33 protein-coding genes are annotated in these 40,407 nt (G+C 54.4%); 25 read left to right on the forward strand and 8 right to left on the reverse strand.

Annotated elements, in window-relative coordinates; translation table 11 throughout:
* The first annotated feature begins 348 nt into the window (after positions 1 to 348).
* On the forward strand, positions 349 to 2,376 hold the full coding sequence (locus tag J2Z18_RS29115) for a beta-galactosidase (RefSeq protein ID WP_007131732.1): 2,028 nt from the start codon (positions 349 to 351) through the stop codon (positions 2,374 to 2,376).
* A 214-nt stretch (positions 2,377 to 2,590) separates the two neighbouring features.
* Here J2Z18_RS29115 and J2Z18_RS29120 read toward each other — a convergent pair whose 3' ends face one another.
* Positions 2,591 to 4,228, reverse strand: coding sequence for a response regulator transcription factor (locus tag J2Z18_RS29120; RefSeq protein WP_210095706.1), 1,638 nt, complete (start codon positions 4,226 to 4,228; stop codon positions 2,591 to 2,593).
* Complete coding sequence (locus tag J2Z18_RS29125; RefSeq protein WP_276824946.1) at positions 4,206 to 6,041, reverse strand: cache domain-containing sensor histidine kinase; 1,836 nt, start codon at positions 6,039 to 6,041, stop codon at positions 4,206 to 4,208. The genes J2Z18_RS29120 and J2Z18_RS29125 overlap by 23 nt, the downstream gene beginning before the upstream one ends.
* A 113-nt stretch (positions 6,042 to 6,154) precedes the next feature.
* Here J2Z18_RS29125 and J2Z18_RS29130 point away from each other — a divergent pair, with 113 nt between their 5' ends.
* The 6 genes from J2Z18_RS29130 to J2Z18_RS29155 all read left to right on the forward strand — a co-directional run bounded on the left by J2Z18_RS29130 (position 6,155) and on the right by J2Z18_RS29155 (position 15,078).
* The gene (locus J2Z18_RS29130) at positions 6,155 to 7,036 is read left to right on the forward strand and encodes a carbohydrate ABC transporter permease (RefSeq protein WP_144878276.1); all 882 of its coding nucleotides are present in this window, start codon (positions 6,155 to 6,157) and stop codon (positions 7,034 to 7,036) included.
* Complete coding sequence (locus J2Z18_RS29135; RefSeq protein WP_210095716.1) at positions 7,036 to 7,872, forward strand: carbohydrate ABC transporter permease; 837 nt, start codon at positions 7,036 to 7,038, stop codon at positions 7,870 to 7,872. The genes J2Z18_RS29130 and J2Z18_RS29135 overlap by 1 nt, the downstream gene beginning before the upstream one ends.
* Positions 7,873 to 7,960: 88 nt before the next feature.
* A complete protein-coding gene (locus J2Z18_RS29140; RefSeq protein WP_210095708.1) occupies positions 7,961 to 9,247 on the forward strand; it encodes an ABC transporter substrate-binding protein in 1,287 nt (428 codons plus the stop codon).
* Positions 9,248 to 9,369: 122 nt separating this feature from the next.
* Positions 9,370 to 10,722 carry a GH1 family beta-glucosidase gene (locus J2Z18_RS29145; RefSeq protein ID WP_210095709.1) on the forward strand — a complete coding sequence of 451 codons (1,353 nt, stop codon included), beginning with the start codon at positions 9,370 to 9,372 and terminating at the stop codon, positions 10,720 to 10,722.
* Positions 10,723 to 10,796: 74 nt separating this feature from the next.
* Complete coding sequence (locus J2Z18_RS29150) at positions 10,797 to 12,839, forward strand: beta-galactosidase (protein WP_210095710.1); 2,043 nt, start codon at positions 10,797 to 10,799, stop codon at positions 12,837 to 12,839.
* 49 nt (positions 12,840 to 12,888) lie between these two features.
* Positions 12,889 to 15,078, forward strand: a complete 2,190-nt coding sequence (locus J2Z18_RS29155; protein ID WP_210095711.1) for an alpha-galactosidase — start codon at positions 12,889 to 12,891, stop codon at positions 15,076 to 15,078.
* A gap of 185 nt (positions 15,079 to 15,263) precedes the next feature.
* Here J2Z18_RS29155 and ymzB read toward each other — a convergent pair whose 3' ends face one another.
* Entirely contained in the window at positions 15,264 to 15,674 is a 411-nt protein-coding gene (ymzB, locus tag J2Z18_RS29160) for a protein YmzB (RefSeq protein ID WP_232239352.1), read from the reverse strand.
* Positions 15,675 to 15,814: 140 nt separating this feature from the next.
* On the opposite strand from ymzB, the gene J2Z18_RS29165 reads away from it, so the two are divergent.
* Positions 15,815 to 16,726: a hypothetical protein gene (locus J2Z18_RS29165; RefSeq protein WP_028405747.1), complete on the forward strand. Its 912-nt coding sequence runs from the start codon at positions 15,815 to 15,817 to the stop codon at positions 16,724 to 16,726.
* Positions 16,723 to 17,295, forward strand: coding sequence for a hypothetical protein (locus tag J2Z18_RS29170; protein WP_028405748.1), 573 nt, complete (start codon positions 16,723 to 16,725; stop codon positions 17,293 to 17,295). Before J2Z18_RS29165 ends, J2Z18_RS29170 begins: the two co-directional genes overlap by 4 nt.
* An 11-nt stretch (positions 17,296 to 17,306) precedes the next feature.
* Here J2Z18_RS29170 and J2Z18_RS29175 read toward each other — a convergent pair whose 3' ends face one another.
* Entirely contained in the window at positions 17,307 to 17,498 is a 192-nt protein-coding gene (locus tag J2Z18_RS29175; protein WP_007131720.1) for a hypothetical protein, read from the reverse strand.
* Positions 17,499 to 17,689: 191 nt separating this feature from the next.
* On the opposite strand from J2Z18_RS29175, the gene J2Z18_RS29180 reads away from it, so the two are divergent.
* The 7 genes from J2Z18_RS29180 to J2Z18_RS29210 all read left to right on the forward strand — a co-directional run bounded on the left by J2Z18_RS29180 (position 17,690) and on the right by J2Z18_RS29210 (position 25,390).
* Positions 17,690 to 18,484 carry a sulfite exporter TauE/SafE family protein gene (locus J2Z18_RS29180; RefSeq protein ID WP_210095712.1) on the forward strand — a complete coding sequence of 265 codons (795 nt, stop codon included), beginning with the start codon at positions 17,690 to 17,692 and terminating at the stop codon, positions 18,482 to 18,484.
* A 51-nt stretch (positions 18,485 to 18,535) separates the two neighbouring features.
* Entirely contained in the window at positions 18,536 to 19,441 is a 906-nt protein-coding gene (locus J2Z18_RS29185) for an aldo/keto reductase (protein ID WP_007131718.1), read from the forward strand.
* A gap of 420 nt (positions 19,442 to 19,861) precedes the next feature.
* Positions 19,862 to 20,728, forward strand: a complete 867-nt coding sequence (locus tag J2Z18_RS29190; RefSeq protein ID WP_007131717.1) for an ABC transporter ATP-binding protein — start codon at positions 19,862 to 19,864, stop codon at positions 20,726 to 20,728.
* Complete coding sequence (locus J2Z18_RS29195; RefSeq protein ID WP_144881268.1) at positions 20,721 to 22,904, forward strand: ABC transporter permease; 2,184 nt, start codon at positions 20,721 to 20,723, stop codon at positions 22,902 to 22,904. The genes J2Z18_RS29190 and J2Z18_RS29195 overlap by 8 nt, the downstream gene beginning before the upstream one ends.
* Positions 22,905 to 23,017: 113 nt before the next feature.
* Entirely contained in the window at positions 23,018 to 23,716 is a 699-nt protein-coding gene (locus J2Z18_RS29200; RefSeq protein ID WP_144872281.1) for an RNA polymerase sigma factor, read from the forward strand.
* Positions 23,694 to 24,536, forward strand: coding sequence for a hypothetical protein (locus J2Z18_RS29205; RefSeq protein WP_007131714.1), 843 nt, complete (start codon positions 23,694 to 23,696; stop codon positions 24,534 to 24,536). Before J2Z18_RS29200 ends, J2Z18_RS29205 begins: the two co-directional genes overlap by 23 nt.
* Positions 24,533 to 25,390 carry an ATP-binding cassette domain-containing protein gene (locus J2Z18_RS29210; RefSeq protein ID WP_007131713.1) on the forward strand — a complete coding sequence of 286 codons (858 nt, stop codon included), beginning with the start codon at positions 24,533 to 24,535 and terminating at the stop codon, positions 25,388 to 25,390. Before J2Z18_RS29205 ends, J2Z18_RS29210 begins: the two co-directional genes overlap by 4 nt.
* Before the next feature lie 131 nt (positions 25,391 to 25,521).
* Here J2Z18_RS29210 and J2Z18_RS29215 read toward each other — a convergent pair whose 3' ends face one another.
* Positions 25,522 to 25,776, reverse strand: coding sequence for a DUF3949 domain-containing protein (locus J2Z18_RS29215; RefSeq protein WP_007131712.1), 255 nt, complete (start codon positions 25,774 to 25,776; stop codon positions 25,522 to 25,524).
* Positions 25,777 to 25,957: 181 nt separating this feature from the next.
* Here J2Z18_RS29215 and J2Z18_RS29220 point away from each other — a divergent pair, with 181 nt between their 5' ends.
* Both J2Z18_RS29220 and J2Z18_RS29225 read left to right on the forward strand, forming a co-directional pair.
* Entirely contained in the window at positions 25,958 to 26,794 is an 837-nt protein-coding gene (locus J2Z18_RS29220) for an SDR family NAD(P)-dependent oxidoreductase (protein ID WP_144873181.1), read from the forward strand.
* A gap of 111 nt (positions 26,795 to 26,905) precedes the next feature.
* The gene (locus J2Z18_RS29225) at positions 26,906 to 28,222 is read left to right on the forward strand and encodes a homocysteine synthase (protein ID WP_260842871.1); all 1,317 of its coding nucleotides are present in this window, start codon (positions 26,906 to 26,908) and stop codon (positions 28,220 to 28,222) included.
* An 85-nt stretch (positions 28,223 to 28,307) separates the two neighbouring features.
* Here the strand turns inward: J2Z18_RS29225 and J2Z18_RS29230 are convergent, their stop codons facing one another.
* Positions 28,308 to 28,922 (reverse strand): nucleotidyltransferase domain-containing protein, encoded by a 615-nt coding sequence (locus J2Z18_RS29230; RefSeq protein WP_210095713.1) that lies wholly within the window; start codon positions 28,920 to 28,922, stop codon positions 28,308 to 28,310.
* A gap of 273 nt (positions 28,923 to 29,195) precedes the next feature.
* On the opposite strand from J2Z18_RS29230, the gene J2Z18_RS29235 reads away from it, so the two are divergent.
* The 5 genes from J2Z18_RS29235 to J2Z18_RS29255 all read left to right on the forward strand — a co-directional run bounded on the left by J2Z18_RS29235 (position 29,196) and on the right by J2Z18_RS29255 (position 35,352).
* Positions 29,196 to 30,332: a hypothetical protein gene (locus tag J2Z18_RS29235; protein WP_028405754.1), complete on the forward strand. Its 1,137-nt coding sequence runs from the start codon at positions 29,196 to 29,198 to the stop codon at positions 30,330 to 30,332.
* Between the two features lie 362 nt (positions 30,333 to 30,694).
* A complete protein-coding gene (locus J2Z18_RS29240; protein ID WP_210095714.1) occupies positions 30,695 to 32,734 on the forward strand; it encodes a heavy metal translocating P-type ATPase in 2,040 nt (679 codons plus the stop codon).
* A gap of 145 nt (positions 32,735 to 32,879) precedes the next feature.
* Positions 32,880 to 33,986 (forward strand): leucine-rich repeat domain-containing protein, encoded by a 1,107-nt coding sequence (locus tag J2Z18_RS29245; protein ID WP_210095715.1) that lies wholly within the window; start codon positions 32,880 to 32,882, stop codon positions 33,984 to 33,986.
* Positions 33,987 to 34,119: 133 nt separating this feature from the next.
* Positions 34,120 to 35,061 carry a thioredoxin-disulfide reductase gene (gene trxB / locus J2Z18_RS29250; protein ID WP_028405756.1) on the forward strand — a complete coding sequence of 314 codons (942 nt, stop codon included), beginning with the start codon at positions 34,120 to 34,122 and terminating at the stop codon, positions 35,059 to 35,061.
* Between the two features lie 54 nt (positions 35,062 to 35,115).
* The gene (locus J2Z18_RS29255; protein ID WP_007131704.1) at positions 35,116 to 35,352 is read left to right on the forward strand and encodes a glutaredoxin family protein; all 237 of its coding nucleotides are present in this window, start codon (positions 35,116 to 35,118) and stop codon (positions 35,350 to 35,352) included.
* 117 nt (positions 35,353 to 35,469) lie between these two features.
* On the opposite strand, the gene J2Z18_RS29260 is transcribed toward J2Z18_RS29255, so the two are convergent.
* Together J2Z18_RS29260 and J2Z18_RS29265 are read right to left on the reverse strand one after the other, a co-directional pair.
* Positions 35,470 to 35,673 (reverse strand): hypothetical protein, encoded by a 204-nt coding sequence (locus J2Z18_RS29260; RefSeq protein WP_007131703.1) that lies wholly within the window; start codon positions 35,671 to 35,673, stop codon positions 35,470 to 35,472.
* Between the two features lie 148 nt (positions 35,674 to 35,821).
* Positions 35,822 to 36,994 carry an ROK family protein gene (locus J2Z18_RS29265; RefSeq protein ID WP_144878976.1) on the reverse strand — a complete coding sequence of 391 codons (1,173 nt, stop codon included), beginning with the start codon at positions 36,992 to 36,994 and terminating at the stop codon, positions 35,822 to 35,824.
* A gap of 286 nt (positions 36,995 to 37,280) precedes the next feature.
* On the opposite strand from J2Z18_RS29265, the gene xylA reads away from it, so the two are divergent.
* Complete coding sequence (gene xylA / locus J2Z18_RS29270) at positions 37,281 to 38,597, forward strand: xylose isomerase (protein ID WP_007131701.1); 1,317 nt, start codon at positions 37,281 to 37,283, stop codon at positions 38,595 to 38,597.
* Between the two features lie 165 nt (positions 38,598 to 38,762).
* Entirely contained in the window at positions 38,763 to 40,259 is a 1,497-nt protein-coding gene (gene xylB / locus J2Z18_RS29275) for a xylulokinase (RefSeq protein ID WP_144878977.1), read from the forward strand.
* The last annotated feature ends 148 nt before the right edge of the window (positions 40,260 to 40,407 follow it).

Consider the following 40,407-nt stretch of genomic DNA (forward strand, 5'->3'; position numbering starts at 1 on the left):
ATTTTTTTTGACACCCTCTCGTCTGCTTTGTTTCATTATCGTTTTATCACTAAGGGGTGTCCACTTTTTATTCTAGCTGCAAAAAGGGACTTGTGCTCGGGGACCTGAGGCGGAAATTGGAGCAACAAGTCCTTAAAAGGGACTTGATCAGGGATCTGAGGCGGAAATTGGAGCAACAAGTCCTTAAAAGGGACTTGCTCAGGGAACCGAGGCGAAAACTCGAGCAACAAGTCCCCTAGAGGGACATGTTCGAGGAATTGAGGTAAGGGTTGCTACTTTTGGAGGATGGAACGAGCGAAAATACCTTTTTAACGACAGATAATGGCTATGGGAGGATGGGGAACGGCTATGATTAATGATAAATTACCGAAAATGTGGTACGGCGGCGACTATAATCCGGAGCAGTGGGACGAGGAGATCTGGAAAGAGGACGACCGCATGTTTAAGCTGGCTGGCATTGATGTCGCCACGATCAATGTGTTTTCGTGGGCACTGAATCAACCGGAGGAGGATACTTACGATTTCGCCTGGCTGGATGAGACCATCGACAGGCTGTACCGGAATGGCGTTTATGTCTGCCTCGCAACAAGCACGGCCGCTCATCCGGCTTGGATGGCGCGGAAATATCCGGATATTCTGCGCGTCGATTACGAGGGCCGCAAGCGGAGGTTCGGCGGACGGCATAACTCCTGCCCGAACAGCCCTACGTACCGCAAATATGCGAAGCTCATGGCAAGCAAGTTAGCGGAGCGGTATAAGGATCACCCGGCTGTTCTGATCTGGCATGTATCGAACGAGTACGGCGGCTACTGTTATTGCGACAATTGCGCGGAGGCCTTCCGCGTGTGGCTCAAGCAGCGTTACGGGACGCTGGATGCGCTCAATAAAGCATGGAATACCCGCTTCTGGGGGCATACGTTCTACGACTGGGAGGATATCGTCGTCCCGAATGCACTGAGTGAGGAATGGGGCGGCAACCGGACGAATTTCCAAGGAATTTCGCTTGATTACCGCCGCTTCCAGTCTGACAGCCTGTTAGACTGCTATAAGCTCGAGCGGGATGAGCTGAAACGCATCACACCGGATATCCCGGTAACCACCAATCTGATGGGCTTTTATCCGGAGCTCGACTATTTCAAATGGGCCAAGGAGATGGACGTTGTCTCATGGGACAATTATCCATCGCTCGATACTCCGTTCAGCTTTACGGCGATGACGCATGCGCTTATGCGCGGGCTTAAGAGCGGGCAGCCGTTCATGCTGATGGAGCAAACGCCGAGCGTTCAGAACTGGCAGCCGTACAACTCGGCGAAGCGCCCCGGCGTCATGCGGCTATGGAGCTACCAAGCGGTTGCCCATGGGGCGGATACGGTTATGTTCTTCCAGCTGCGCCGTTCGATCGGGGCCTGCGAGAAATATCACGGCGCGGTGATCGAGCATGTCGGCCATGAGCATACCCGCGTGTTCCGTGAATGTGCGGAGCTGGGCAAGGAGCTGCAGCAGCTGGGGGAACGGCTTTTGGATGCACGCTCCGACGCGAAAGTAGCGATCATGTACGACTGGGAGAACCGCTGGGGGATTGAGCTGTCCAGCGGTCCGACGGTCGCGCTGAAATATGTTAGCGAAGTGCATAAGTATTATGATGCGCTGCACCAGCTGCATATTCAGACGGATATGATCAGCGTGGAAGAGGATCTGTCCCAATATGACGTTGTCATTGCTCCGGTCATGTATATGGTGAAGCCGGGATTCGCCAAGCGCGTCGAGGAATTTGTGTCTCGGGGAGGCACTTTCTTGACGACCTTCTTCAGCGGCATTGTCAACGAAAACGATATCGTAACGCTGGGCGGTTATCCAGGCGAGCTGCGCAGTCTGATGGGAATTTGGGCCGAGGAGATCGATGCCCTGCTGCCGGGACAGCAAAATCAGATGATCATCCGGGGCAAGCATGGGGAGCTGGAAGGCTCCTATGACTGCGGCATTTTGTGCGATGTGATTCATGCGGAAGGGGCAGAGGTCGTTGCTGAGTATGGCTCGGACTATTATAAAGGCATGCCGTCGCTTACGGTCAACCGTTTCGGCCAAGGCAAAGCCTGGTATGTTGCATCCAGTCCGGACGCGAAGTTCCTGCAGGATTTGATGAAAACGATCTGCGCAGAGCACGGTATTCAGTCGGTGCTGGATGCGCCGGCCGGCGTGGAGGCTGCCCGCAGGGTCAAGGATGATAAGGCATTTACTTTCGTGCTTAACCATACGGCGGAAGCTAAGACCGTGCCATTAGGGGATGCGGTTTACAAGGATTTACTGACGGGCAAGGAACAGCAGAAGCAGTGTGAAGTCCCTGCGCGGGGCGTCATGATTTTGGAGAAGCTGTAGATCGGGCAAATTGAGCAGCAGCATGTAGCGGCGGATCGCCGTTAAGGCGAAGGAGCTGAGCCATACTGAAAAAGCAGAGCAGCAGGGAGCATTCCCTGCTAGCTCTGCTTTTTTCGCCCGCGAGACCGCCCGCGAGACCGCCCGCGAGACCGCCCGCGAGACCGCCCGCGAGACCGCCCGCGAGACCGCCCGCGAGACCGCCCGCGAGACCGCGTTACATGAAATCGGTCAAACGCTTGCGGAATTCCTTCGGCGATATGCCTTCCTGCTTCTTGAACACGAGGCTGAAGTACTTCTCGTTCTTGAACCCGACCATCTCGGCGATCGCCGCCATTTTCAGCGCAGGGTTCTGCAGCAGGATTTTCGCCTTGGAGATCCGGAGACGGTTGATATACTCCGGTATGTTAACCTGATGCTGCTGCTTGAATTTACGGGAGATGTATTCCCGGCTCACATGGAACCGGCTTGCGATCTCGTACAGCGACACCTCGTTCTGGTAGTGCTGCTCGATGTAGTCCGTAATGTCGCGGATCAGCTCCCCGCCGGACTGCGTTCTGGACAGCAGGACGGAGGAAAGGCGGTTCATCAAACCCGTCCAATAGTGCTGCCATTCGGCAAGCGAGAATACGTATTTATTGGGATTCGGGGACTCCAATTCGGAACACGCCTCCCGGTAGAGCTTGTGCACCGGTTCGGATCCGGCACCAGCCGTTTCATAAATGACCTGGTTGGCAAACCGCTCGATGTCCCGGTCCCACTGTGCTAGAAGTTCAGGTGTAATCACTCCGGTTTTGCGGATTTCGTGCGTCCACGCTTCGACCGCATCCGCAATCAGGTTAGGCTGTCCGCTGAGAACGGCAAGCTTCCAAGAATCCTCATAGCTTCCGAACTGGAGGGCCTTGGGCAGATCCCCGGCAAGGCTTCGGACCTCGTCTCCGTCATGGATGAAATGGCTGAGCACCGTCAAGTCGCGCGAAGCGAGAGAGGACAGGCATTTGTCATACAGCTTGGGCATGTCCCCGGGGTAGCTCCCCGCCGGGCTCGTTCCAAAATGCATATGCCGCGACAGCGTCCGGTGGATCCCATCGTTTATATCATGAAGGCGGGCGGTCAGCGCGCCGATCTGCTCCCAGACCAGAATCACGATTCGATGATGGGAGCCGAAATGGCGGAATGCGATCCCGACGCCGTCCTTTTGCAGAAATTCATTGCAAATATTCAGCAGGGCAAACATAAGAAGATCGAGATGATGGCCGAAACGCTCGAATAACGTACTGTCCGATGGATCGATCTGCAGCACGGCCAGCCGTACGCGCTCCGCTGACTCCGGAACGATGCCTTCAGTCTTCAGCCGCCGTGCAACCTGGGCATGGGCGCTCGGATCCTCGAGCAAGCTTGTCAGCAGCTTCTCGGAGTACACCGGCCGGTATTCGTTGACCTGCACGTGCTGCTGCTGCGCAGCCCGGCGCTCCGCTTCCTCCGCCCGCCAGGCCGATGCCGCCTTGTCGACGGCTTCATTGATGGCAGCCTCTTCGATCGGCTTCAAGATATAATCCGTACCGCTATAGCGGATCGTATTGCGGACAAATTCGAAATCATCATGCCCGCTGATGACGATGAATTTCGTATCCGGGTAATGCTCGTGAATCCATTTCATGAGATCGACGCCGTTCTTCAGCGGCATCAGCATGTCCATCAGGACGAGGCTCGGGCGATAAGCGGGGATCATCTCCATCGCTTCCTGCCCGTTGGCGGCCTCCTGAATTTCGGTAATGCCATGCTCCTCCCACCGGACAAGCAGCTGAATTGCTTTGCGCACGCGGCTCTCGTCATCGACGATCAATGCCTTCATCCGTTTCACCTTCCACATGTATAGTCAGAACAACACGAAAGCCACGCGGCTGGTTGTTCTCCAGATTGAACCCGGATTTTCCCCGGGAATACAGCCTAAGCCTTGTCATAATGTTGATGAGGCCGATGCCGCCTTGGTCCTCCTCGTCCTCAGAGCTAACCTGCAGCTGCTCCAGGTCCAGCTCCTCCAATTGACGCAGCTGCGCCTGCAGCGCTTCGAACGGCTTCTCCGGCATGCCGTTGCCGTTGTCCTCGACGGTAATCTGCACGAGCGAAGGGGAGAGACGCCGGCTTTGAACGAGGATATAGTTGTCCCGGGCAACCGGGTTCATGCCGTGCTTGAAAAAGTTTTCAACCAATGGCTGAATCAGCATCTTCGGGATAGTCAGTTCCAAGGTGGACTCTTCCACATCGTACCTGAAGTCGAACCCGTTCTCAAATCTCTCTTTCTGCAGCTCGATGTAATCCTTGATGTGATTCAGCTCGGTGCGAAGCGTTACCGGCTTATCGGTATTGTACATGCTGTAACGCATCATCCGGGCAAGGGCCGAGATAAGAGAGTAGATTCTCTTCATGTCATGCTCAAGCGCAAGCGTGCCGATGGTCTGCAGGGCATTGTTCATGAAATGCGGGTTCACCTGGGCCTGGAGCGCCCGGAGCTGGTTCGTCCGATTGGCCAGCTTCAGCTTGTATTCCTGCAAAATAAGGTTGTTGATCGTATCCATCATACTGCTGAACCGGCGGTACAGAATTCCGATTTCGTCCTTGCGGTCCGACTCGATATCAACCGTCATACGCCCGCTCTTTACCTGGCTCATAAACCCGACGAGCTCCCGGATCGGCGCGGTAATTCGCACCGAGATCCAGATCATGGCGGCAATGATCAGGAGGAACGATACCGCAAGCAATAAAATATTGATGAAAGCCGCTTTATCTGCGCTGCTCAGAATATAGGAGGACGGGATTTCCTTTATCATCGTCCAATTGCTGATAGAGGTCTGGACACGGTTATACACATAAATGTTATCATTATGTTCGAAATAGCCCTGCTGTTGTCCCGACTCCATAATGGCCTTATACCAATCCTCGCCAAGGGGCCTCCCAATCCGCGCCTCGTCACCGGAATACATGACAATCCCGTCTTCGCTTGTAATGTATAGCTGCTCGTTCTCAGGCTGGAATAATTGACTGCTGATCCGGCTGAGGAACGTCATGTCCAGATCAATGGCGAGCAGCCCAAGCCGCTCCGAGGATGGCACGCGCTCGATGACCCGATACAGTGTCAGCACCTTGGTATTCTCTTTATAGGGATAGGCCAGTTGAAAGCCGTAGGTATGCAGGGCATGAGGCGGCTGGATAAACAGCTTTCGGCCCTGCAGATCCGGAATTTCCCGATACAGACTGATGTCGCTGGCTTTTCTCGCTATATCTTGTGCGTACAAGGTGGACTCCCGCTGACCGTCTACGTACAGATAGACCTGCCGCGTTCCGGTAATGGCATGATACATCGACTGCATCGTTGCGGACTGCCTGCCGCCGGTGCTGATGTTGCCGTGGCTGTAATACAGACTGCGGAAAAATTCAGGATCGGAATAGACCGTCAAGGAGTTCCGGTTCAATTCTTCCAAATCGCTTTCCAGATTCATCTGCCCCTGGTACAGGAGATTTTGGTTCTCAACCACCGCTCGCTCCTTTAACGCATTGGTCGTCGTAACATAGCTGATGATCAAGGCGGCCGTCGTCGGGATGATCGTGGCCAGGATCATAAAGGCGATCAATTTTGTGCGTATGCTGTTCCAGTTCAAATCTTTCACCCGCCGATCAATTTTCTATACCTATTCGTTCACATCCTAGGGTAGTTCTATGTTACTAATCTTAGCATAATTGAATCAGAGAGAAACGATAGGACAAGCGGAGGGGGATTTACATGAATAGCAAAAGAACGGCTGCGCTGATGCAGCAGCTGGTGTATATTGGACCCGCGCTGCTGTTTTTCGGCATTACGATCATAATCCCGTTTGTCATGGGAATGTATTATTCCTTTACGAATTGGAACGGCGTATCGGGCAATGTCGAATGGGTGGGACTCGATAATTTCGTCAAAATATTCACGAGCGACCGCGCGTTTGCCGACTCCTTTTGGTTTACAACCAAGTTTACGATTGTCGGCGTCATTTTAACCAATCTGGTCGGATTTTTCCTGGCCTACTTCCTGACCAAGAAGATCAGAGGGCGGAACTTCCTGCGGACGATCTTCTTTATGCCGAACGTGATCGGCGGTCTGCTGCTTGGTTTCATTTGGCAGTTTATTTTTATCAAGGGATTTGCGACGCTTGGAGATGTAACCGGTCTCGCGTTTTTCCAGCTGCCTTGGCTGGGGGATGAGGTTACCGGATTCTGGGGAATCATTCTGGTATTCGTATGGCAGTCTTCCGGATATCTGATGATCATCTACATTGCCTCCATCACCAACGTGTCGAAGGAAGTGCTAGAAGCCGCCGAGATTGACGGGGCGAACCGCTTCCAGGTGCTGAAAAATATTATGGTGCCGCTGATTATGCCGGCGGTGACCGTCTGTCTGTTCCTTGCGATATCCTGGTCCTTCAAAATGTTCGACCTGAACCTGTCGCTGACCAAGGGCGGACCATACGGCTCGACCGAGTCGCTTGCGATGAACGTGTATAATGAAGCTTTCCTGAATAACCGCTATGGATTGGGTACGGCAAAATCCTTGATCTTCTTCATCGTGGTGGCCGTCATCACCCTCATTCAGGTCCGCCTGACGAAGAATAAGGAGGTTGAAGCTTGATGAAGACCAAATCCTCACAATCGGCATCGGCCCTGATCCTGCAAGTCGTGATGTTTATCATCGCCATCATATTTTTAGCGCCCTTTTACTTCCTGCTCGTCAACTCGGTGAAATCGCTGGGCGACATCATGGTTAACGCGGCCAATTGGCCGAGCATGTTCCACTGGGATAACTATTCGAAGGCATGGGAGCTTACGAGATTCCCGGAAGCCTTCACGAATTCCCTGGTCATTACCGTGATCAGCAATCTGATTATCGCGCTGCTCAGCGCGATGGCGGCCTACCGGATGGTCCGCGCGAATACGGTCTTTAACCGCATCGTGTTTATGATCTTCGTATCGGCGATGGTCATCCCGTTCCAGTCCATTATGATCCCGCTGCTGCAGGTGGTCGGATGGCTGAACGTCAACAACAGCATGGTCGGCCTGATTCTATCCTACCTCGGGCTGGGCATTCCGCTCTCCATCTTCTTGTTCCACGGATTCGTAAAATCGATTCCGCTGGAGATCGAAGAGGCGGCTACGGTAGACGGGGCATCGTCCTACGGCGTGTTCGCCCGGATCATTCTGCCGATGCTGAAGCCGATGCTCGTAACGGTTATCATCCTGAACAGCTTGTGGATCTGGAACGACTATCTGCTGCCGTCCCTGATTCTGCAAAGTCCGGAGCTGCGGACCATTCCGCTGGCGACCTTCGCCTTCTTCGGACAGTATTCCAAGCAGTGGGATATGGCGCTGCCGGCATTGGTGCTCGGGATTACGCCGATTATCATATTTTTCTTATCGTTGCAGAAGTATATTGTCGAAGGCGTCGCGGCCGGCTCCGTCAAGGGCTGATTCGCTTGCGACTTGCCTTCGACCCGCACGATAGTCACCTTGGTTTCTCAAACTTTATATATACATTTTCTCAAGGGGGTAACACGCAATGAAAAAAATGAAATTGACCCTGGTCATGCTGCTGGCATTCTCGATGGTCCTTGCAGCCTGCGGCGGCAAATCGTCGGAAGAGGGAAGCGGCAGCAGCGATGCAGCTTCCGGTGATGTAAAAACGGTTAAGATTTTCCAGTTCAAAACCGAGATCGTAGATGGTCTGAATGAGCTGAAGGTTGAATTCGAAAAAGAGCATCCGAACATCAAGCTGGACATCCAGACGGTCGGCGGCGGAGCGGACTATGGCGCTTCCCTGAAGACGAAATTCGCTTCCGGCGACGCACCGGACATTTTCTCCAACGGCGGTTATGCCGAAATGGAGATGTGGTTTGACAACCTCGAAGATTTGTCCGATCAGCCATGGGTAGCCGATCTGGTCGATATGGCGAAGAAGCCGATGACTAAAGACGGCAAAGTATATGGCATGCCGATGAACCTTGAAGGCTGGGGCTATATCTACAATAAAGATCTGTTCGAGCAAGCAGGCATTACCGAGCTTCCGAAAACCTACTCCCAGCTGGAGGATGCAGCGAAGAAGCTGGAAGCGATCGGCGTAACGCCGTTCGCGAACGCTTATCAGGAATGGTGGCTGCTGGGCAACCAGGGCATTAACCCTGCATTCGCGCTGCAGAACGATCCGGACGCGTTCATTAAAGGCTTGAGCGACGGCACGGAGAAATTTGCGGGCAACCCGTTGTTCGAAGAATGGGCTAAGCTGATGCAGCTGACGCTGGATCACGGCAACAAAAACCCGCTGACGACCGATTACAACACCGCCGTATCCTTGCTGGCAACTGAAAAAGCCGCCATGATGCAAAACGGCAACTGGTCCCAAACGGAAATCGACGCCATCAATCCGGACCTTAACCTTGGCTTCCTGCCTATGCCGATGGGTGAAGATGCCGAGCAGAACGACAAGTTGAACGTCGGCGTGCCGGCCAACCTCGTCATTAACAAAAACTCACCGGTGAAGGAAGAAGCGAAAGTATTCCTGAACTGGCTCGTCACTTCCGATATCGGTAAAGAGTACATCGTGAAGAAATTCAAATTCATCCCGGCTTTGTCCACGATCGAAGCAACACCTGAGGATATGGGCGACCTGGGTGCGTCGGTATGGGAATACGTACAGGCCGGAAAAGTGCTGCCGCAGCAGGCTCCGAAATTCCCTGACGGCGTAACGCAAGAATTTGCAAACTCGATGCAGGCGTACTTTGCAGGCAAATCCGATGTGACAAAAATGCTTGAGGATATGCAGGCTTCATGGGATAGTTTGAGTCAGTAAACCCAATCAGGAGTTTGAATGTCTAAAGCATGAACAAGATGCACCGCTCTCCTGACCGGCTTTTTGGGATACAGGAGCGGTGCATTTTTATTAAAACCAAGCGCGAGAGGGAGAGATGGAGGATGAGCATTCACAAGTTTCCCCAGGATTTCAAATGGGGCGTAGCAACGGCCTCTTATCAGATCGAAGGGGCCTACAACGAAGACGGACGGGGCATGTCGATCTGGGACACCTTCGCCCATACGCCGGGCAAGGTCAAGAACGGAGACAATGGGAACGTCGCCTGCGACAGCTATCATCGGGTGGAGGAGGATGTACAGCTGCTGAAGGATCTGGGCGTCAAGGTGTACCGCTTCTCGGTATCCTGGCCGCGCGTGCTTCCTAGCGGAAGAGGCGAAGTCAACCAGGCCGGGCTCGATTACTATCACCGATTGGTAGACGCGCTTGTTGCGAACGGCATCGAACCGTTCTGCACGCTGTACCATTGGGACTTGCCGCAAGCGCTGCAGGATGAGGGCGGCTGGGGCAGCCGCGGAACGATCGATGCATTCGCCGAATACGCGGAGCTGATGTTTAACGAGTTCAAGGGTAAAATCAAGCACTGGATCACGTTCAACGAGCCGTGGTGCATGGCGTTCCTCTCGAACTACCTTGGCGTGCACGCCCCGGGGAACAAGGATTTGCAGCTGGCCATCGACGTCAGCCATCATCTCCTTGTCGCTCACGGCAAGGCGGTTAAACGCTTCAGGGAGCTTGGCATTCCGGGAGAGATCGGCATTGCGCCGAATACGGCCTGGGCTGTGCCATACCGCAATACGGAGGAGGACATCGAGGCCTGCCTGCGGATCTACGGCTGGTCCGGCGATTGGTATCTCGACCCGATCTACTTCGGAGAGTATCCGAAGTTTATGCTGGAATGGTATGAGAAGCTCGGTTATAAGCCTCCGGTCGTGGCTGGAGATATGGATATCATCCGTCAGCCGATCGATTTTATCGGCATCAATTATTATACGTCCTCGATGAACCGCTATAATCCGGGCGAAGCGGGCGGAATGCTGTCCAGCGAGGCGGTGTCGCTCGGCGTGGCCAAGACGGATATCGGCTGGGAGATTTACGCGGAGGGCCTGTATCAGCTGCTTCGTTACACGGCCGACAAGTACGGCAATCCGAATCTTTATATTACGGAGAACGGCGCCTGTTACAACGACGGTCTCGAGCAGGGCGGACGCATTCACGACCAGCGGCGGATCGATTATCTCGCCATGCATCTGATTCAAGCCAGCCGCGCGATCGAAGACGGAATTAATCTGAAGGGCTACATGGAATGGTCGCTGATGGACAACTTCGAATGGGCGGAGGGCTACGGCATGCGCTTCGGTCTGGTGCACGTGGACTATGATACGCTGGTCCGCACGAAAAAAGACAGCTATTACTGGTATAAAGGCGTTATCTCTAGAAACTGGTTCGAACGATAATTTCAAACGTTAGAAAATGGATCTGCTCCGTCAATGTTAATTGCGGAGCAGATTGCATATGGGAGGCACTGATCATGATTAATCCAAAAATTCCGAAAATCTGGTACGGCGGGGATTACAATCCCGAGCAATGGGATAAAGCGACGATGGACGAGGACATGCGGATGTTTCCGCTGGCGGGAATCGATGTCGCCACCATCAATGTGTTTTCCTGGGCTCGAAGCCAGCGTGATGAAGAAAGCTATGATTTTACATGGCTTGACGAGATTATGGACCGGTTGGCGGCCGAAGGCATCAAGGTCTGTCTGGCAACCAGCACGGGAGCCCATCCGGCGTGGATGGCCAAGAAGTATCCGGATGTGCTTCGTGTCGACTACGAGGGCCGCAAGCGCAAATTCGGAGGGCGGCACAATTCGTGCCCGAACAGTCCGACCTACCGCAAATACGCTCCGCTCATGGCCCGCAAGCTGGCCGAGCGGTACAAGGATCATCCGGCACTGGTCATCTGGCATATATCGAACGAATACGGCGGCTACTGCTACTGCGACAACTGCGAGCGGCAGTTCCGCGTCTGGCTGCAGAAACGTTATGAGACGCTGGAGAAGCTGAATACGGTATGGAACACCGGCTTTTGGGGCCATACCTTCTATGATTGGGACGAGATCGTCGTGCCGAATGTGCTTAGCGAGGAGTTCGACGGCAACCGGACGTTCTTCCAGGGCATCTCGCTCGATTACCGCCGCTTCCAATCGGACAGCCTGCTGGAATGCTACCGGCTGGAACGGGACGAAATCAAGCAGGTGACACCGGAGATTCCGGTGACGACGAATTTGATGGGATTTTATCCGGAGCTGGATTATTTCGAATGGGCGAAGCACATGGACGTGGTCTCCTGGGACAACTACCCTGCCATTGATACGCCGGTCAGCTTCACGGCGATGTCCCATAACCTGATGCGCGGCCTTAAAGGCGGGCAGCCGTTCATGCTGATGGAGCAGACGCCGAGCGTTCAGAACTGGTCGCCTTACAATTCGGCGAAACGGCCTGGCGTCATGCGGCTGTGGAGCTACCAGGCCGTCGCGCATGGAGCCGATACGGTGATGTTCTTTCAGCTGCGCCGCTCCATCGGGGCGTGCGAGAAATTCCACGGCGCGCTGATCGAGCATGCGGGGCATGAGCATACCCGGGTGTTCCGCGAATGCGCGGAGCTCGGAAGCGAGCTGCAGCAGCTTGGAGACCGGATTCTCGACGCGCGCTCCAGGGCCAGAGTGGCGATCCTGTACGATTGGGAAAACCGCTGGGCGATCGAGCTGTCGAGCGGACCGACCAAGCAATTGAATTATGTCGATGAAATCCATAAGTACTATGCCGCCTTGTACGAGCAGAATATCCAGACGGACGTGATCGGTGTAGAGGAGGACCTGGATAAGTACGATGTCGTGATAGCGCCCGTTCTGTATATGGTGAAGCCGGGTGTCGACGAGCGCGTGGAGCGTTTCGTGGCAAGCGGCGGAACCTTTATCACAACCTTCTTTAGCGGGATCGTGAATGAGCATGACCTCGTAACGCTGGGCGGCTATCCCGGCAAGCTCCGCCAAGTGACGGGCATATGGGCGGAGGAGACCGACGCGCTGCTCCCGGAACAGCAAAATCATATGGTGATGAAGCAGGATTGGGGCCCGCTGCGTGGAAGTTATTCCTGCGGAATTTTGTGCGATGTCATCCATGCGGAAACGGCTGAGGTTCTGGCCGAGTACGGAACCGATTTTTATCAAGGCACCCCGGTGCTGACGAGAAACCGGTTCGGCAAGGGGCAGGCCTATTACGTTGCCAGCAGCCCGGATGCGGGGTTCCTTAGGGGCTTTATGAGCAACGTATGCGAAGAGCAGGGGATCAAGCCGCTGCTCGATACACCGGCAGGGGTCGAGGTTGTGGAGCGGGCGAAGGACGGCACTTCTTTGTTGTTCATCATGAACCACAACGCCGAAGCGATGGCATTTGATGCAGGATCCGCCAACCAAACGGATCTCCTCACCGGGCGGCCGGTTACGGGGCATGTTACGATCCCGGCAAGGGGCGTCATGATACTCGAGCGGCCGGCAGCGGACGAATCCTAATTGTAGGATCAGGAGATTACAATCGGACGTTGGCAAGGAGGCAGAAGCAGTGAGCATCTTTTTTCATGAAGAGCAAGGTATATTTCATCTCCAAAGTGATCATTCGAGCTATGTCATTCAGCTCGTTCGCGGCTTATATCCCGCCCATGTATATTGGGGGCCGAAGCTTCGCGATTCGCAAGTGGAAGGGCTTCTTACGCGGAGGGAGAGAGCTTCCTTCTCGCCGTCGCCGTTTCGGGACGACGCTTCCTTCTCGTTTGACAGCATGCCTCAGGAATATCCGGGATACGGGAGCGGCGATTTCCGTCAGCCGGCCTATCAGGTGCAGCTGGCTAACGGAACGACGGTAGCCGAGGTCGAATACGAAAGCCATCGGATATACAGCGGCAAGCCGAAGCTTGAAGGTCTTCCTGCAGTTTATACCGAGCAGGACGATGAAGCCGATACGCTGGAGCTCCGGCTGGTCGACCGCGTGAGCGGCTTGTCCGTTACGCTGTCCTACTCCGTAATCAAAAGCTATGATGCGATTGCCCGCTCCGTATCATTCCGCAATGAAGGGGCCGTGCCGATGACGTTGCTGCGGGCGATGAGCGCGAGCGTGGATTTCAGCCACAACCGATTCGACCTGCTCCACCTACACGGCGCATGGGCCAGAGAACGGCACGTAGAGCGGAGAAGGCTGTCGCCGGGAATGCAGGGAATCGAGAGCCGGCGGGGGGCGAGCAGCCATAACCATAATCCGTTCCTGGCGCTGCTCGCCGACGATGCCGGCGAGGAGCACGGAGAGGTCTATGGATTCAGCCTCGTGTACAGCGGCAGCTTTGCGGCGCAGGTTGAAGTGGATCAATATGAGACGACCCGCGTCGTTATGGGCCTCAACCCCTTCGACTTCTCCTGGCTGCTGGAGCCGGGGCAGTCCTTCCAGACGCCGGAGGCGGTCATGGTATTCTCGGCCGAGGGGGTTGGCGGGATGTCCAGGCGATATCACAAGCTGTACCGGACCCGGCTGTGCCGCAGCGCTTTCCGTGACGCGGTCCGTCCGGTGCTGGTGAACAACTGGGAAGCGACGTACTTTAACTTCAATGCCGAGAAAATCGAGCAAATCGCCAAGGAAGGCCGGGACCTCGGGATCGAGCTGTTTGTGCTTGACGACGGCTGGTTCGGCAAGCGCAACGACGACACCACCTCGCTCGGCGACTGGGTGGTGGATCGGAACAAGCTGCCCGACGGTCTCGAGGATCTGGTTCAGCGCGTCACCGACCTGAACCTGCAGTTCGGCTTATGGTTTGAGCCGGAAATGGTGTCGCCCGACAGCGACTTGTATCGCCTCCATCCGGATTGGTGCCTGCATGTGCCGGATCGCCGCAGAACGGAAGGAAGACGGCAGCTTATCCTCGATTTCTCCAGAGAAGAGGTATGCGATGCCGTTGCGGGCATGGTGCGCGACATTTTGAAGAGCGCCCCGATAACGTACGTGAAATGGGACATGAACCGGAACATGACGGAGATCGGTTCTGCAGCGCTTCCGCCTGAGCGGCAGCGGGAAACGGCCCACCGGTACATGCTGGGGCTGTACCGCGTGCTGGAGCAATTGACATCGGAATTCCCGCACATCCTGTTCGAGAGCTGCTCGGGCGGCGGGGGAAGATTCGACCCGGGGATGCTGTACTATATGCCGCAAACGTGGACAAGCGATAACTCCGACGCGGTCAGCCGTCTGAAAATCCAGTACGGGACGAGCCTGGTTTATCCGCTGAGCTCGATGGGCGCGCATGTGTCCGCGGTTCCGAATCACCAGGTGCACCGGCATACTTCCCTGCGGACCCGGGGGCATGCCGCCATGTCGGGCAACTTCGGGTATGAGCTGGATCTGACGGCCTTTACGGAGGACGAGAAGAACGAGGTACGGGAGCAGGTGAAGCTGTATAAGGAGATCCGCCACTTGGTTCAATTCGGCGACTTCTACCGGCTGCGGAATCCGTTCGAGGGGAACGAAGCGGCATGGACGGTGGTGTCGGAAGACCGCTCTGAAGCCGTGTTGTACTATTTCCGGATTTTGAGCGAAGCGAATGAGCCGATCCGTTACTTGCGGACGCGAGGTCTGGATCCGGATGCGGAGTACCGCTGTCTTGAGGATGGCGCCGTCTACGGGGGCGACCGCCTCATGCATGCCGGACTGGCCATACCGCCGATGCATGGCGATTTCCAGAGCTTTTTGTGGAGATTTAAGCGGGTATAACCCTATCCTGACAGGACATGTCGTTCGAGCCTTTACGATGAACATCGTACGGGCAGCAGTAAGAATGGGCTTGAAGAAAACTGCATCGACTAAACATCAAAAGCAAAAAGCAGCCGAAGAACCGGCAGATCATGGGGATCTGCCGGTCCGGCTGTTTTTTTTGAGGTCAGGTTGGCTGAACCAGCCTACTGCGGGGTACCCGGGACATCCGGGGATGCCCCGGTCGTGATCGAGTATTTGCCCCGCTCCGTCAACAGCACGACCTGATCCTCCCTGACTTCCGTTCCGGTGAGATCGTCAAGGCCGATGACAAAGCTATCGCCCGGAAGCGGCGCTTCGTGGCCGGCGGTGATGACGACGCCCGGTCCGTGCAGGAGCAGGCAGCGGCTGTCTCCGTAACCGTCGATCGACTGGTTATGGTGTTCGCTGACGTCAAAACGCTCAAGACGCAGCTGCACCCGGTCGCGATCCCGCTCCTCTTCCTTTTCAATCATCAGGGTGTGATTGCTCTTGCCGTTAAACCAATTCGTTACGTCTTGCAGCGATGGGTTCATGGATGCACCTTCCTTGGCTGAGGTTTTCCATAGTTTGTCCATTTGGCGGCCCTCTTATTTGGGTGGGGGGAGCGGGCCGGCCCGGCCTTATGAAATTTTTATATGGATCAAACCTTCTTCTCACATTTACATGATAATATAGGTAAGGATACATACCTGAACGTTAAGGAGATTTTAGAGCTATGCGGGGAAAGTGGTATTATTTCCTGGCGATGCTGCTGATTGCCGGAAGCTGGGTCGGGAACATTTGGTATGACCAAGCGAACCGCTTGGAGCGAACCGTATTCTTGGAGCATTACATCGAGGTCATCCCCGAAGCAGGCGACTACTTCGACTTGTACTATTTGGAGGACAAGCGGCTGGAAAGGAAGCTGATCGACATTTATATTGAAGGCTATCCCGGGCTGCAGGTGAGTCCTTATCCTAATTATGCAGAATATCGAAAACAGTCATTAGGGAAAATGATCGTGAGCTTCGACAGCGCAGATTCGGGGCAAGAGCCTCCGGAAATAAAAGAGCCAGCAGTCATTAGACAAGTAACTGCCTTATATAGTGACGGATCATCGGAAAAGGTGCGCATCGGAGAAATCCATCTTGTGCCCAGAGATCATGTAAATCGAGACCATGATCCCATACAATGGACATCAGGTGCAGGATCCTCGGACCATTCCGGATATGATCGGTTGGCAGTCCGGCGTCCGGTCAATCTGACCGGTCTATCCTCAGTTTATATGAGCATGGTTGAGGAAGGGGATTTGCTGGTGCATGCGGACATCGTAAAACGGACACCGGGCATCAGTCACCGTTCGGAAGCACCCTCGGAAGCTGAAATCAAGCTATCGGGTGTCCCGATTCTTGACCTTCCGCTGCCGGTCCGGCTCAATCAAGGGGATTCCGTCAAGGTCGCTTACAAGTTTAACCTGTCCTCGCCTGCGAAGCGGATGCAGGTTTACCAGCTGCGCCTTCGGCTTGAGTATGCCGATGCCGAGGGTGACCAGGCGCCCTGGCAAAGTGTCCATCATTTTGCCTATTACCCTTCACCGACGGAGCGGGAAATTACGGAATACGTCCGGGAAAGAAGGGGAGCGTTATGAGCAGCGCCTGTTACCGTATCGCCTGGGGACTCCTCCTAGTATTGATCAATGTGAGAGTGGGGGGATTGGACCTCCTGCCGGACCCGCTCGGCTATCTGCTGGCTGCATCCGGCTTATGGACGCTCTCCGAGAGGAGCCGTTTCTTTCAGGCAGGAGGAGCAGCAGCCCTGCTGCTTCTGATCGGGTCCATTGCCCGGATGATTGTTGGGGAGCCGGGGACAGGCTTCTTAAACGGCCTGCCGCCTACGATCTTAGAGCTATCCCTTCGATTATTGGACATGCTGCTTAGTACGCTCCTTATTTACGGGATCTGCAAGGGGATCATGTCGAGTTTCTCGGGTGAGTCTTCGCTGAATATAGCCGGAAGAGCTCGGGTTTGTCTTGGATGGTTTATGACCGTACAAGGGCTATGGCTTGCATCTTATCCCTTCACTTTGAACGTCGACCAGGATATCATGGCCTTTTGTTTGTTCATTTTGACCATAGCCGTCATGATTTCCCAAGCTGCGGTGCTGTTGATGCTGAGGGCGGCCGGAAGATCATGGCGGGAGATGGAGGAAAGGAAATAACGCCCTGATCCTTAGTCGCCCCGGCTCGATTTATCTTTACTGGGGTGGTACACGATGGTAACGCCCAGTTGATTATATATTTCTTCGGTGTAATGGTGATCCGGGCAGTGCTTAATCAGCGCCATGTCGTCATAGCGCGAAACGAGTCTCTGTTCGCAATCCGGACAGCGGTCCTGAAAAAGATTTTTCAGTTTACTGAACACACCTGTACACCTCCATATTTCCGATACAAATACTTGGTTTTAATTATAGATCAGGGCCCGGGCACTTTCAATAGCCACCTGCGCCCAGATTTGTTCATTTTCGTACCGCGTGCATAGGCTCCACGGCGGAGCGGAGCGTGGCATCTATATGAAGGTGGTCAATCAATCTAATAGAACGGAGATCGATCATCATGATCATGCAGCTCGTCATTATGGTCTTAATCGGCCTTATCGGCTCCTTCTTCTCGGGACTTCTCGGGATCGGCGGGGCGATTATTAATTTCCCCCTTTTATTGTACATGCCTGAATGGTTTGGCCTTGAAGTGTTTACCTCCAAGGAAGTGGCGGCGATCAGCATGCTGCAGGTTTTCTTTGCTTCCTTGTCAGGGATGCTGGCGAACCGGATAAGCTCCCGTAAAGGAGAGGCCTATATCCATCGGCCGTTGGTATTGCAGATGGGTGTCAGCACGCTGGTCGGAAGCTTAATCGGAAGCCTGTCCTCCATGGTCATGAGCAGCGCGGCCATCAATGTGATTTATGGTTTCCTGGCGGTTATCGCGGTTCTGCTCATGATCGTTCCTACCCGGGCGACGATGGAAAGCCGAACGGTGCAGGAGGTTACCTTCAATCCGTGGATCGCCTCGGGATCGGCATTTCTCGTTGGAGGGATTGCGGGCATCGTTGGGGCGGGCGGGGCATTTATTTTGATTCCGATTATGCTGACCGTCCTGAAAATTCCGACAAGGATCACGATTGCCTCTTCGCTTGCCATCGTGTTTTTGTCTGCCGTCGGCGGGGTGATCGGCAAATTGGCTTCGGGAGACATTCCGCTGTGGCCGTCCCTGTTCGCGGTCGCGGGAAGCCTGCTCGGGGCACCGATCGGCGCGATGGTGAGCCGAAGACTGAATGTCCGACTGCTCCGGTATGCACTGGCCGGTTTTATTGCACTCACCGCCGTTAAAATCTGGAGCGATATTATCGGGTAAGTAATGGATGAGAATAGAGCATGATGGATATATGATGAGGAGGAATGGAGCATGTTATTCAATCGGTTAGGTTCTTCGGAGCTGCTGGTAAGCGAAATTGGTCTTGGCTGCATGTCGCTGGGTACGGAGGAAGGAAAGGCTGTTAAGCTGATCCATGAGGCGCTGGACCGGGGCGTGAACTTCCTCGATACGGCCGATCTGTACGATGAAGGACGAAATGAGGAATTGGTCGGCAAGGCCGTGCGCGGACGGCGCAGCGACGTCATCATCGCGACCAAAGTCGGGAACCGGCGTGTGCCCGGCCAGGAAGGCTGGGTATGGGATCCCTCGAAGGCGTACATCAAGTCGGCCGTGAAGGACAGTCTGCGCAGGCTGGGAACCGATTATATCGACCTGTACCAGCTGCATGGAGGGACGATCGACGATCCGATCGATGAGACGATCGAGGCGTTCGAGGAGCTGAAGCAGGAAGGACTTATCCGCTATTACGGGATATCGTCGATTCGCCCCAATGTGATTCGGGAGTATGCGAAACGCTCGAATATCGTGAGCGTCATGAGCCAGTACAGCATTCTGGATCGGAGGCCTGAGGAAGAAGTGCTGGATCTGCTGAAGGAGCAAGGCATCTCCCTTATCGCTCGGGGGCCGGTTGCTCGAGGCATCTTGTCGGGAAGCGGCGAAGCCAAGGCGGAGAAGGGCTATCTGGATTACAGCAAGGACGAGCTTTTGAGCCTGCTGAAGCAGCTGGAAGAGCATGCAGACGGCATGGATGTGTCCCATCTCGCCATTCGATATGCATTATCCCATGCTGCTGTGGCCTGTACGATCCCGGGAGCAAGCTCGCTGGATCAGCTGCTTCATAATCTAGCCGCCGGCGAGATGGAGCCGCTGTCTCCGCAGGTTGTTCAGCGGGTTCAGGCGATCACCCGGGCCAACCGGTATGAGCAGCATCGCTGAACCATTCATGCGGTCAATGATTCAGTCCGTAAATGATTGAGCGGATGAATTGCCAGCAGGCACTGCCCGCTATCCGTTAGGGATAACGGGCTTTTTATAGTGGCAGTCTGGATTTGGTGCCGCGTCCGAAAGGGCAAGGTAATTAATTCCGAAAGACATGGTATTTCCAAAAGGCAAGGCTGTTCCGAAAGGCATAGCTATATGATTTAGCACTCCAAGCCTTTTTGACCTGATCTTGAGATGGCCTTCCGTTTGGCCTACAATGATTTGGCCGCGTTACAAGCTGCGCTACGTTATACGCATTTTTTTGTTCATTTAGATGCATTGGTTAAACTTTTTTTCCGCCCTGTTCGTTTTCAATACAGAAGCCGCGCGGCTTAACGAATCAGGTCCAAAAGAAATAGCTGAAAGGGTTATTGCATGATTACCATCGAGCATTTATCGAAGACGTACCGGAAAGGGGCGTGGGCGCTCCTTGACGTGTCGCTCCAATTGGATAAAGGCATGACCGGATTGCTCGGGCCTAACGGGGCGGGCAAAACGACGCTGATGCGCATATTGGCGACACTGCTGGCCCCGACATCCGGACAGGTGAGGGTAAATGGCATTTCGATCACAAGGCCGGAGGAGATTCGCCCGATGATCGGTTACTTGCCCCAGCATTTTCATATTTATCCGCAGCTGACGGGCAGAGATTATCTCGACTACGCAGCCGTAATGAAGGGCATAAAGGATCGGGAGGCGAGGAGAAAGGAGGTCGCCAGACTCTTGGAGACGGTGAATCTCCAGGATAAAGCCGACAAGAAGGTTCGTACTTATTCGGGCGGTATGAAGCAGCGCCTGGGCATTGCTCAGGCCCTTCTCGGATCCCCCGATATCCTTATCGTGGATGAGCCGACCTCCGGCCTGGATCCGCAGGAACGGGTCCGGTTCCGCAACGTCCTGACCCGCTTTAGCATTGACCGGACCGTGCTGCTGTCCACGCACATCGTCGCTGACATTGAGAGCAACTGCCGCCGGATCGCCGTCATGAACATGGGGAGACTGGTCATGTCCGGAACGCTCGGCGAGCTGCAGGCCTGCGGCAACGGACAAGTGTGGGAAGCGGTGCTGTCAGCCGATGCGTTCTCCCGCGTGGATCCGATGCAGGTTGTATCCACGAAAGCTGTACCGGAAGGCATTTTGTGCCGTTTTGTAGGAAAGAGGCCGTTTGCGGATGCGCACCCGGCTGAACCGTCCCTGGAGGACGGCTATCTGGCCCTGCTGCGGAGGGATCGGGATGTGTAAATGGTGGAGACATGCCGTGCTGGAATGCCGGCTGCTGTTCGGCAATCCGGTGTTTGCATCCTTGCCGGTCATCTATGCGATTTTGTTCGCCATGAACATGTTGAATAGCGGAGGCGGCACAGAGCAGAACCTGTATACGATGGCTTACAAGTTTCATATGCTCGGGCACACGATGACGCTCGGTCCCGCGATGCTGATCGGCATCTTATCCATGCGAAGGGATGTTTTACGGCGCTCGTTCGAGTGGAATCACAGCTTGCCAGTATCGTTCCTGACGCTGTTATCGTCCAAATATGCCGTAAGCATGCTGTATTTGTCCTTGTTCACGCTTCCGACAGCGTTTATCTTCTACACGATCTCGATCAGCCAGGGGATTGCCGGCGGAATCGCCATGCATTATACGATGCAATTCGCCATGCAGTACGAGATCTCGTATATGGTCACCCTTGCGCTGGCCATGGTGCTGGGGGCCAGCATTCCGAATCGGATTGTCTATTTGATCGGCTTTTGCGCATGGATGTTCGGCACCTTTTTCATGGATATTTTTATTATTACTCAGCTCGGATGGTATCCGGCCGAAGTCTTTCATTTGAATCAGTTCTTCATTCAGTCCGAAGCATTACAATATGAAAATTGGAGCTATGCCCTCATATCTGCGGATATCTCCCGTTCGCGCTGGTTCGTGCTGGCCTTTACGGGGTTGTTGCTCGCGGTAAGTCTGCTGCTACTGAACCGGAAGCGCCCGACGATGCATGTAAAAAGGATTTGGGCGGCGGCGGTGGCAGCCCTCGTGTTGGCTGGAGCCATCTTCATGCCATACGGCAGCTTATGGGCAGAGCGGTATGAGCAGCTGGGCAGCAAGCTATCGGACCCATCCATCGGGCTTACCGATGATCCGGTGCCGGCAACGATATTTACGGTATCCTCCTATGATCTCGAGCTGAAACGGCTCCCTAACGATAATCTGCGAGTCACAGCCCGGCTTCGAATCCCCGCTGGGGAGCTGGCAGGGAAGTCGGAGCTTCCGCTGACGTTGAACCGTTTCTTCACGTTGGAGCGTGTTCGAATTCAAGGCAACGACGCTCCTTACCGGAGGCGGGGGGAGATGCTGACAATCAGTCTTCCGGCGAATTCGCGGCAGGAAATCGAGGCCGAGCTGGTTTATTTCGGAAGCGTAATGGATTACCGCACCGATTATTCGCGTAATGATTTTGCGGCCTTCAGTCTTGGAGACGAGGTGAAGCTCGAGGGCCATATGGCCTGGTATCCGCTTCCCGGCCACCAGCATGTTTACCTCAAGCAGGTCGAGACGTCTTCGCCTTACATTACCTTGGCCCGGCGTTACGGGATTCAGCGGTATTCTGTAGGTGATATGAAACTGAAGGTAGAGGGATATTCAAAGCCGCTATACAGCAGTTTGAAGGAAGTCGAGCGAGGGCCCGGATACCAGATCTTCGAGTCGAAGGGGATCGGGCAGAATGTTTCCCTGTACGGGGGAAGCTTCTGGACCGAAGTGCATCGGCCGGATTTCAAGGTGCGTATTGTGACAACCCCATACCTGGAAAAGTGGGCTGAGGGACTATTGACGGAACTGAAAGGGAAGTATGATTATTTTGCAGCATGGATTCCGGGAATGTCCACGGACATCGACACCATTCTGTGTTTGGGACAGGGGATCGAGTGGCCTCACGCGGAGCATTCCCTCATCCTGTCCTCAAGGGAGTATACCTACTTCAGCAGCAATCTGCCGGGTGAGTGGGTGAACTACATGCTGTTTGGCGATCAGCCTGCTTATTATGGCAATTATGAGCATCCGGAGCAGGATGTCCGGAATAAAATCGGCAGCCTGTTCTGGTACGTGTATTATATAGAGGAAAAAGGGCTGAGCGATAAACAGCTGCGCAGTGCTTACGGACACTTAAGATCAGTCCAGGAGCTCCTGTTCAAGAACGGGGACGGGACCGATCCGCAGAATAAGATCGGGATCGGAATGGCAAGACAAGTCCGGCGGGCGATGAAGGAAGGAAAGGCAGAACAGGTCAAGAAAGTGCTCGCCCATTATTATGGGCACGGCCTTCAGTTTCCGGATACGGAACGGTATCCTGCGATGAAGCCGGAGGCTCCGGTCACTTATGAGGAATGGGTGAAGCGATGGAAGCAGACGGTTGGGGAATAACGGCTTCTGCATGCGATAACAGTGCCGAGATTCAATCGGGAAGGCATCGATTGATGGATGAGGCACGGAATGGGTAAATTACGGATATATCGATCCAGAAAGGGGGGAGGGGCATGATTTCCGATCAGCAGCTGTCCGAACGGATGGCGGCGGGTGATCAGGAGGCGTTCGAGCTGCTGGTCACCCGGTACCATGGTCCGCTGTTAAGCTATACGACAAGGCAGCTGACCGACAGGCAAAAGGCGCAGGATATCGTCCAGGAAACGTTTATCCGCCTGATCCGGCATCTGAGGACCCATGGGACGCTGGAACATGTCAGATCCTGGCTGTACCGCGTAGCCCTGAACATGTGTAAGGATTACTGGAAAAGCGCAGCCTACAGGTCCGAGGGGCTTGCCGGTGAAGAGCTGCCGGATGCCCATGATCCCGCACCCGGGGCGCAGGAATTGATAGAGAGGCAGGAGACGTCCCATGAAATTGCGGTGTCGCTCGGTACTTTGCCGGACGTTCAGCAAGAGATCATTACGCTAAGATTTTTCCATGACCTTAAGCTTCAGGAAATCGCGGATCTGGTGGACCTCCCCCTTAGCACGGTAAAGACGCATCTATATAACGGATTAAGAAAGCTAAAGAAAACGCTGGTCCAAGAGCAAGGAGAATTGGTTCCGATGCCCCCGGCCGGAAGATCGGAACGGGGAGGCCGTTCCAAGAGAAAGGTCCTGAGCCGTTCAAGCACGGAAGAAGAGCCGGATGACCGGCGCAAGGCTACAGAAAGTGAGGTGTGTATCCATGGATCATCCATTCGATCGTGAATTGGGAAAACTTGAGGACGAGCTGCGGGGACCGCTTCGGCGCGCGATTCTCCCTCCGCCGACACCGGAGGAAACCTCACGGCTCATTGCTTCGCTCCAAGGGGAGTTCGATCTGCTTAAGGTTGAGCCGGAATCACCGAAGCTTGATTTCAATCCCCAGGTGGATCCGCCGTCGCTGAAGCAGATCCTCCGCAGCCAGCTCAGGCTGAATCAGCGATCCATTCTGCTGACCAGCAGCGCGGTATTTCTGATGCTGGTGCTGCTGATCGATCCAGCCTATCCGCTGGATCACTTCGGTGGGCTTCCCGGCGGCATATTTCCGCTGATTACCCCGCTTCTGCTCATCGTGTCCATGCTATTCAGCAGCCGTACATGGGATAAAGGGATGCGGGCTGTGGAGACGCTGACGCCGTATCCGCCGGCGCTAGTCTTGTATACTCGGCTGCTGCTGGTCACAGGCATCGTGACCGGAATGGCACTGCTCAGCACGATCGTTATTGGCTTCAAATCGATGCAAGCCGAAAATTCAACGTTCCTGTTCGGGCCATTCGTTCTCGAATGGATGGGCATACTTCTGGTCACCGGCGGAGCCGCCATGTATATGCTGTTTCGGAAAGGAATGATCGCCTCGCTCGTCTCGGCCGTCCTTGTGTATGGACTCTGGATCATCCTCCAAGGACAAATCATGGATCACGGGGTTTCCATGAGCGGTAAAATGGCAACGGATATCGTGCTCCTGATCATCGGCGTTTCACTGCTCGTATCCTCTTACGGCCGCAGCCTCAAATGGAATGCTGCGTCCTGGAGAGCTTCCACATGATTCGGATCGAAGGACTGGAGCGGCAGGCCGGCACGTATCGGCTGGAGATCGAGCGGGCCGTCATATCCTCCGGCCTCAACCTGGTCGTTGGCGCGAACGGAGCCGGGAAGACCACGCTGATCGAGCTGCTGACCACGCTTCAAACACCGGACGCGGGCGACATTTTGTACAGCGGTAGGAAGGCTGCAGACCATCTCCCGCTCATCCGGAGCCAGATCGGGTATGTTCCGGCCGATATCGAGCTGTACGGGGATATGAAGGCAGGCAAGCTGCTGAAGTATATGGCTGAATTGAAGGGAGTCTATCAGCCGGAAGCGATCGACAAGCTGATCGGCGACTTCCGGCTGGAGCCGTTCCGCAAAAGCAAGGTCAAGCATTTATCGCAGGGGGTGCAGCGGCGCATCGCGGTCGTGCAAGCCCTTTTGGCCTCGCCGTCCTTTCTGTTTCTGGATGAGCCGCTGAACGGGATGGACGCCGAGGAACGCAAATTTCTGATCACCTACCTTACCCAATACGCCAAGGGGAGGATGGTCATTGTCGCCGCCCACGAGCTGAACGAATGGGAAGAGGCGACGGATAATGTCATCTGGATTCACCGGGGGCGCCTTCGGTACAACGGATCGCCTCAGCAATGGAAGCTGAGCGTAGCCTCAAGCGTATGGGAGGGGGAGGTGGACCTCAGCGACTTTGAACGAATTCCGCAAGAGAGGCTCATTCATTTTCAAATGACCGATGAACGCATGAAGGTCCGCCTGATGGCCAAAAAGCAGCCGGGCCCCGAATTTTTGGAGAAGGAGCCGACACTGGAGGATGCCTTTTTCCTCCATATGGATGCATTGGCGAGACGTGGATAAAAGTTCTTCTCTTTTCGCTCTTGTAAATAAACCTAATATATGAAAAAATCATCATCCGTTTGGACGATGATTTTTTTCTTTTCCGCGGACCGTGACATTCGTATTGGATTAAATCTCCGTTTAGGATGGGTTTAACCCTTTCCCTTCTTTCTGTGTCTCCAGCGATAGATCCAAGCTGCAACCATGGCCGATGGCCAGAATGAACTCTGCGCGTTGTAGTGAAGCTGCTCTTCCTGAAAGGACATATTCTTGTAATACGTTTCCTGACTGACGCCTTTTTTTCGAGGATCCTCATTGATTTCCTTGATATAGCGATACTGGACAGGGATCATGATCAGAAATGCTGCGAACAGAACGCCGGCGATCACCCACAACATCGAACCCATAAGTTCACGCTCCTTCGTATCGTCAGACCTATGCTTTTATATACGTCATATATTGGATGCGGTTTCAACAATTATCTTCAGGGCAAATCAATCTTTGGGGATCCGGGTAAAAATAGTTCGTATAGTGCGTGCATCATCACGGATGTGCGTATGAAATCATCGATACGAGAGGAGACGTATTATGGGAACCGCAGGACAACAAGGAGTCGAGAAGGTAGCGCTGGTGACCGGAGCAGGAGCAGGAATCGGCAGAGGCATTGCGAAGATTTTGGCGGAAAAAGGGTATCGGCTCGCGCTCACCTACAACTCGAGCAAAGACGGGATATTATCCGTTGCCGAGGATATCGGCCATATCTATGGCAAGGAGCCTCTGATCATCCAGAGCGATCTCACGATTCGGAGCGAAGCGGAGAACACGATCCGCAAGACGGTGGAGCAGCTTGAACGCATAGATCTGCTGGTCAACAATGCCGGGATCGGCTTTCATAAGGAGCTCACCGAAATGGAGGAAGAGGAGCTGGATACGACCATCAACCTCGATTTCAGGGCTCCGTTGCTGCTTAGCAAATATGCAGCCAGGGAAATGATTGCCCGCGAGATCCCTGGCAATATCATCTTTATCACCTCCTCGCGCGGCGAAAGAGCTTACCCGAAGGACAGCATTTATGGCGGCATGAAGGCAGCTTTGATTCGTGCGGCCCAGTCGCTGGCGCTGGAATGGGCGCCGCATGGAATCCGGGTAAACTGCGTCGCGCCGGGGGCTACGGTTCACAAATTGGAGCAATCCGCCGAGAAGGAGCCGCTTGGAGATAAAATTCCGCTGGGGAGGCTCGGAACCCCTTCCGATATTGGTGAAGCGATCGCTTGGCTATGCTCGGATGCAGCATCCTATATTACAGGCATCAACTTGCGCATCGACGGGGGGCTCATCCTTCCGGGGATGCCGGAGGATACGTCGCCGGAAGCGGGATACGGCTGGGGCAAGGTAAATCCGCACGGTGAGGATAAAGATAAATAAAAGCCGCAGAAAAAAACTTCTAATTCCGATGAAAATAGTTGGTAATGACTCTTTTCAAACTGTGGAAAGTATGAGAGAATGATGGAAATCAGCAATCATACTATTTTCCATATGAAGAAAAGGGAGGAAACATCCATGTCAGAAGAACGTCAACTATCGATTGAAACGTTAGCGGTTCATGCCGGCCAGGAGCTCGACCCGACAACCCTATCCCGAGCCGTTCCGCTCTATCAGACGACATCCTACGGCTTCAAGGACAGCGAGCATGCGGCAAACTTGTTTGCCTTGAAGGAATTCGGCAATATTTATACGCGGATCATGAACCCGACGACCGATGTATTCGAGAAGCGGATCGCGGCGCTGGAGGGAGGAGCAGGCGCACTGGCGACAGCTTCCGGACAAGCCGCTATTACGTTCTCGATTCTGAACATTGCCGGTGCGGGAGATGAGATCGTTTCCTCCTCCAGCTTGTACGGCGGCACGTATAATCTATTCTCCACCACGCTGGCAAAGCTCGGAATCAAGGTGCACTTCGTCGATTCCTCGAATCCGGAGAACTTCCGGGCTGCCATTAACGACAAGACGAAAGCGCTGTTCGCTGAGACGATCGGCAACCCGCAAGGAAACGTACTCGACGTGGAAGCGGTTGCGGCAATCGCCCATGAGCATGGCATTCCGCTCATCGTAGACAACACGTTCCCGAGCCCGTATTTGCTGCGCCCGATCGAGTATGGAGCCGATATCGTCGTTCATTCGGCAACCAAATTTATCGGCGGTCACGGAACATCGATCGGCGGCGTTATCGTCGACAGCGGCAAGTTCGATTGGAGCGCAAGCGGCAAATTCCCTGGATTGACAGAACCGGATCCAAGTTATCATGGCGTCGTGTATACCGAGGCCGTCGGTCCAATTGCATATATCATCAAGGCGCGCGTACAGCTTCTGCGGGATATCGGGGCTTCGCTGTCTCCATTTAACGCTTGGCTGCTGCTGCAAGGATTGGAGACGCTTCATCTCCGCGTGCAGCGCCATAGTGAGAACGCGCTGAAGGTTGCCGAGTATCTGGAGAAGCATGAGGCCGTCGAGTGGGTCAGCTATGCGGGGCTGCCAAGCCATCCTTCGTATGAGCTGGCGCAGAAGTATTTGCCGAAGGGCCAAGGTGCTATTTTGACGTTTGGCATTAAGGGCGGCGCCAAAGCCGGGCAGAAGGTCATTGAGAACGTGAAGCTGTTCTCCCATCTGGCCAACGTCGGCGATTCCAAATCGCTGATCATTCATCCGGCCAGCACGACGCACCAGCAGCTGAGCGAGGAAGAACAAGTCAGTGCCGGTGTGAATCCCGAGCTGCTGCGGCTATCGATCGGTACGGAATCCATCGACGACATCCTGTATGATTTGGAGCAGGCGATTGCGGCCAGCCAGAAGTAAGGCCAATCGAACTATTTTCAAATAAGATGTCAGGGCACTTTCCTCCTTAGGGGAATGGTGCCCTTTTTTTGATGCTAAATGGCAGCTAAGCCATTGTATTGAGAGAGTCGAGCCAGGGATGGCCTTCTGGAAATTGCGTCCGAAGCGCATGGGCAAGCCATACTCTAGCCGTGTCGTTGAGGCAGGGAAGGACCTTCATGAAATCCCGCTCATCTTTTTCGCGGATATTCTTGCTGCCCCCTTTGTACAAGAGCTGTATCTCCGGCTTCAGGTAGGGGACTCCCTGTTCTGTCTTCAAGGCTATATCTCGGAGCGACCTTCGGATCGATGGTTCCCTGCGATAAATCCAATGGTCCCCTTCGGTTTCCACCAACATGATTTGAAATGAAAATGGGGCTTTATGATCCTTGCTGACCCACACATCCCCGACAGAATACAAATATTCGCCTTCCTCCCATAACGACAAGGTTCCTTGATCAGCTTTGTACAGCGTCCAGTCTTGGGCTAATGCGGCGTAAACGACGGCCTGCTCTTCACGAAGAATCAGGATATCGATATCGTCATGTTCTCGGGTCTGCTCCCCCAAATGCAAATCCAAAGCCCAACCGCCTGCGACATACCAATGCACAGGGATTTCGGCAAAAATCCTGACGGCATCCGGTATGCTAATGGGTCTCCAATGATCGTAATCGGTTCTCATGTCGATCTCTCCTTTTCGTTTTTCGGCATGAATCCATTCCTCCATTTTAAATGTTCTATACGTCTCGTCAAATGGATGATGAGCAGATGTGGCCCATAAAGCACCGTGCCATGGAACATGGTTTCTTGGCGGGCGTGCGCCCCGCTCGTATTATGTACCGAGATTTTTCAGCGGCTTTTATCCCGTGTACTGTATATTTCCAAATGTTTCATAATACGCTGTAGGGTAGGCGGCAACATCCAATACATGGCGAAAGGGAGTAGAACGATAACCATGACGGAAAGGCAATGGGGAACCGGCAGCGAATGGGGAGAGCGTTTAAATGGGGAAGCCGTGAATGCCGTGGACTTTGCGGCCGGCGATTCCTCTCCCGAGACGGATCTGCTGAAGCATTTTGCGATGGCGGGCGGTATAACGCATGAGGAGGTACTGTTGCTGTTGGCGGCCCCGGAGGACATCGACGAAGCGCTTCGGGTTTCGGGAATTCGGCACAGCGGAACCATCAGCCCCTCCTTGCATCGGCTGCTCGGATGGAGTGACAGGAACCGGAGGCTTAAAGTCATGAGCCGCACCGCCGTCCCTGAGAGGATAGAGCGCGATATTCGCCAAGGAGCCCAGGGGATCGGACTGATCCGGGGCGAGGAAGCTCTCCAGCATGGACTGCTGCAGGAAGTGTATACGGCCTGGCTGAAGTCGCGGGGAGAGAAGTCTTCCATGCTGAGACGGAGGCTGATTATGCTGTGGACGGCGTACTGGGTCTCGGTATTCCAGGCAGCGAAGGGGTCTCGATGTGCGGTAAGCCTGCTGGAAGACCCGGCGCTGTCCCATGCGATGGAGGAGCGGGAAGCGCAGGACGCCCAACTGGAGTCGATGTTCCGGGCATTGGAACAATGCGGGGAACAGGGCATGGAGTGCCAGCTGGAGCTTCTGGCCGTTCAGCCTGAGCATGCCGATGAATTTATGGACATCCATCATTTTATCGAGGAGGTTGCGGAGCAGACGCTAATGGACCAAAAGCGTTTCGTACGCATCCGGTACGGAGCCCTGCTGGACGAGCGAACGAATCCGGCTGCGGCAGCGGAAATCGCGCGGATGGCGGATGTGATCGTCCTGGATATGGAGGGCACCGAAAGTGGGGGAGATCCGGGATTGACCGAGGATGCGGCGAGGGGCTTTGCCGATATCATCGAGCGGATTCGGCGCATCAAGCCGCAGTTAACGTTAAGGATGAACGGGGCGGGAACCGGCGACCTGAAGATGGTTTACCGCCATGGAATCCATGAGGTGAGCTGCAGCTCTACGGATCTTGCCGCCGTGCGGATTTTGGGGGCACGGCTGGAGCTGCGCAGAAGATGCTCCTCATCCCAAACCGCCCAAACCAACCAAGCAACTCAAGCTTCTCAAGGATAAACCGGAATGAGAGCGCTTCACACTTAGACTAACATTAGATGTAACCGACAGCGAGGATCGGACTTATTTACGGATTGAACGATAACGAGTAAGCCTTTTGCAAGGGACATTCCCGCAGAAGGCTTTTTTTATTGAATTTTGCCTGTTTAATTTTTTATGATCATCCGGCAAAAACTGGTTTACAAACGGGACATTCGTGAGTATGATATAGGTATAAAGTTGGTTTAGGGAAAATAAATTGTATAAGATCAAAAATGATTTTCATTCTCATTTAGCATGCTGCTTCGGCTTAGCCGGGGCAGCATGTGCCATTTTTAGGGCATTAATAATGGGTCTCATTCTCAACTAGGAAGGTGATTGTAATGGAACTGATGCAAAGTCAAACAGCTGCAAGCATATCTTCAATCGAACATGGAGCTGATCCGCGCGAGCCGCGTCAGCCTGGAAAATGGGATATCCGGAGCCTGCTCTCCAATCCGGAGGTGCTGGCTGCATTGGGCAGCGGGGTTCTCATGCTGGCGGCTTGGATGGCCGGCCAATGGTCGGAACCGTTGTCCGTTGCGCTGTATGTGATCTCATACGCCATTGGCGGCTGGGTCAAGGCGAAGGAAGGCGTGCAGACGCTGCTTAAGGAGCGCGATCTGGATGTGAATCTGCTCATGATTGCCGCCGCCATGGGTGCCGCCTCGATCGGTTACTGGAACGAAGGGGCGATGCTGATTTTTATTTTCGCGTTAAGCGGAGCGCTGGAAAGCTACACGACCGAAAGAAGCCGCAAGGACATCTCTTCCTTAATGGAGCTGCAGCCGGAAACGGCGCTGCGTATCGAGAACGGGAACATGGTCTCGGTATCGATCGCCAAGCTTGAGATCGGCGATTTGATTCTGGTTAAGCCGGGAGAACTGATTCCGGCGGACGGGAAGGTGTATCGCGGAGGCTCGTCCGTGAATCAGTCGTCCATCACCGGCGAATCGGTTCCGGTCGATAAAGCCGTAGGAGACGAAGTATTTGCAGGAACGCTTAACGGAGAAGGCGTCTTATACATCGAGGTTACAAAGTCGGCGGACGCGACGCTGTTCGCCAAAATCATCCGCCTGGTTGAGGAAGCGGAAAGCGAAGTGCCGGCATCACAGCGGTTCATCAAGCGGTTCGAGGCGATTTACGCCCGGGTCGTCGTCGTCGTGACGATCGCTCTGATTGCTTTATCTTCACCGCTGTTCGGCTGGGATTTCAGCACAGCCTTTTATAAAGCGATGGTGTTTCTTGTCGTTGCTTCCCCTTGCGCCCTGGTATCCTCGATTATGCCGGCGATGCTGTCGGCGATTTCCAACCGGGCCCGCAAAGGCGTGCTGTTTAAGGGCGGTGCGCATATTGAGAATATGGCGCGTACAGCGATCGTTGCTTTTGACAAGACAGGAACGCTGACGCTTGGAACGCCGAAGGTAACGGATTTCATTGCGGGTGAAGGCTGGGACGATCGTGAACTGCTTGCCATCAGCGCATCGGTTGAAAAGATGTCGAAGCATCCGCTCGCCATAGCGGTTGTAAGAGCTGCGGAGGAATCCGGAGTGCCTCAGAAGCAGGTAGAGAACAGCCAATCTTTAACGGGATGGGGCATGCAGGGCGAACTGGAGGGCGACATCTGGAAAATCGGCAAGAGCGATGTGCTGGATGCCGTAACCGATGAAGCAGAGCTTTCCTTATCTCATCAAGCTATTAAAGATCAGAACGACCATCCGCCACAGACCGAACGCCCGAACGGGAAGGCCGGATGGATTGCGCAGCGTCAACGCCTGGAATCCGAGGGCAAGACCGTGTCCGTTATTATGAGAAATGACGAAATTGTCGGCATGATCGCTTTACAGGATGCGGTGAGACCGGAGGCTGCTCTTGCCGTTAAGCGGCTGCAGTCGATGGGGATTCGCGTGGCGATGCTGACCGGAGACAGGAAGGCTACTGCACAGGTTATCGCCGAGCAAACCGGCGTCGATATGGTTTTCTCCGACCTGCTGCCGGAAGATAAGGTCAACCATATCAAAGAGCTGCGTGAGCGCCATGGGCATGTTGTCATGGTCGGCGATGGCGTTAACGATGCGCCTGCGCTGGCAACGGCCACGGTCGGCATCGGCATGGGCGTTTCGGGAAGCGGAACGGCGCTGGAAGTCGCGGATGCGGTATTGATGAACGATAATATCGATGAAATCGCAGGTACCGTGAAGGTAGCCCGCCGGGTTCAGCGGATCGTGAAGCAAAATATGGTGTTTGCGATTGCGGTCATCCTTACCTTGATTACGGCGAATTTCCTGGAAGGCGTGGCGCTCCCGCTCGGCGTAATCGGACACGAAGGCAGTACGATTCTCGTCATCCTGAACGGATTAAGGCTTCTTCGCTCGGGAAACTGACCGCTTAGGGAAAGAGATTCAAATGATGATGCCAGCATAACGGATCCCCTTTCTTTTCGATATTCGAGAAGGAAGGGGATTTTTCATATAATGAAGCAGGGAGCAGACGTTTGTAGCGAATCTCGATAAGGAAAGGCGGAGGAGAATGGCGGCAATCTACGATTCGCCCAGGGGCGAAGCTTACGAGTGGCTGATCGATTACGCGGTGGAACGGTCGGATATGTTCATGGTGGCAAGAAGGGGCTACCTTCAATGCATTGACGGCGAAGATCGATTCATGCTGGCTGGTGAGGGCAATCCGGAATGGATGGAAGGGGCAGGGCGGATTTTTGCACTGCTTGAGCCTTATCTCGTTGAGGAGTACACGATAACGAGCGAGGAGCATGAACTAAGGTTTGAGAGGGATATAACGCCGGGGAGGGGAATCGAATATAGCCCAGGGTCATTTTATATGTACCGGTGCTGCAAAGAATCTGCGGCTGTGTTGAAGGAGGCTGCAACGGCATTATATGATTGGCAGCATCCCCGGTTGCCAGAGGATTTGACGTTTGTGGACCATGAGGGCCGGGAGCTCTTGTATCAAGTTGCTCATGAACGTATGGGTGGTCTTCAGGTTGAGGAAGATGAAGCCAGAAGGCTTGCGCAAGAGGTACCCGGCTTGTTTTTGTGCCTGCCGGAGCATCGGGAGTTTGAAGCGTTTTGGGAAGCAGTTCTGTTTCACCAGCCGCGCAGATTGGAGATATTCGGATTTGGCATTACGGAAATACCTGGGTCCATTCGTCAGCTGACGGACCTGCGGGAGTTGATGGTTCACGAAAGCTATGTGACCCGCCTGCCCGAGGGAATGTTCGAGCTAAGGAGACTGGAATCGTTAACCGTATATACAGCGAATTTGCTGGAAATCCCGGCGGGGATCGGCAAGCTGAGTTCACTTCGACATTTGACCATCGCATGTGGAAGCTACCATGACTCGGTCGACGTTATTTTGCCTAGGCAGGATGTATCGTTAAACCGCATTCCTCCCGAGATCGGGCAGCTGTCACGGCTGGAGAACCTTTGTATTAATTATACGGCGATCACGGACGTGCCTGTTGAGCTGCGAGAGCTTAAGAAGCTGCGGTGGCTGAGCCTGGGCCGAAACCGTTTGGCGAGTGCCCCGGCTGTTATTGGTGAACTACCGCAATTGGAGTATGTCGACCTCGACGATAATCTGTACAATCCACGGTCGATGGATTGGAACTCATCGCTGTAATTTTTCAAAGGTTTCACAATAATTTCATCCTGGTTGCAGCATGGTCTATTGACATGCGGTCAATATAGAATCATAATAAATATTAATTTATAATGATTATAATTAAGCGTTACATATACAGGAGGGAAACGACATGTATAAATCCGTTATTATAGGTACCGGCCCCGCTGGCCTGACTGCTGCAATCTATTTGGCTCGCGCGAATCTGAGCCCGCTCGTGATCGAGGGGCCACAGCCTGGCGGCCAGCTCACGACAACGACTGAAGTCGAGAACTTCCCGGGCTTCCCTCAAGGGATTATGGGTCCCGAGCTGATGGACAATATGCGCCAGCAGGCTGAACGCTTTGGCGCTGAATTTCGTACGGGCTGGGTCAACAGCGTAGAGTTCGGCGAGCGTCCGTTCAAGCTGAACGTTGAAGGCTTGGGCGAAGTCGTAACGGAGACGCTGATCATCTCCACGGGCGCAACGGCCAAGTATCTTGGCATTCCGGGCGAGCAGGACAATGTAGGCCGTGGCGTAAGCACCTGCGCAACATGCGACGGCTTCTTTTTCCGCGGCAAGGAAATCGTCGTGGTTGGCGGCGGCGACTCCGCATTGGAGGAAGCGAACTTCCTGACACGCTTTGCTTCCAAGGTAACGCTGGTGCACCGCCGCGATGAGCTGCGTGCGTCCAAAATCATGCAGGACCGCGCACGTGCAAACGAGAAGATCGAATGGGCGCTGAACCGCACGCCGCAAGAAATCATTGCGGACGAACAAGGTGTGAAAGGCATTAAAGTGGTGAACAACGAAACGGGCGAGGAAGAGATGATCGAAGCAAGCGGCGTATTCGTGGCCATCGGGCATCATCCGAATACAGGCTTCCTCGGCGGAAGCATTACGACGGATCCGAACGGCTACATCGTGACGACGCCGGGTACGTCCGAGACGAATATTCCAGGCGTCTTCGCATGCGGCGACGTGCAGGACACCCGTTACAGACAAGCGATTACGGCTGCAGGCAGCGGCTGCATGGCGGCAATGGATGCCGAGAAGTACATCGAGAGCTTGGAACATAACGCGGTCGTATTGTAAACTGATAGATAGAAGAAGCAACGAAAATCATAGCATAGAGGAGCTGGATGAACCATGGAAAACGTCATTGTCTACACATCGAATAACTGCCCGCACTGCAAGCAGGTCAAAGGCTTCTTGTCCGAGCAGGGCATCGAATTCGAAGAGCGCAATATCGAGCAGAACGAAGAATATGCCCAGCAAGTATGGGATATGGGGGTACGCGCCGTACCATTGACCATTATCGGCGAGCACCGCATTCTCGGCATGAACAAGCTTCAGTTCAACAAAGCTTTGAACCCGGAAGGCTAAGCTTAAGCTGCATGAACCTGTGATCGTCTATACGAAGAAAGGCTCTTTCCCGCGAAATGGGGAAGAGCCTTTTTCATGTTGGATGACCGGACGCGCCGGTCTGAGAAATCCTGCCCATCATTTGTCGAAGAACAGACTCATGATCAATTGAAACACAATGTACACGCCTACGCCGGAGCCCATGAGGGTGAAGCCGGCTTTTTTCTTGCCCTGAAACAGCCTCATAATGCCAAGGCTGAACAGCGGGGCAATCACAAGGAGAAACAGCAGCACGGTAATAAACATTTGCGGGGAAATATCCTCGGTGCTTACATAGGTCATTAGAGCGTTTCCTCTCCCTTTGCTATAACATCACACGCGTTTCATACCGGAACGGTGGTTGAACATGACAGAACAAGATTAATTATAGCGGAAAACGAAAGATTTTGCCTTAATCCGCCACAAGGGAAATATGGCAAAATCTAGTCATTTACGTAGCTGGAACCGAAACTCTGACCGGTCCGAGGAATTGCGAAATGGCGGAATAAGCAGCGCCGATCATCGTTGAGCGGCTGCCGAGCTCCGCAAAGTGGATTTCCATCAGCTCTTTGTGATATGGCAGCGTACGCTCGGCAACGACCTGCTTCAGCGTGTCCCCGATCCAGGCCCTTGCATCCGACAGCGGTCCCCCGATGATGACCGACTGCGGATTGAACCCGTTCACCAGATTCGTGATGCCGATCCCCAAATAGCGCCCCAGCTCTTGAAAATGGCGGATGGTCTCCGCATGGCCTTCCTCGGCATGGCGGATCAATGCCGAGGTTCGCCTTGCCGGAAGCCGATCGCCCTTATCGTCATATGATTTCTCCGAAGCATACAGCTCCCAGCAGCCCCGGTTGCCGCATGAGCACGCTTTGCCATCGGCCTCGATCGACATATGCCCGCTCTCCCCGGCATACCCGCGGGCACCCTTGTACAGCTCGCCGTTAATGATGATGCCCGAGCCGATCCCGCTCCCGGCGCTGATATACAGAAGGTGGCGGGCATCCTGTCCCGCCCCGAACCTCAGCTCGCCTTGGGCGCCCGCATTGGCCTCATTGTCAATGGTCACGGGAAGACCGAGCTCCTCCTCCAGCCGCTGCTGCAAGGGCACCATATCCCAACCCAGGTTGGGGGCAAAGAGGACGGTGCCGTTGCCGTCCACCATGCCCGGCACGCCGACACCGATCCCGATGATGCCGTACGGCGATGGAGGAGCCTGCTGCATGAGCTCCTTAATCATTGCAATCATGCGCTGCGTAACAGATTCAACATCATGCTCCGCAAGCGAGTCGTCTGCCTCGGCGGCGATGTTGCCTTCAAGGTCCGTCAGCACGCCCGTCATTTGGTTGACGCGCAGCTCAACGCCGACCGCGTAGCCGGCTTGGCCGTTAAAGAGGAGCAGCTGCGGCTTTCGGCCGCCGCTGGATTCTCCGGGGCCGATTTCCTGAAGCAGATGATGGGTCGCCAGCTCCTGAACGAGGTTAGAGACGGTGGCTTTATTCAGCCCCGTCAGCTCGGAAACCTTGGCACGGGACACGGGAGCATGCCGGCGTATCGTTTCAAGAATGATCGAGCGGTTTATTTTCTTGACCAGAGCCTGGTCACCGGTAATTTTGGTCATAGATATATTCATCCTTTTAGCTTGCTGACTGAGACTAGATATGCTCATAGTCTAGGCGTAAAGGCCGGAAAATGCAACAGGTCGAGGAGGAGCAGGGGACCAAGGGCCTTGTTGAACGGATGTGCCTTGGAAGGGCAGCCACATGGCGAGAAGGACAAGTGTGCCAACGCGGGCAAACCGGTTGCAAATTACTTTGTTTAACCAATAGACAAAGTCCGCCCGACTGTGTTAGGATATCCCTGTAAGCGTTAACCACACCTTATCAAGGTATAGGAGGACTCAATCAATGGCTTATTTTAATAACATCGGCAAAGTAGAGTATGAAGGAAGCAAATCGACCAATCCTTATGCTTTTAAATTTTATAATCCGACCGAAGTGGTAGCCGGCAAAACGATGGAAGAGCATTTGCGTTTCGCCATGGCTTACTGGCATACATTAACCGCTGGAGGCTCCGATCCGTTCGGTGCAGACACCGCCGTTCGCCCTTGGGGACACTACTCCGGCATGGACCTTGCGAAAGCCCGCGTAGAAGCCGGCTTCGAGTTCATGGAGAAATTGAATCTGCCGTACTTCTGCTTCCACGACGTGGACATCGCTCCTGAAGGCAGCAGCCTCCGCGAGTTCTACAGCAACATCGACACGATTGTCGATTCTATTGAAGAGCACATGAAATCTACCGGCAAGAAGCTGCTGTGGAACACGGCGAACATGTTCACGAACCCGCGCTTCATGCATGGCGCAGGCACGACCTGCAATGCGGACGTATATGCCCATGCCGCCGCACAGATCAAGAAGGGCCTTGAAGTGGGCAAGCGTCTCGGCGCTGAGAACTACGTGTTCTGGGGCGGCCGCGAAGGCTACGAAACCCTGCTGAATACCGACATGGCGCTTGAGCTGGATAATCTGGCCCGCCTGTTCCACATGGCTGTCGATTATGCGAAGGAAATCGGCTTTGACGCCCAGTTCCTGATCGAGCCTAAGCCGAAGGAGCCGACGAAGCATCAATACGACTTCGATGCTGCAACAACGATTGCGTTCCTGCAGAAATACGGCCTCGATAAGCACTTCAAGCTGAATCTTGAAGCTAACCACGCTACACTGGCTGGACACACGTTCGAGCATGAGCTTCGGGTAGCGCGCATCAACGGCATGCTCGGCTCCCTCGATGCGAACCAGGGCGATATGCTGATCGGATGGGATACGGATGAATTCCCGGTAAACATCTACGATGCTACCCTGACCTTGTACGAAGTGCTGATGAACGGCGGCCTTGGCCGCGGCGGCGTGAACTTCGACGCGAAGGTTCGCCGTCCGTCCTTCGAGCCGGAAGATCTGTTCCTGGCCCATATCGCTGGTATGGACACCTATGCCAAAGGCCTGAAAGTGGCAGCGAAGCTGATCGAAGACCGCGTATTCGAGGACTTCATCGAGAAGCGCTACAGCAGCTTTAAGGAAGGCATCGGGGCAGACGTTGTGGCAGGCAAGGCGACATTGGCTTCCTTGGCCGAATACGCCCTGAACAATGATTCCCCTCGTAAAAATGAATCCGGACGCCAAGAAATGCTTAAAGCGATCCTGAACCAGTACATTCTTGCGAACTAATTCATCGAACAGCTGATATTGCTGAACCATGAAATTCAAACCTTCACCGGCTCCCCCCAAGGAAGCCGGTGTACTTATTTCACAAACTTGGAACGTTTGAAAGCTATTTTCGAGATTTCAGTTTCACAGGATTGATGTTCAAAATGAACCGTTAGGAGGATGCAGATGAGTTACGTGATCGGAGTTGATTTGGGCACCAGTGCGGTGAAGACGGTGCTGGTAGACCGCAGCGGCAATGTTGTCGCCGAGCATTCGGAGTCGTATCCACTGAGCCAGCCGAAGCCCGGCTACAGCGAGCAGCGTCCCGAGGATTGGGTAGACAAGACCCTGCTGTCCCTGCGTCTCTTGCTTGAAGAATCGAAGATATCCGCTTCGGACGTGGAGGGACTTAGCTTTTCCGGGCAGATGCACGGACTGGTGCTGGTAGACGGCAAGGGGGCCGTGCTGCGTCCGGCCATCCTGTGGAACGATACCCGTACGACGGCACAGTGCCGCCGCATTGAAGATACGCTTCAGGAGAAGCTGCTCGGCATCGCCCGCAACCGCGCGTTGGAAGGGTTTACGCTGCCAAAGATATTATGGGTGCAGGAGAACGAACCCGAGCTGCTGAAGCAAGCGGCCCTGTTCCTGCTGCCGAAGGATTATGTGCGATACCGGTTGACCGGGGAGTACGCGATGGATTATTCCGATGCGGCGGGAACGCTGCTGCTGGATGTAGCCGCAAAATCGTGGAGCACCGACATTCTCGATGCCTTCGAGCTTCCTCATTCCATTTGTCCTCCGCTCGTCGAGTCGTTTGATCTGTGCGGGACGCTTCTGCCGGAGATTGCGCGGGAGTCCGGCCTGCTGCCGGAGACGAAGGTATTCGCAGGCGGCGCGGACAACGCCTGCGGCGCGATCGGAGCCGGCATTCTGGCCGAAGGACAGACGATGTGCAGCATCGGCACGTCCGGCGTGGTCCTCTCCTACGAGGAGCGAAGAGAGGTGGATTTCGAAGGCAAGGTCCACTTTTTCAATCACAGCGAGAAAGACGCGTACTACATTATGGGGGTCACCCTGGCTGCAGGATACAGCCTGACCTGGTTCAAAGATACGTTTGCGCCGGACGTCTCCTTCGACGAGCTGTTAAGCGGAATCGGCGACATTCCGGCCGGCAGCGGCGGCCTGCTGTTCACGCCGTACATCGTCGGCGAGCGCACGCCGCATCCGGATGCGGATATCCGCGGCAGCTTCATCGGCATGGATGCAGGGCATAAGCTTCCGCATTTTGCGCGTTCGGTGCTGGAAGGGATCACGTTCTCGCTTCGTGAATCGATCGATATTTTGCGGGCATCGGGGAAGCGGATCGACCGCGTCATTTCCATCGGCGGCGGAGCGAAGAACGAGGACTGGCTGCAAATGCAGGCCGATGTGTTCAATGCCGAAATCGTGAAGCTGGAGAGCGAGCAGGGGCCTGCAATGGGCGCGGCCATGCTAGCGGCATACGGCGCCGGCTGGTTCCCGAGCCTGCAGGCATGTGCGGAGGAGTTTTTGCGCGAAGCCCGTACTTATAAGCCGAATCCGGATACCGCGCAGCAGTATGAGAAGCTGTTTGGGCTGTATCAGACGGTATATGGCGCTACTCGGGAGCTGGGCAAAGGATTGGCCGAGTTTCGCGGGTAAATTGAACGAATTGTAAGGAAACAGGTCGGGGGAAGGATCCCCTGGCCTGTTTTTTTTATTACGGCTTTAGCCAGTTGAGCTCGCGAAGCGTGCGAAACAAAAAACCACCCGCTATGCGGGTGGAGGGATCGAGGGTTTGACCAACAAG

Origin of the sequence: Paenibacillus lactis, from assembly GCF_017873605.1 — a bacterium.
GTDB lineage: Bacteria > Bacillota > Bacilli > Paenibacillales > Paenibacillaceae > Paenibacillus_AQ > Paenibacillus_AQ lactis.

What these genes read in the sequence shown, in the direction of transcription:
- J2Z18_RS29115 (WP_007131732.1), top strand. Translation starts at nt 349, where the DNA reads ATGATTAATGATAAATTACCGAAAATGTGGTACGGCGGCGACTATAAT.
- J2Z18_RS29120 (WP_210095706.1), bottom strand. Translation starts at nt 4,228, where the DNA reads ATGAAGGCATTGATCGTCGATGACGAGAGCCGCGTGCGCAAAGCAATT.
- J2Z18_RS29130 (WP_144878276.1), top strand. Translation starts at nt 6,155, where the DNA reads ATGAATAGCAAAAGAACGGCTGCGCTGATGCAGCAGCTGGTGTATATT.
- J2Z18_RS29135 (WP_210095716.1), top strand. Translation starts at nt 7,036, where the DNA reads ATGAAGACCAAATCCTCACAATCGGCATCGGCCCTGATCCTGCAAGTC.
- J2Z18_RS29140 (WP_210095708.1), top strand. Translation starts at nt 7,961, where the DNA reads ATGAAAAAAATGAAATTGACCCTGGTCATGCTGCTGGCATTCTCGATG.
- J2Z18_RS29145 (WP_210095709.1), top strand. Translation starts at nt 9,370, where the DNA reads ATGAGCATTCACAAGTTTCCCCAGGATTTCAAATGGGGCGTAGCAACG.
- J2Z18_RS29150 (WP_210095710.1), top strand. Translation starts at nt 10,797, where the DNA reads ATGATTAATCCAAAAATTCCGAAAATCTGGTACGGCGGGGATTACAAT.
- ymzB (WP_232239352.1), bottom strand. Translation starts at nt 15,674, where the DNA reads ATGGACAAACTATGGAAAACCTCAGCCAAGGAAGGTGCATCCATGAAC.
- J2Z18_RS29165 (WP_028405747.1), top strand. Translation starts at nt 15,815, where the DNA reads ATGCGGGGAAAGTGGTATTATTTCCTGGCGATGCTGCTGATTGCCGGA.
- J2Z18_RS29170 (WP_028405748.1), top strand. Translation starts at nt 16,723, where the DNA reads ATGAGCAGCGCCTGTTACCGTATCGCCTGGGGACTCCTCCTAGTATTG.
- J2Z18_RS29180 (WP_210095712.1), top strand. Translation starts at nt 17,690, where the DNA reads ATGATCATGCAGCTCGTCATTATGGTCTTAATCGGCCTTATCGGCTCC.
- J2Z18_RS29185 (WP_007131718.1), top strand. Translation starts at nt 18,536, where the DNA reads ATGTTATTCAATCGGTTAGGTTCTTCGGAGCTGCTGGTAAGCGAAATT.
- J2Z18_RS29190 (WP_007131717.1), top strand. Translation starts at nt 19,862, where the DNA reads ATGATTACCATCGAGCATTTATCGAAGACGTACCGGAAAGGGGCGTGG.
- J2Z18_RS29195 (WP_144881268.1), top strand. Translation starts at nt 20,721, where the DNA reads ATGTGTAAATGGTGGAGACATGCCGTGCTGGAATGCCGGCTGCTGTTC.
- J2Z18_RS29200 (WP_144872281.1), top strand. Translation starts at nt 23,018, where the DNA reads ATGATTTCCGATCAGCAGCTGTCCGAACGGATGGCGGCGGGTGATCAG.
- J2Z18_RS29205 (WP_007131714.1), top strand. Translation starts at nt 23,694, where the DNA reads ATGGATCATCCATTCGATCGTGAATTGGGAAAACTTGAGGACGAGCTG.
- J2Z18_RS29210 (WP_007131713.1), top strand. Translation starts at nt 24,533, where the DNA reads ATGATTCGGATCGAAGGACTGGAGCGGCAGGCCGGCACGTATCGGCTG.
- J2Z18_RS29215 (WP_007131712.1), bottom strand. Translation starts at nt 25,776, where the DNA reads ATGGGTTCGATGTTGTGGGTGATCGCCGGCGTTCTGTTCGCAGCATTT.
- J2Z18_RS29220 (WP_144873181.1), top strand. Translation starts at nt 25,958, where the DNA reads ATGGGAACCGCAGGACAACAAGGAGTCGAGAAGGTAGCGCTGGTGACC.
- J2Z18_RS29225 (WP_260842871.1), top strand. Translation starts at nt 26,906, where the DNA reads ATGAAGAAAAGGGAGGAAACATCCATGTCAGAAGAACGTCAACTATCG.
- J2Z18_RS29230 (WP_210095713.1), bottom strand. Translation starts at nt 28,922, where the DNA reads ATGAGAACCGATTACGATCATTGGAGACCCATTAGCATACCGGATGCC.
- J2Z18_RS29235 (WP_028405754.1), top strand. Translation starts at nt 29,196, where the DNA reads ATGACGGAAAGGCAATGGGGAACCGGCAGCGAATGGGGAGAGCGTTTA.
- J2Z18_RS29240 (WP_210095714.1), top strand. Translation starts at nt 30,695, where the DNA reads ATGGAACTGATGCAAAGTCAAACAGCTGCAAGCATATCTTCAATCGAA.
- J2Z18_RS29245 (WP_210095715.1), top strand. Translation starts at nt 32,880, where the DNA reads ATGGCGGCAATCTACGATTCGCCCAGGGGCGAAGCTTACGAGTGGCTG.
- trxB (WP_028405756.1), top strand. Translation starts at nt 34,120, where the DNA reads ATGTATAAATCCGTTATTATAGGTACCGGCCCCGCTGGCCTGACTGCT.
- J2Z18_RS29255 (WP_007131704.1), top strand. Translation starts at nt 35,116, where the DNA reads ATGGAAAACGTCATTGTCTACACATCGAATAACTGCCCGCACTGCAAG.
- J2Z18_RS29260 (WP_007131703.1), bottom strand. Translation starts at nt 35,673, where the DNA reads ATGACCTATGTAAGCACCGAGGATATTTCCCCGCAAATGTTTATTACC.
- J2Z18_RS29265 (WP_144878976.1), bottom strand. Translation starts at nt 36,994, where the DNA reads ATGACCAAAATTACCGGTGACCAGGCTCTGGTCAAGAAAATAAACCGC.
- xylA (WP_007131701.1), top strand. Translation starts at nt 37,281, where the DNA reads ATGGCTTATTTTAATAACATCGGCAAAGTAGAGTATGAAGGAAGCAAA.
- xylB (WP_144878977.1), top strand. Translation starts at nt 38,763, where the DNA reads ATGAGTTACGTGATCGGAGTTGATTTGGGCACCAGTGCGGTGAAGACG.